Annotated in this window: 54 protein-coding genes and 1 pseudogene (2 of these 55 only partly in view); 20 read left to right on the top strand and 35 right to left on the bottom strand. The window is 63.7% G+C overall.

What is annotated here, in order from left to right:
• Positions 1-13 (top strand): annotated as a pseudogene (locus ACR9ZN_RS23715) (bifunctional folylpolyglutamate synthase/dihydrofolate synthase); it begins 1,318 nt to the left of the window's first position.
• Positions 14-28: 15 nt separating this feature from the next.
• On the opposite strand, the gene ACR9ZN_RS23710 reads toward ACR9ZN_RS23715, so the two are convergent.
• The 3 genes from ACR9ZN_RS23710 to ACR9ZN_RS23700 form a co-directional block, all read right to left on the bottom strand.
• On the bottom strand, positions 29-1,030 hold the full coding sequence (locus tag ACR9ZN_RS23710; protein ID WP_481274388.1) for a serine hydrolase domain-containing protein: 1,002 nt from the start codon (positions 1,028-1,030) through the stop codon (positions 29-31).
• 133 nt (positions 1,031-1,163) lie between these two features.
• Positions 1,164-2,015, bottom strand: a complete 852-nt coding sequence (locus ACR9ZN_RS23705; protein ID WP_481273319.1) for a C40 family peptidase — start codon at positions 2,013-2,015, stop codon at positions 1,164-1,166.
• Positions 2,016-2,167: 152 nt separating this feature from the next.
• A complete protein-coding gene (locus ACR9ZN_RS23700) occupies positions 2,168-2,518 on the bottom strand; it encodes a MarR family transcriptional regulator (protein WP_434958877.1) in 351 nt (116 codons plus the stop codon).
• Positions 2,519-3,059: 541 nt separating this feature from the next.
• Here ACR9ZN_RS23700 and ACR9ZN_RS23695 point away from each other — a divergent pair.
• Positions 3,060-3,866 carry an ABC transporter permease gene (locus ACR9ZN_RS23695; protein WP_434958876.1) on the top strand — a complete coding sequence of 269 codons (807 nt, stop codon included), beginning with the start codon at positions 3,060-3,062 and terminating at the stop codon, positions 3,864-3,866.
• Positions 3,867-3,954: 88 nt separating this feature from the next.
• Positions 3,955-5,004: a glycosyltransferase family 61 protein gene (locus ACR9ZN_RS23690; RefSeq protein ID WP_481273318.1), complete on the top strand. Its 1,050-nt coding sequence runs from the start codon at positions 3,955-3,957 to the stop codon at positions 5,002-5,004.
• Positions 5,005-5,198: 194 nt separating this feature from the next.
• Here the strand turns inward: ACR9ZN_RS23690 and ACR9ZN_RS23685 are convergent, their stop codons facing one another.
• The 10 genes from ACR9ZN_RS23685 to ACR9ZN_RS23640 form a co-directional block, all read right to left on the bottom strand.
• Positions 5,199-5,933: a class I SAM-dependent methyltransferase gene (locus ACR9ZN_RS23685; protein ID WP_454811534.1), complete on the bottom strand. Its 735-nt coding sequence runs from the start codon at positions 5,931-5,933 to the stop codon at positions 5,199-5,201.
• A 110-nt stretch (positions 5,934-6,043) separates the two neighbouring features.
• Positions 6,044-7,504, bottom strand: a complete 1,461-nt coding sequence (locus ACR9ZN_RS23680) for an amidase (RefSeq protein WP_481273317.1) — start codon at positions 7,502-7,504, stop codon at positions 6,044-6,046.
• A gap of 107 nt (positions 7,505-7,611) precedes the next feature.
• The gene (locus ACR9ZN_RS23675) at positions 7,612-8,991 is read right to left on the bottom strand and encodes a leucyl aminopeptidase family protein (protein WP_481273316.1); all 1,380 of its coding nucleotides are present in this window, start codon (positions 8,989-8,991) and stop codon (positions 7,612-7,614) included.
• Positions 8,992-9,001: 10 nt separating this feature from the next.
• On the bottom strand, positions 9,002-9,811 hold the full coding sequence (locus ACR9ZN_RS23670; RefSeq protein ID WP_481273315.1) for a YdcF family protein: 810 nt from the start codon (positions 9,809-9,811) through the stop codon (positions 9,002-9,004).
• Positions 9,812-9,924: 113 nt separating this feature from the next.
• A complete protein-coding gene (locus ACR9ZN_RS23665; RefSeq protein ID WP_481273314.1) occupies positions 9,925-11,250 on the bottom strand; it encodes an NAD(P)H-dependent oxidoreductase in 1,326 nt (441 codons plus the stop codon).
• A 123-nt stretch (positions 11,251-11,373) separates the two neighbouring features.
• Entirely contained in the window at positions 11,374-12,618 is a 1,245-nt protein-coding gene (locus ACR9ZN_RS23660; RefSeq protein WP_481273313.1) for an NAD(P)/FAD-dependent oxidoreductase, read from the bottom strand.
• A gap of 58 nt (positions 12,619-12,676) precedes the next feature.
• Positions 12,677-13,765 (bottom strand): ABC transporter ATP-binding protein, encoded by a 1,089-nt coding sequence (locus ACR9ZN_RS23655; RefSeq protein WP_454811527.1) that lies wholly within the window; start codon positions 13,763-13,765, stop codon positions 12,677-12,679.
• Between the two features lie 98 nt (positions 13,766-13,863).
• Complete coding sequence (locus tag ACR9ZN_RS23650) at positions 13,864-15,006, bottom strand: extracellular solute-binding protein (protein ID WP_434958867.1); 1,143 nt, start codon at positions 15,004-15,006, stop codon at positions 13,864-13,866.
• Between the two features lie 84 nt (positions 15,007-15,090).
• Entirely contained in the window at positions 15,091-15,903 is an 813-nt protein-coding gene (locus tag ACR9ZN_RS23645) for an ABC transporter permease (protein WP_481273312.1), read from the bottom strand.
• Positions 15,900-16,784 carry an ABC transporter permease gene (locus tag ACR9ZN_RS23640; RefSeq protein WP_481273311.1) on the bottom strand — a complete coding sequence of 295 codons (885 nt, stop codon included), beginning with the start codon at positions 16,782-16,784 and terminating at the stop codon, positions 15,900-15,902. Before ACR9ZN_RS23640 ends, ACR9ZN_RS23645 begins: the two co-directional genes overlap by 4 nt.
• Before the next feature lie 125 nt (positions 16,785-16,909).
• Between ACR9ZN_RS23640 and dapF the strand changes: the two genes are divergently transcribed.
• Complete coding sequence (gene dapF, locus ACR9ZN_RS23635) at positions 16,910-17,785, top strand: diaminopimelate epimerase (RefSeq protein WP_454811523.1); 876 nt, start codon at positions 16,910-16,912, stop codon at positions 17,783-17,785.
• A gap of 5 nt (positions 17,786-17,790) precedes the next feature.
• On the opposite strand, the gene ACR9ZN_RS23630 is transcribed toward dapF, so the two are convergent.
• Positions 17,791-19,047, bottom strand: coding sequence for an MFS transporter (locus ACR9ZN_RS23630; protein WP_481273310.1), 1,257 nt, complete (start codon positions 19,045-19,047; stop codon positions 17,791-17,793).
• Between the two features lie 147 nt (positions 19,048-19,194).
• A complete protein-coding gene (locus ACR9ZN_RS23625) occupies positions 19,195-20,679 on the bottom strand; it encodes a mechanosensitive ion channel family protein (RefSeq protein ID WP_434958863.1) in 1,485 nt (494 codons plus the stop codon).
• Positions 20,680-20,825: 146 nt separating this feature from the next.
• Between ACR9ZN_RS23625 and ACR9ZN_RS23620 the strand changes: the two genes are divergently transcribed.
• From ACR9ZN_RS23620 to ACR9ZN_RS23605, 4 genes are all read left to right on the top strand, one after another.
• Positions 20,826-21,713: a LysR substrate-binding domain-containing protein gene (locus ACR9ZN_RS23620; RefSeq protein WP_434959736.1), complete on the top strand. Its 888-nt coding sequence runs from the start codon at positions 20,826-20,828 to the stop codon at positions 21,711-21,713.
• 199 nt (positions 21,714-21,912) lie between these two features.
• Complete coding sequence (locus ACR9ZN_RS23615) at positions 21,913-22,062, top strand: hypothetical protein (RefSeq protein ID WP_434958862.1); 150 nt, start codon at positions 21,913-21,915, stop codon at positions 22,060-22,062.
• The gene (gene aspA, locus ACR9ZN_RS23610) at positions 22,055-23,473 is read left to right on the top strand and encodes an aspartate ammonia-lyase (RefSeq protein ID WP_481273309.1); all 1,419 of its coding nucleotides are present in this window, start codon (positions 22,055-22,057) and stop codon (positions 23,471-23,473) included. The genes ACR9ZN_RS23615 and aspA overlap by 8 nt, the downstream gene beginning before the upstream one ends.
• A 60-nt stretch (positions 23,474-23,533) precedes the next feature.
• Positions 23,534-24,769, top strand: coding sequence for a glycosyltransferase family 4 protein (locus ACR9ZN_RS23605; RefSeq protein WP_454811517.1), 1,236 nt, complete (start codon positions 23,534-23,536; stop codon positions 24,767-24,769).
• A gap of 3 nt (positions 24,770-24,772) precedes the next feature.
• Here ACR9ZN_RS23605 and ACR9ZN_RS23600 read toward each other — a convergent pair whose 3' ends face one another.
• Genes ACR9ZN_RS23600 through ACR9ZN_RS23590 form a run of 3 tightly spaced genes read right to left on the bottom strand, consistent with a single transcriptional unit; the run spans position 24,773 to position 26,369 of the window.
• On the bottom strand, positions 24,773-25,267 hold the full coding sequence (locus ACR9ZN_RS23600) for a GNAT family N-acetyltransferase (protein ID WP_434958859.1): 495 nt from the start codon (positions 25,265-25,267) through the stop codon (positions 24,773-24,775).
• The gene (locus ACR9ZN_RS23595) at positions 25,264-25,791 is read right to left on the bottom strand and encodes an N-acetyltransferase family protein (RefSeq protein WP_481273308.1); all 528 of its coding nucleotides are present in this window, start codon (positions 25,789-25,791) and stop codon (positions 25,264-25,266) included. Before ACR9ZN_RS23595 ends, ACR9ZN_RS23600 begins: the two co-directional genes overlap by 4 nt.
• Positions 25,788-26,369: a helix-turn-helix domain-containing protein gene (locus ACR9ZN_RS23590; protein WP_434958857.1), complete on the bottom strand. Its 582-nt coding sequence runs from the start codon at positions 26,367-26,369 to the stop codon at positions 25,788-25,790. Before ACR9ZN_RS23590 ends, ACR9ZN_RS23595 begins: the two co-directional genes overlap by 4 nt.
• A gap of 114 nt (positions 26,370-26,483) precedes the next feature.
• Between ACR9ZN_RS23590 and ACR9ZN_RS23585 the strand changes: the two genes are divergently transcribed.
• Positions 26,484-27,047 (top strand): SIS domain-containing protein, encoded by a 564-nt coding sequence (locus ACR9ZN_RS23585; RefSeq protein ID WP_454811512.1) that lies wholly within the window; start codon positions 26,484-26,486, stop codon positions 27,045-27,047.
• 6 nt (positions 27,048-27,053) lie between these two features.
• Here ACR9ZN_RS23585 and ACR9ZN_RS23580 read toward each other — a convergent pair whose 3' ends face one another.
• From ACR9ZN_RS23580 to ACR9ZN_RS23560, 5 genes are all read right to left on the bottom strand, one after another.
• Entirely contained in the window at positions 27,054-28,604 is a 1,551-nt protein-coding gene (locus tag ACR9ZN_RS23580) for an ankyrin repeat domain-containing protein (protein ID WP_481273307.1), read from the bottom strand.
• Positions 28,605-28,779: 175 nt separating this feature from the next.
• Positions 28,780-29,445, bottom strand: coding sequence for a GntR family transcriptional regulator (locus ACR9ZN_RS23575; protein WP_454811508.1), 666 nt, complete (start codon positions 29,443-29,445; stop codon positions 28,780-28,782).
• Positions 29,446-29,552: 107 nt separating this feature from the next.
• Entirely contained in the window at positions 29,553-31,154 is a 1,602-nt protein-coding gene (locus ACR9ZN_RS23570; protein WP_481273306.1) for an amidase, read from the bottom strand.
• 287 nt (positions 31,155-31,441) lie between these two features.
• Positions 31,442-31,918: an SRPBCC family protein gene (locus ACR9ZN_RS23565; RefSeq protein WP_434958852.1), complete on the bottom strand. Its 477-nt coding sequence runs from the start codon at positions 31,916-31,918 to the stop codon at positions 31,442-31,444.
• Positions 31,915-32,280, bottom strand: coding sequence for an ArsR/SmtB family transcription factor (locus ACR9ZN_RS23560; protein WP_441772237.1), 366 nt, complete (start codon positions 32,278-32,280; stop codon positions 31,915-31,917). Before ACR9ZN_RS23560 ends, ACR9ZN_RS23565 begins: the two co-directional genes overlap by 4 nt.
• A 529-nt stretch (positions 32,281-32,809) precedes the next feature.
• On the opposite strand from ACR9ZN_RS23560, the gene ACR9ZN_RS23555 reads away from it, so the two are divergent.
• Positions 32,810-33,451, top strand: a complete 642-nt coding sequence (locus ACR9ZN_RS23555) for an alpha/beta family hydrolase (protein ID WP_481273305.1) — start codon at positions 32,810-32,812, stop codon at positions 33,449-33,451.
• An 8-nt stretch (positions 33,452-33,459) separates the two neighbouring features.
• Here ACR9ZN_RS23555 and ACR9ZN_RS23550 read toward each other — a convergent pair whose 3' ends face one another.
• Positions 33,460-34,266, bottom strand: coding sequence for an alpha/beta fold hydrolase (locus tag ACR9ZN_RS23550; protein WP_481273304.1), 807 nt, complete (start codon positions 34,264-34,266; stop codon positions 33,460-33,462).
• Positions 34,267-34,388: 122 nt separating this feature from the next.
• Complete coding sequence (locus ACR9ZN_RS23545; protein WP_441772240.1) at positions 34,389-34,877, bottom strand: GFA family protein; 489 nt, start codon at positions 34,875-34,877, stop codon at positions 34,389-34,391.
• A 93-nt stretch (positions 34,878-34,970) separates the two neighbouring features.
• Here ACR9ZN_RS23545 and ACR9ZN_RS23540 point away from each other — a divergent pair, with 93 nt between their 5' ends.
• Entirely contained in the window at positions 34,971-35,324 is a 354-nt protein-coding gene (locus ACR9ZN_RS23540; RefSeq protein WP_434958847.1) for a lysozyme inhibitor LprI family protein, read from the top strand.
• Between the two features lie 94 nt (positions 35,325-35,418).
• A complete protein-coding gene (lepA, locus tag ACR9ZN_RS23535; protein WP_434958846.1) occupies positions 35,419-37,227 on the top strand; it encodes a translation elongation factor 4 in 1,809 nt (602 codons plus the stop codon).
• A 112-nt stretch (positions 37,228-37,339) separates the two neighbouring features.
• Here the strand turns inward: lepA and ACR9ZN_RS23530 are convergent, their stop codons facing one another.
• A complete protein-coding gene (locus ACR9ZN_RS23530; RefSeq protein ID WP_481273303.1) occupies positions 37,340-38,008 on the bottom strand; it encodes a sulfite oxidase-like oxidoreductase in 669 nt (222 codons plus the stop codon).
• Between the two features lie 204 nt (positions 38,009-38,212).
• On the opposite strand from ACR9ZN_RS23530, the gene ACR9ZN_RS23525 reads away from it, so the two are divergent.
• Entirely contained in the window at positions 38,213-40,258 is a 2,046-nt protein-coding gene (locus tag ACR9ZN_RS23525; RefSeq protein WP_481273302.1) for a M3 family metallopeptidase, read from the top strand.
• A gap of 99 nt (positions 40,259-40,357) precedes the next feature.
• On the opposite strand, the gene olsB is transcribed toward ACR9ZN_RS23525, so the two are convergent.
• The 5 genes from olsB to ACR9ZN_RS23500 form a co-directional block, all read right to left on the bottom strand.
• Positions 40,358-41,281 (bottom strand): l-ornithine N(alpha)-acyltransferase, encoded by a 924-nt coding sequence (olsB, locus tag ACR9ZN_RS23520; protein ID WP_454816616.1) that lies wholly within the window; start codon positions 41,279-41,281, stop codon positions 40,358-40,360.
• Between the two features lie 124 nt (positions 41,282-41,405).
• Positions 41,406-42,050 carry a Pr6Pr family membrane protein gene (locus ACR9ZN_RS23515; RefSeq protein ID WP_481273301.1) on the bottom strand — a complete coding sequence of 215 codons (645 nt, stop codon included), beginning with the start codon at positions 42,048-42,050 and terminating at the stop codon, positions 41,406-41,408.
• Between the two features lie 67 nt (positions 42,051-42,117).
• Complete coding sequence (locus ACR9ZN_RS23510; protein ID WP_454811497.1) at positions 42,118-42,771, bottom strand: Pr6Pr family membrane protein; 654 nt, start codon at positions 42,769-42,771, stop codon at positions 42,118-42,120.
• A 177-nt stretch (positions 42,772-42,948) separates the two neighbouring features.
• Positions 42,949-43,287, bottom strand: a complete 339-nt coding sequence (locus ACR9ZN_RS23505; protein WP_454811496.1) for a hypothetical protein — start codon at positions 43,285-43,287, stop codon at positions 42,949-42,951.
• A gap of 104 nt (positions 43,288-43,391) precedes the next feature.
• Positions 43,392-44,930, bottom strand: coding sequence for a YifB family Mg chelatase-like AAA ATPase (locus ACR9ZN_RS23500; protein ID WP_441772246.1), 1,539 nt, complete (start codon positions 44,928-44,930; stop codon positions 43,392-43,394).
• 212 nt (positions 44,931-45,142) lie between these two features.
• On the opposite strand from ACR9ZN_RS23500, the gene ACR9ZN_RS23495 reads away from it, so the two are divergent.
• The 3 genes from ACR9ZN_RS23495 to ACR9ZN_RS23485 all read left to right on the top strand — a co-directional run bounded on the left by ACR9ZN_RS23495 (position 45,143) and on the right by ACR9ZN_RS23485 (position 48,086).
• Positions 45,143-46,057, top strand: a complete 915-nt coding sequence (locus tag ACR9ZN_RS23495; RefSeq protein ID WP_481273300.1) for a LysR family transcriptional regulator — start codon at positions 45,143-45,145, stop codon at positions 46,055-46,057.
• Between the two features lie 200 nt (positions 46,058-46,257).
• Complete coding sequence (locus ACR9ZN_RS23490; RefSeq protein WP_454811492.1) at positions 46,258-47,013, top strand: SDR family NAD(P)-dependent oxidoreductase; 756 nt, start codon at positions 46,258-46,260, stop codon at positions 47,011-47,013.
• A 71-nt stretch (positions 47,014-47,084) separates the two neighbouring features.
• On the top strand, positions 47,085-48,086 hold the full coding sequence (locus ACR9ZN_RS23485) for an alcohol dehydrogenase catalytic domain-containing protein (RefSeq protein WP_481273299.1): 1,002 nt from the start codon (positions 47,085-47,087) through the stop codon (positions 48,084-48,086).
• A gap of 231 nt (positions 48,087-48,317) precedes the next feature.
• Here the strand turns inward: ACR9ZN_RS23485 and ACR9ZN_RS23480 are convergent, their stop codons facing one another.
• Complete coding sequence (locus tag ACR9ZN_RS23480) at positions 48,318-48,752, bottom strand: NUDIX hydrolase (RefSeq protein WP_441772249.1); 435 nt, start codon at positions 48,750-48,752, stop codon at positions 48,318-48,320.
• Positions 48,753-48,967: 215 nt separating this feature from the next.
• Between ACR9ZN_RS23480 and ACR9ZN_RS23475 the strand changes: the two genes are divergently transcribed.
• Together ACR9ZN_RS23475 and ACR9ZN_RS23470 are read left to right on the top strand one after the other, a co-directional pair.
• Positions 48,968-49,207, top strand: coding sequence for a hypothetical protein (locus ACR9ZN_RS23475; RefSeq protein ID WP_454811488.1), 240 nt, complete (start codon positions 48,968-48,970; stop codon positions 49,205-49,207).
• Positions 49,208-49,311: 104 nt separating this feature from the next.
• Entirely contained in the window at positions 49,312-49,746 is a 435-nt protein-coding gene (locus ACR9ZN_RS23470; protein WP_481273298.1) for an N-acetyltransferase family protein, read from the top strand.
• A gap of 36 nt (positions 49,747-49,782) precedes the next feature.
• Here the strand turns inward: ACR9ZN_RS23470 and ACR9ZN_RS23465 are convergent, their stop codons facing one another.
• Both ACR9ZN_RS23465 and ACR9ZN_RS23460 read right to left on the bottom strand, forming a co-directional pair.
• Complete coding sequence (locus tag ACR9ZN_RS23465; protein ID WP_441772252.1) at positions 49,783-50,652, bottom strand: hypothetical protein; 870 nt, start codon at positions 50,650-50,652, stop codon at positions 49,783-49,785.
• A 179-nt stretch (positions 50,653-50,831) separates the two neighbouring features.
• Complete coding sequence (locus ACR9ZN_RS23460; RefSeq protein WP_481273297.1) at positions 50,832-52,007, bottom strand: citrate synthase; 1,176 nt, start codon at positions 52,005-52,007, stop codon at positions 50,832-50,834.
• Positions 52,008-52,112: 105 nt separating this feature from the next.
• Between ACR9ZN_RS23460 and ACR9ZN_RS23455 the strand changes: the two genes are divergently transcribed.
• On the top strand, positions 52,113-53,204 hold the full coding sequence (locus tag ACR9ZN_RS23455; protein ID WP_481273296.1) for a citrate synthase/methylcitrate synthase: 1,092 nt from the start codon (positions 52,113-52,115) through the stop codon (positions 53,202-53,204).
• Positions 53,205-53,259: 55 nt separating this feature from the next.
• Here the strand turns inward: ACR9ZN_RS23455 and ACR9ZN_RS23450 are convergent, their stop codons facing one another.
• Positions 53,260-54,456 (bottom strand): MFS transporter, encoded by a 1,197-nt coding sequence (locus tag ACR9ZN_RS23450; RefSeq protein WP_481274387.1) that lies wholly within the window; start codon positions 54,454-54,456, stop codon positions 53,260-53,262.
• Between the two features lie 262 nt (positions 54,457-54,718).
• On the opposite strand from ACR9ZN_RS23450, the gene ACR9ZN_RS23445 reads away from it, so the two are divergent.
• Positions 54,719-55,552, top strand: partial view of an AraC family transcriptional regulator gene (locus tag ACR9ZN_RS23445; protein WP_434958828.1) — the 5' portion only. Its footprint extends 162 nt past the window's final position; the window shows 834 of its 996 coding nt (coding positions 1-834); its start codon is at positions 54,719-54,721; its stop codon lies beyond the right edge, outside the window.

The raw sequence follows: 55,552 nt of genomic DNA, 5'->3' as shown, positions 1-55,552 counted from the left end.
GGCGCCGAAATAGGCCGCGGAGACGGCTTCAGGCTTTTTCTGCATTGGCGAGAATGATCTCGCGCCAGAGGCGCGTCGGGGTCACCCAGGCGTCGGGTGCGTTGTACTTGCCCGAATAGATCACGGCAGCGATGCCGGCGTCCGGCATCAGCCATAGGCGCTGGCCGCCATTGCCGAAGCCGGCGAACCAGGGATGCTCGCCGCCGGGCAATGCCGTGGTCGCTGCCTCGCCGATGAACCACAGCCGGCCATAGGCCAGCCCGTCACCGGTCGGTATGGCGTGCTTCAACGAGGCCTCGATCCAGGCCTGCGATATGATTCGGTCGCCGTTCCAGAGGCCCTTGGCGAGCACCAGCTCGCCGATGCGCAGCAGGTCCGCGCCGCGCAGGCGCAGGCCCGAGGCCGCCGAGGCAACGCCGTCGTCTCCGGTGATCCATTCGAAGCTGTCAATGCCAAGCGGCTCGAACAGGGTTTCCTTGGCGAATTCAGGCAGGGTCTTGCCGGTTCCGCGCCGAATCAGCTCACCGACCAGGGCGACGCTCCCGCCCGAATAGATCCAGCGCGTGCCAGGCTCCGCGACGACGGGCCGGTCGAGAATGAAGCGGTAGCGATCCGGCGCCATTTCCATGGCGATCTCGCTGTTCAGCGGATCGGTATAGGGCCGCTCCTCGTCCCATTCGAGGCCGAGCGTCATGGTGAGGGCATGCTCGATCCGCAGTCCCTGCCGATCAGGTGCGGTAAGGAGGTCGGGGTAGTCCGGAAAATGCGGCAGCAGGGGCGCGTCGGGTGGCGGCACCAGTTTGCGATCGAGGGCGATGCCATAGAGTAGGCCGACGACGCTTTTGGTGACCGAGCGCAGGTCATGCAGCATCTGCGGCCCGAAACCGAGCTCGCCGAGCGGTCGCCCCCAGCTTTCGTCCGTCCCGGTCAGATAATGTTCGAGGATGACGCGTCCGCCATGACTGGCGAGGACCACATGCAGGTCGCGCAGCAGGCCGGAGGCGATGCCCGCGGCGAGCTTGTCCTGCATCGACAATCTGGACTCTTTCGTCTTTGCCGGGCCCGCGGAGGCTGGGGCCTTGGCTGATCCTCCTTCAGGCGAGGTCATGGAACGGTGTCTCCTGCGATCCGAAATGGATGATTTCCGACCCGTCCTTTCCGGGTCAGGCCGGCCTGATGATGCTGCGCAACGGGCTGCCCGCCGCAGCGATGCGCGCAATGCCTTCGGCTAGGTCCTCGACCATCACGGTCATGGTATGGCCGGTGGCGTGGATCATCGTCCTGTCGTCACGGACCATGGCGACATGACCTTTCCAGAACAGGAGGTCACCCCGCCGCAATTGCGAAAGAGGGCCGGCGGGATCGAGCCTTTCGCCCGGCACCGCGCCTTCCTGCATGTCGCTGTCGCGCGGGCAGGCAAGGCCGCAGGCATGGCGCGCCGTCTGCACCAGGGCCGAACAATCGAGGCCGAGGCTCGATTTGCCGCCCCACAGATAGGGCACGCCGAGGAAACGCTCGGCGACCGCGACCGTATCATCCTCCTTGAATTCGACGGGCCTGGCATGGGCGGCGAAAACGAAGCCCCAATCCTCGAGGCGAAGGAACTGCCCCTCGCTGGCAACCACGGCAAGCGCGGAGCCATGGCTAAGGGCCTGCATCACCGGCGCCTTGATGGACGGCACGGGATAGATGAAGCTGCGCAGCACGCTGATACGGTGGGTGGCCGGGCGCGGGGCCGCCAGCGCATTGGCGGACAGCCAGCCGACATAGCCGTCCCGGCCGGCCTGGCCCCAGGCCCAGCCTTCCATCTCGTCATAGACGGTGAAGGTTTCGCCGAAGAGCAGTTCGGTATCGATGGAGGCCGAGAAATCCGGGTCGGGCCGCAGCGGCACCGCCGTCTCGATCACACGGCGCTCGCTGCCCACGACATAGCGCGGCGCCGCGACGATGCCGCGCAACGAAGCGGCGGCAAGGTCCGGCCGGGCCGGCGTGATACGACGATCATAGGCAGTCAAAGGGTTTCGTCCTTGAAATTGGCGGTGTCATCAATGAAGCAGGCAACTGGGGGCTGCAAGCACTTCGCCGCGGCTCGCGCTTCCGTTTACCGGTATCGTATCGCCCCTGCTGAAAATGGCTATCTGCTTGACGGAGCGGTGCTCCAGGCTGCTCACCGCGGCAGATCCCGGCCGAGAGCAACCAGGATATCGCCGAGCTTCTCGACATAGAGCGCACCGTCCACCGTGCGCTGGATGATGACATTGCGCCGATCGAATTCATCGCGCCGGCGCGCCGTGAGCTTGAGCTTGGCCAGGCTGTCGAGCGCGCGAGTGATCACCGGCTTGGTGACATCGAGTTTGGCGGCAAGGCCGCGCACGGTATGCGGCGGGGCCTCGAGATAGACGGTGAGCAGGATGGCAAGCTGCCGGCTCGACAAATCCGGCTGGGCGTCGCGCACGAGGTTCAGCATCACATCATGCCAGAGCCGCAACGCCTGCGCCGGCCGCATCTCCACCGCCATGGCTATCCCTGCCTCCGAGCTGTCAGCATTCGAAAGGTTAGGATAGAGGTGTAATCACGCAGATTGGGTTAATTCGAGAATTGTCAGGCGTCCCCCTTGCCGTGTTTGTGGAGGGGCCACAGGGCAATCATTCTACTGGAAGGCAGTAATTTATTTTTGATTCTAAAATAATAATTCTCCCATCTGGACACAATAAATTAGCCTGATTTACGTGATTTTTTGAGTATTAGCTATTAATTTAATGGTTCTTCCCATCCTTTATAATGATATTTCAGAGAATTACCGAAAATTGCATGAAATATATAAATTTATATCGATAATTTTGTCTTTTATTGTTTCGCGATGATCTGGTAGTGGTGCTAAAATTAAAACTTGCCCTATTTGGAATATATTCATGGTTTGGTTGCTGGGGGCGTGCGTGATATACGCATTCTGGCAAAGACACCTGGCTTCGGGGTGTGGTTGCAGGGAGGCGGAATGAATTTCTCCGCTGCCTTAGCCTCATAGGCCGATCACTTGGCGGACTCGGGATGTATTTCGCGTGAGTACCATTCAGTACCAAGTACCGAGCTTCTGGGTTGCAATGAGAAGGCAACGTCAGGTGCTCGCTGCCCTGATCCTGCGCACCATGAGAACCCGTTTTTTTGGTCATGGACTAGGCTATATATTCGCGGTTGGGTGGCCAGTTTCACATATCTTGATATTGATCGCCATTATGTCAATCAGCCATCGAGCTGCGCCTTTTGGAGATAGTGTCGTCTTATTTATTGCGACAGGGTCAATACCATTTATGGTGTTTTCTTACCTGGCTCGCTTTATGATGGTAGATCTTATTGCAAACAAACCCTTGTTGGCTCTTCCGGAAGTTAAATTAGTAGATGTTTTAATAGCGGTAGCTATATTGGAAATGTTATCAGCTTTTACGGTTACCATCATAATGATCATTCTCGGCTGGTCCTTCGATATTCCCATTGTCCCCTATGATATGGCGGAAGCATTTTTTGCTCTCTGCGCAGCGGTCATACTGGGATTGGGAATGGGCGTTCTCAACAGTGTGATCATGATGATGAACCAGATGTGGATGACAGGTTATACGTTGTTTAATATTGCGATGTGGGCGGCATCCGGTGTCGCTTTTGTGCCGAGTTCTGTACCTGACCCGTTTCGTACCTGGCTTTCCTACAATCCTGCGCTTCAGGTAGTTGAGTGGATGCGATCGGCCTATTACCGAGGCTATGGCGAGGATTTGCTTGATCGCAGCTATGCCATTGAATTTGGTGTCGTAACCCTTGGGTTGGGACTTATCTTGGAGCGTCTCAGTCGGAGCTACATTCTTTCGACGCGCTGATTCATTCTCCGGGCGTAAATAGATCGCCACAATTTGAAATTAGTCCTGGAAACGAAGCTTCTCCCAGGCGATTCCAGGTACGAAAGACATGGATAACTTGTTGTCAAATTCTGTATTGCGGCCCTGTGCAGGGTTCTGGAACGACCCCCGCTGGAACACAACCGAAGCAAGGGCGGGAGATCCGGTGATTGGCCATGTCGCCAAAGCTATATTCACGCCAATGGTGGCCTTCGGCAAATGGGGTGTGTTCGATCTTCAAGGGACCATCATTCGCGACGCCACCGACTACAAAGGTCCACAGAACGAGGATCTCGTCCAAGTTCCGGAAATGCCTTGTTCTCTGGATAATGTTGTCGATGGAGGCGTGTCCAATGTGATTTTCGGCGGTCGGATCAACCTCTATTATGGACACTTCCTGTTCGAGACGTTGCCGCGTTTATGGTCGGTAGCACAACATGGGCTTGGCGGCAGGAAAGTGCTGGTTCAGGCGCAATGGCCTATGGATCAATGGATCAATCATCATTTCGTACAGGTTTTCTTGTCCGCCTTGGGGATTCAGCGATCGGACATCATTCAATGTACCCGGCCTGAAATATATCATGATGTTGAAATTGCTCTGCCCTGTCTCCGACAGAATGCATGGGTTCATCCGCAAGCAACACAAGAATTGTTTACGAGAATAGGTTCTAATATCTTAGGCGATGCGCCTCGGAATGCGAACAGCACACCGGTATATATTTCAAAAACAAAACTAACTCATAAGATAAGTGGAATTGTAAATGAAATAGAAATAGAAAATATATTGAAAGAAAAGGGTGTGGATATTGTATATCCTGAAACTATGTCAATTAAAGATCAGTTATTGCTGTTTAGAGACAGGGAAGTAATTTTAGGAACGGTAGGATCGGCTTTTCATTCCGCGGGCTTTGCTCAAAGCAAGGCTCGGCAGATAATGATAGCGCATGGAGAGCGAGTTAATCCGAACTATGGTCTGCTGGATATAGCATTCAACAGCAAGACGGAATATTATTATACGGACCTTATAGCCGAGGTCGGCAAGACCTCAGATACCGGGTACGCATTGCATTGTAAAGATACAAGAGCGGTCGCTGAATCTCTTTTGAAACTCATTTCATAAAATCATTGTTTTGAGGGTTTCTGGATCTTTTTAATGTGTCATGAACGGCAAGCAGGGAGCCAGAGGTAATTGCCTTGCCTCTGGTTTGGCCGCCCTAATCTCCGCCTGCAGGCGTGGCCTGTGAGGAGGGGCGATCAGAATTCGAGGTGACCGCTGACCTCGCTCCGATCGTCATTGATATTGGAACTCACAAATCATAGCCAGAAGAAGCGCCTCATTTCCTCGGCTGTCCTTAATTTTGAGGTCGATATTATTTCACATTGCTCAATAAATCTATCATATCCATATGATTCCAGATCTATTCTTGACCACTTTCGCCAGATATCCCAATAATTCTCTTCAAGGAGTTTTGACTGAGGGTCGAGATTTGTACAAACAACTAAGCCTGTAGGTGGAGCGTCAAAAACGTAAATGTTAAGATCCGATCTATATTCCTTAAGTATAGATAATACCTTCCATACATCTCCAGTCCAAAAGGAGCCATTATGAGCTCGTGTAAGCATCGATGTATTCGTAGGAACGCAATCATGAATGCAAATGATGGAGTTCTTCTTGCAGTACATCTCCGTATTATAGAAGTCCCTCAGGAGCGTCTCAGCCTCATGTAAGCCATCCAGAAATGCCAAATCAACCTCGGCGTTAAGAAGCGCCTTGGGATTATATTCCTTAAAGAAATCATCGCTTTTCATCTGGAAATACATCGTAACAGGACGTTTTCCCGCAGGTTCTGTCGGTCCACCAAAGGACGGATCAACGGCAATCGACCTGCATTTCGCGAGATTGAGTGAGTGACCTTTATTTGTTCCGATTTCGAAATATGTTTTTGGATCTAAATAATTATGCAGCCAGCTCATGACATCAAAATATATATTTCCATTTAGTGAAGTAATACCCTTATTTTCTTCAGGAGTATTTGCAGAATCGGCCATCAATTTTACCTCTAACATGTGCTTTTAACCTGCATGCTAGGCCGCTTTCAGGTTTGGTGCAATGATCTGAACCTGAGACAAGTCACACAGACGAGTCAGGGGCGATGCGATCAAGGAGCGAATATTTCTAGGCCGGTGAGCGAACAATGGGGCATTCTCGGCTCGATCGGCACCAGCCTGCTCAGCCCCAACAGTTCCTCCAGCACGGCGCCCGCGCTCAGCAGCGCCGCCTCGCCCCGCGGTCGGCCGATGAGTTGCACGCCGACGGGGCGGCCGTCGGTCGTGAAACCGGCGGGCAAGGCGAGGGAGGGGCAGGAGGTCATGGTGACGACACTGGCGATCTTGAGCCAGTCGACATAGTTCTCGAACTTTGTGCCCTCCACCTCGCGCACCCAGCGCTGCTCGATTCCGAGCGGCGGCGTGCAGGCGGCCGGGGCGATCAGCACGTCATAGCGCGAGAAGAAGGCGGCGATGTCGTCATAGAGCTTGCTGCGGCGGAGCATGGCGCTGCCGATGCTATCGGCATCCAGTGCGCGGCCCTTCTCGATATTCCAGATCACGTCAGGCTTGAGCTCGCTGCGGCGCGTCTCGAGCAGTTCGCGCATGCCGGCGGCGTAGGAAAGCGCGCGCAGCGTCTGGAAGGCTTCGGGCACGCCGGCAAAATCGGGACAGGCTTCCTCGACGATACAGCCGGCTTCCTCCAGCTTCATTGCCGCGGCCTCGGCGATCGCCCGGGTCTCGCGGTTGACCGGGGTGATGCCGAGGTCGGGCGAGAAAGCCGCCCGTTTGGGCGGCTGGCGACGCCGGGCGCTCTCGCGAAAACCGATGGTCGGCGCCTCCAGCGATAGGGGATCCTCGATATGCCAGCCGGCCATGGCGTCGAGCATCAGCGCCGCATCCTCGACAGTGCGCGCCATCGGGCCGTTGACCGGCAGGGTTTCGAATTTGATGCCGTCGGGGCCACTGGCGACCCGGCCGGGCGAAGGGCGCAGGCCCACGACCGAGCAGAAGCTGGCGGGCGTGCGCAGCGAGCCGCCGAGATCCGAGCCGGTGGCCAGCCAGACCTGCCCGGTGGCGAGCGCCACGGCCGCCCCGCCCGAGGAGCCGCCGGCATTGAGGCTGGTGTTCCAGGGGTTGAGCGTGTCGCCGAATACGGCATTGAAGGTATTGGCGCCGGCGCCGAATTCGGGCGTGTTGCTCTTGCCGATGGTGATGCCGCCGCGGGTTTCCAGGCGCTCGACCATGATGTCCGAGCGCTCGGGCACATGATCCCTATAGATCTGCGAGCCATAGGTCGTGCGCACGCCGGCAACGTCGTTGAGGTCCTTCACCGCAAGCGGCAGGCCGCCGAGCCAGCTGGGATCTTCGCTTGGCGCAGTCGCCATCAGGCGACGAGCCTGGTCGCGCGCGCTCTCGGGGCATAGGGTGACCATGGCATTGACCTTGCCATCCACCGCCTCGATGCGGGCGAGCGAGGCCTCGACCAGATCGAGCGGGCTGACCTCGCGCCGCCTGAGGCGCTCGACGACCTCGCAGGCGGTGAGGCGGATCAGTTCGTCATGGCTACTCATGGCGCAAATTCCCGGAAGGCTGGACTGGCTTTGGTTATGAGTGGGACCAGCTTCGCGGCCGGCTCCCGATATTCTGTCGATAGGCAGGCTTTGACCGGCCTGTCGTGTCAGCCGAAACGCGCCTTGAGATAGGCGTAGAGGGCGCGGGCGCCCATCACCTCGGCTCCCTCTGGCCGGCCTGGCTTGGCGGAAGGCGTCCAGGCGAAGATGTCGAGATGCACATAGGCGCCGGCCTTCTCGACGAAACGATTGAGGAAGAGGGCCGCGGTGATCGAGCCGGCAAAGCCGCCGCCGGGGGCGTTGTTGAGATCGGCGACCTTGGACTCCAGCATCGCGTCATAAGGCGGCCAGAGCGGCAGGCGCCAGAGCGGGTCGTTCTCACTGGCGGCGTGGGCGAGAAGATCGGCCGCTACCTTTTCGTCGCGGCAGAACAGGGGCGGCAGATCGGGGCCGAGCGCGACGCGGGCGGCGCCCGTCAGAGTCGCCATGTCGACGATCAGCTCGGGCGCTTCCTCGTCGGCGAGCGCGAGGGCGTCGGCCAGCACCAAGCGGCCCTCGGCGTCGGTATTGCCGATCTCGACGCTCAGCCCCTTGCGCGAGGCGAGGATGTCGCTGGGCCGGAAGGCATCGCCGGAAATCGCGTTCTCGACCGCCGGGATCAGCACGCGCAGGCGCAGCTTGAGGCCGGCGGCCATGATCATGCTGGCGCAGGCGAGCACCGAGGCGGCCCCGCCCATGTCCTTCTTCATCAGGAGCATGCCGGCAGACGGCTTGATATCGAGGCCACCGGTATCGAAGATCACGCCTTTGCCGACCAACGTCACCTTGGGATGGGAGGGATCGCCCCAGGTGAGGTCAACAAGCCGCGGCGCTCGCGCGGAGGCACGACCGACGGCATGGATCATCGGGAAATTCTCGGCGAGCAACTCCTCGCCGACAACGACCCGGAACGCCGCAACGTGCCGTTCGGCCAGGGCGCGTGCCGCCTCGGCCAGTTCCGCCGGACCGAGATCATTGGCCGGCGTGTTGACGAGGTCGCGCCCGAGCGCGACCGCCCGGGCCATCGACAGGATTTCATCGCGATCGATACCATCGGGTGCGACCAGGTGTACGGCCTTGATATCGTTGCGCTTGTAACGGCCGAAACGATAGAGACTCAGAACCCAGCCGAGCGCAGCGAGCCGATCGTCATGGCTGGCATTGGCGAAGCGATAGGTGCCCACGGGCAGCAAAGTGGCGAGTTTGCCGGGCAGGAAGCCATCGCGATGACGGGCCGTTTCGCCTTCGAGGCCGAAGATCACCCCGGCGAGGCTGCCCTCAGGTCCCGGCAGAATCAGGTGGCGGCCGGCGCTCGCCTCAAAGTCATTGGCGGCGATCCAGTCCCGCTGCGCTTGCGGCAGGCGCTCCAGCACCGCGCCGGCGGTCTCCTTGGTGGCAAACCAGATGGGAACGGCCTGTTCGGCAGCGGCAAGCAGGGGCTCGGACATGGTGCAACTTTCAAGGTTCGGGGAAGATCTCGTCGATGCGCCCGCTCAAGCGGTAGGACAGCAGGCCGATCCATTCGCGCACGGCGAGATTGCATTGGCGCAGCCCGTCGCTCATCGCATAGAAGGGCCGCACGCCATCCTGCGGGCCCGCTGTGCGATAATTGACGGGATAGGCCATTACATCGAAGCCGGCCTTGCGAAACAAGGCCATCGAGCGCGGCATGTGGTAGCCGGAAGTGACCAGCAGATAGGTCTCACCGGGCTTGGGCTTGAGGAGGTCGTAGGTGAAGACGGCATTTTCATAGGTGTCGCGCGAACGGTTCTCGAACAACATACGCTCATCGGGAATGCCAAAACTGCGGAAGAGCTGCCTGGAGGCATCCGCCTCGGTGATGTCACCCCAGATCTGGCCGGCAAGCGAGCCGACGCCGCCGGTGAAGATGATTCGGGCCTCGGGAAACTGACGCGAAAGGCCGGCGACCGCCGTCATGCGCTCGGCCGAATCGGTGAGGGCCGTCTCGTTCCTTGTGGTGGAGATATGCGTGTCCACCGCCCCGCCCAGCACGATGATGCCGGCGATCCTGGTCTGCGGCATGATCGAAGCTTGGGCAAAGCGCTCCTCCAGCGGCTGGATCAGCCAATTGCCGAGCGGCGACCAGCCCATCACGGCAAAGGCCAGCAGCGCAAAGCCCATCAGGAAGCGGCCGAAGCGCCGGGCACGGCGAATGAAACTCAGGCCGAGGCCGAGGAGGCCGAGCACAAGGGCCGCGTTGGAGGGCAGGATCAGGAAGCCCAGGGTCTTAGCGAGATAATAGAACATGGGATGCGTTGTCAGGGTGGCGGCATTTGGGGGCGGGTCTTCAGACCCGCCTTTCTCGATCCAGCGAGCGTGGCGTTTCCTGGCCGGCCTGAAGACCAGCCCCCCAATCGGGCTTAGGCCGCATCGGCCTTGAGGAACCGCTGATCGGCGAGGTCGAGCTGCCGGCGCAGGCGCACGATGGTGAGGCTGTCGTCGACCGCGCAATTGTCGTGGCTGAGCAGCTCGCCCTTGCGGATCGGCTTGGTGACGCAGGCGCGTTCAGCCAGGCCCAGCGGCAGCAGATTGTCCCGCCTGGCATCGGCCCAACGCATCGACCAGCCGCGATAATCATATTCGCCGATGCGGCCGAGCACGGTACCGGGTGCGAGGTCGCGCTTGGCCACTGCCGCCGTCTCCGCCACGGGATGGTCGAGCGGCTGCAGGTCGGCGGTACCGTAAAGCACGGCACGCGCAGCAGTGAGCGGCGTCTCCAGGCTGGTGAGGTGATAGGGCCGGTGCAGGGTGAAGAAGGGGCCCTTGCCGACATGCAGGTCCGTCATGCGTTCCAGCACGCGCGGATGGTTGGGCTCGACCACGCAGAACACGCCCGGCGCCACGCCCTTGCCGATGGTGTAGTCGACGCAGCCGCGCTTGGAGAGCACGCCGCCATGGCTGACCGGGATCAGCACTTCGGCAAGTTCCTCTTTGCTGGCGCGCGGCCCATGCAGGCCAGGCTTGTCCGGCTCGAGGCCGGTGGCATTGGCGAGCGCCACCATTTCCACCATGGTCTTGGAACCGTCGACGAACTCGACCAGCACGCGCGGGTTCATGTCGCGCGCCGCCGCCTCGGCGACATAGTCGTCGGGCACGGCATCGAAATTCAGGGCGTTGTTCTTGCCCTTGCCGGCGGCGACGACCGTCATGCCGAGAGTGCGGGCGAAACAGACCAGTTCGAGCGCGGCGGCCGGTTCGTCGCCGGCCGCGCCGGTATAGATCACGCCGGCCTTCTCCGCCTCGGCCTTGAAATGGCGGCCGATGGTGATGTCGGCCTCGACATTGAGCATGACGATATGCTTGCCGTGCCGGATGGCGGCCTCAGCCACGATCGCCCCGGATTCGGGATGACCGGTGGCATCGATGATCACTTCGATACGGCCGGCGGCGGCCAGTGCCTCCAGGTCGGTGGTGATGGCGATGCGCCCGGTCTCGATGGCACGGTCGATCGCCGAGGCATTGGCGACCTCGACGAGCTCGTCCAGCCGGTGCCCGGCGCTCAGGGCGGCGGCGATGGCGTTCTGCGGGCGCGAGCGCACGGCGACCGCACCGATACGGATGCCCTGCATCAGCGCGACCTGAACGATGAGGTCGGTACCCATCTGGCCGGCGCCGACCAGACCGATGGTGATCGGGCCCTTGTCACGGGCGCGTTCCACCAGATCAGCGGCAAAGGAGGGGTTCATCAGCGGCTCCGCAATCTCGTTACGCCCCGTCTAAGCACCAAATCGCGGCGCTGCAAAGGAAAATGCCTGTGTCCTTTCGGTGCAGGGGGGCGTCTTTTCGGGTAAAAGGACGGCCCGTTTCGTTCAGGTGCCGAAGCGTTCCGCCCCATAGGCGGACGGATCGATGAAGGGCTTTTGGCCTGTCATCATCTCGGCCAGCAACCGGCCCGTGGCGGGCCCCAGGGTGAAGCCGAGATGCTGGTGGCCGAAGGCCAGCCAGAGGCTATCATGGCGTGGCGCTTTCCCGATGATCGGGCGCGAATCGGGGAAGATCGGCCTCGATCCCATCCAAGGTTCGGCCTCGGCGCGCTCGCCGAGCGGGAAGAGCTTGCGGGCGAGCTTTTCCGTGCGCTCGACCTGCACGGGTGTCCTCGGAGCGTCGCGCCGGGCGAATTCGGCGCCGGTTGTCAGGCGGATGCCGCCGACCATCGGCGTGATGACGAAGCCGCCCTGCTCGTCCAGCACCGGGCGGCTGAGGCCGGCATTGCCCTCGGCGCGGTAATGCATGTGATAGCCGCGCTTCACCGCGAGCGGAAAGCGGTAGCCGAGCGGGGAAAGCAGGTCCATCGACCATGGCCCGAGCGCGACGACGGCCTGGGCCGCCTCGATCGGACCCTCCTGCGTAGCGACGCTCCAGCCGGAAGCACCCGGACGCAGGCTGCGGGCGTCCCCGGTCAGGACCTGCCCGCCGATTGTTTCGAAATAGCGGGCATACGCCTTGGTGACGCCGCCGGGATCGGAGACGCTCTGCGGATCCTGCCAGTGCACGGCGGCGGTGAAATCCGGCCGAAGATTGGGTTCGAGCGCCAGGGCTTCATCGCGCGTCAGCGCCTTCACCCGGTAGCCGAACTCCGCGGCGAGCGGAAATTCCCGTTTCTCGGCCTCCAACGCGGCCTCGCTGCGATAGACCTTGAGCCAGCCCGTGTCGCGGAACAGGGCGTCGGCGCCGGCCTTGCTCGCCAGGGCGCGGTGCTCGGCCACGGTAGCGCTGAGCAAGGGTTGCATGAGACGGGCGGTGGCCAAGAGGCGGTCGGGCGCGGAGTTGCGCCAATAGGCGAATAGCCAGGGTGCCAGGGCCGGCAGGGCCGACCAATGATAGTTGGCCCCGGGATAGCGCTTGAGCGCGACGTCTGCGAGGGCGGACAGGCTGCGCGGGAAGGCGACGGGCAGCAAGGCGGAGCGCTCGACCACGCCGCTATTGCCGTAGGAGGTTTCCTCGCCCGGGCCGCGCCGGTCGACCAGGGCGACGGACCGGCCGCGCTCCTGCAGATGCGCGGCGACCGAGGTGCCGACGATGCCGGCGCCGAGAACCACGACGTCGTAGCGCATGGAGACCCTCGTTGGTGCTGAAATAGCCTTGGTATCGAATGAAGTGTTGGTCGGCGCGTCAGGCGAGCCTGCGCCCGTTCTCGTCCAGCAGCAGCACGTCCTGAGGGGCGATGGTCACCGCGACGGCCTCGCCGTCATGCCAGACCCTGTCCTCGATGGTGGCATTGGCCTGCAACCGGAGGCCGGCAAGATCGAGGATATAGGCCGCCGTGCCGCCGAGATAGGAAGCGGAGGTGATGGTGGCACGCAGCTCGCCCGGATCGCCGCTCGGCGAGCCGAGCTGGATGCGCTGGGCGCGCACCACGCCCGTCGCCCTGGTGCCGGCGCGGGCGGTGGCCGGCGCGATGGCGACGAGTTGCACGCCATTGTCGAGATGCAGGGCAAGGCGGCCTTCGGACACGCCCAGGATCTTGCCCTCGATCAGGTTCGACTGGCCGAGGAAGCTGGCGACGAAGCGGGTATCCGGACGCTTGTAGACCTCCTCGGGCGTGCCCTGCTGCTCGACCACGCCCTTGTTCATCACCACGATATGGTCGGACATGGCCAGGGCTTCCTCCTGGTCGTGGGTGACGAAGATCGAAGTGATGCCGATCTCGCGCTGGATGCTCTTGAGCTCGATGCGCATTTCCTCGCGCAGATGGGCGTCGAGCGCCGAGAGCGGCTCGTCGAGCAGGAGCACGTCCGGTTCGATCACGATGGCGCGCGCCAGCGCGATACGCTGCTGCTGGCCGCCGGAGAGCTCGGACGGCAGCTTGTGCTCGACGCCAGGCAGGCGGACCATGTCGAGGGCGCGCTTGACCTTGGTGGTGATGGTGGCCCTGTCTGCGCCGCGATATTTCAAGCCGAATGCGATATTGTCGTGCACGTTCTTGTGCGGGAACAAGGCGTAGTTCTGGAAGACCAGGCCGATATTGCGTTTGTGTATCGGCACATTGTCGATGCGCCGGCCCGCCACGACGATCTGGCCCGCTGTCGGCTGCACCAGGCCCGCGATCGAACGCAGGATCGTGGTCTTGCCGCAGCCGGAAGGGCCGAGCAGGGTGACGAAGTCGCCCTTGCGAATGGTGAGGTTGACGTCCTTGACGGCAACGAAATCGCCATAGGCCAGATTGACATTGGTGAGTTCCACGGCCGTCGGCTTGGTCATCAGTCACGCTCTCGTTCGAAACACCGGCTGCGAACGCAGCCGGCTTGGACGCAGCCGGGCCGGCGAAGCTCGCCAGCCCGGATTTCTCGGGTGGGAGATCACCCGCCCTTGGCGATGCGGTCCCAGGCTTTGGTCCACTCGTCCGTGTGCTTGTCCCAATAGGCGGCATCGGCGAAGGTCAGCGAAGCCATCTTGCCGGTAGGGTCGAAGGCGGGCAGCGCCTTGACCTTGTCGGTCAGCTTCACCTTGGTGGGATCGAGCGCGGGCGGATAGCTCTGTCCTTCCGCCACTGCAATCATCACCTCGGGCTGCAGCATGAAATTGAGCAGTTCCTCGCACTCGGCCATCGGGGCGCCCTTGAGCACCAGGAGGTCCTCCATCCAGGCATAGGAACCGGGCGGATCGAGATAGCCGATCGGCGCGCCCTGGGCCTGCAGGGCGGCGACGCGTCCCGACCAGGCATCGGTGACCACCACCTCGCCCTTGGAGAGCAGATCCATCAGCTCGGCGCCCGACGACCAGTATTTCTTGGCGAGGTCGCGCTGCTCGCGAACCTTGTCCCAGACAGCATCGATGTCCTTGATGGCGTTGGGGTCCTGGCCCAGGGCCAATGCCGCATACCAGACGCGGGTGATCATGTTGCCGTAGCCGCCGATCTTGTCCTTGTATTTGGGGTCGAACAGCAGATTGACGCCCTTCTCCTTGGCTTCGGCTTCGGAGATCACCTTGGTGTTGTAGGCAATGCCGGTGGTGCCGTAGTCGTAGGGCACGCAGGACAGGTCCGGCGAAATCTTGCGGAATGGCTCGAACATCACCTGCATGATGTTGGCCATGTTTGGAATGTTGGCTTCGTTGAGCTTGGTGGTCAGCCCGGCATCGACATAGCGCTTGTAATATTCGACGCCTGAGGAATGGATCACCTGGAACTCGCCGGGCGAAGCGGTCTTGACCTTGGTGATGATCTCGTTCTCATCGCCGAAGGTGCCCTGCACCACGTTGTTGCCTGTTTTGGCCGAATAGGGCTTGAAGGCATATTTATCCATGGCCTCCTGCACGCTGCCGCCCCAGCCGTCGAAGCGCACGTCCTTGGCGGCGGCAAGGGCCGGGCCGCCCCACTTCAGATTGATGCCGGCCCCGGCCGCCGCTGCCGCGGTGAGGCCGAGGAAGGTGCGGCGGCTCATGCCGCCATTGAGATAACGTTCCTTGAGGCGCTCCAGGCGCCTGGTCTGCGACATTGTCATTGGTTGGGTTCCCCTCCTGGTGGTTCTCGGTGTCTTGACGCATTTTCTTAGTCAAAAAGTCCATCAACCTTTCTGGAAAATGCCTTATCGGATCCCGCGGGCGAGATAGCGGGCAAGGCCGCCGCCGATGAGCGGCACTCCCACGGTCAGCAGGATCATCAACGCGCCGAGGGCGTTGATCTCCGGGCTGATGGAAACTTTCAGCATCGACAGGATCTGCGTCGGCATGGTCTCGACGCCCGAAGGGCGCCAGAACAGGCTGGCGGTGACGTTGTCGAAGGAAATGGTGAAGACGAGCAGCAGGCTGGCGATGACGGCCGGCATCAGCAGCGGCAAAGTGATCTCGCGGAAGGTCTGGAAGCGGTTGGCGCCCAGCGACAGGGCTGCTTCCTCATAGACCCGGCGGATGCCGATGAGCCGCGACTGCACCACCAGAATGACATAGGGCAGGGCCAGCATGATATGCCCGAGCACCAGCAGCACCAGCGTGCGTGGCTGCTGGGCCCAGCGCATCAAAAGCAGCAGACCAACGCCGAGCACCGTCTCCGGCACCAGGGCCGGGGCGATCAGCAGCGTGTTGATGAACTGCTTGCCGGGGAAGTCGTAGCGCACCAGCGCCATCGCCCCCATGATGCCCAGCACCGTGCAGATCACCGCGGTGATCAGGGCAACCCAAAGGGAGGTCTTGAAGGCGCGGATCACCGCCTCGTTCTCCATCAGCTTGCTGTACCAGCGCAGGCTGAAGCCGGTCATCGGGAAGCCGCCGAACTGCGAATCGTTGAAGGAGAGGATCACCACCACCAGGATCGGTGCGAACATGAAGATGTAGACCAGGATGGTGAACAGCTTCACCACCTGCCAGGACCAATCCTTCTCCACGCCGGGCAGGTCACTCATTGGCTCAGCCCCTTGAAGATGCGCGACAGGCCCATATAGCGGCTGTAGATCATAGCCACGATGCCGAGCAGCACCAGCAGCACGATGGAGAGGGTCGAGCCCAGCGGCCAGTTCAGCTGCGTCATGATGGTATCGTAGATCAAATTGCCGAACAGCGCGTCACGGGTCGAGCCCAGCACCTGCGGGGTGACGTAGCTGCCCGCCGCCAGCACGAAGCAGAGCAGCAGGCCGGCCATCAGGCCCGGCAGGGACAGCGGCAGCACCACCTCGCGGAAGGCCTGGCCCTGGGTGCAGCCCAGCGTGCGCGCCGCCGAGATCAAATTGCGGTCGATGCCCTCGAGGCTGACATAGATGTTGAGGATCATATAGGGCAGCAAGAAATGGATCATGCCCATGATCACCGAGCCCTGGGTGTAGAGCATGCGCAGCGGCTCGGAGATCAGGCCGAGCTTCATCAGCACCACGTTGATGATGCCCTGTTCGCCCAGGATGTGGATCCAGGAAAAGGTGCGGATGGTGAAGCTGATCCAGAAGGGCACGATCAAGAGGAGGAGCAGCAGCCATTTGTGCCGCGTGCGCGTCATCGCGATGAAATAGGCCGGCGGATAGCCGAGCAATGCGCAGAGAATGGCGGTGATCGCCGCCACCTTCACCGTCTTCCACAGGAAGAGGTGGTAGAAGCTGTCGGTGAAGAATTCGTGCCAGTTCGCGGTGGTGAAGACCTGTTTCTCCACCCCGGCCGTGACGAACTGATAGAAACTGAACACCGTCATGATGACGATGGGCACCACCATCAGCACGGTGAGCACGATCAGGGTCGGAGAGAGCAGATACCAGGGGCGCAGCCGGTCGCGCGCAGAAAGCTGCTGGCCTGCCATCATGTCCCCACGCTGTTCCCTGGAAGTAATATTTGTTTCGTTCAGGGTGGATCTTCTCTAGGCATGTGTCAATTGCCGGACAATACAAATCCGGTCGTGGTTACCCTGCGCCATGAGGCCCTGCCCCGATGCTGCTGCCTGATTACCTCGCCCAAGCGCTGCCGCCCGGCCTCGAGGGGCTGAAGCCCTTCGTCAAGATGCACGGCCTGAGGAACCACTTCGTGATCTTCGACCAGCGCGTGCATCCGCGTGCTTTGCCGGTGGCCGACATCGTACGCCTTTGCGACGTCGAGGCGGGCGTGGGGGCCGAGCAGGTCCTCACCATTGAGACGCCGACACCCGTCGGGGCAGCCGGCGGCAGCTATGCCCGCATGCGTATTTTCAACATCGATGGGCGTGAGGCCGGGGCTTGCGGCAATGCTACGCGCTGCGTCGCCCATATCCTGCTGGAAGAGAGCGGGCGGGATGAACTGGTGCTGGAGACGGGCGGAGGCCTGCTGGCCTGCCGTCGGGCGGGGCCGATGGCGGTGGCCGTGACGCTCGGGCCGATCGTGATGGGCTGGGACCAGATTCCGCTTGCTCATGAGGTCGATACCGCCCATCTGGCGCTTATCAGCGGCCCGCTTCGCGATGGCCTCGCCCTGAATATCGGCAATCCGCACGCGGTGTTCTTCGTCGAAGATCTCGACGCCGTCGATGTCAGGGCCGTGGCGCCGACCATCCAGAACGATCCGTTGTTCCCGGAGGGCGTCAATGTCGGCGTGGCCGAAGTCGTCGATCGCACCACGCTGCGCCTCAAGGTCTGGGAGCGGCCGGGCATCCTGACGCAGGCTTGTGGTACCGGCGCCTGCGTCGCCGCCTATGCCGGGCGCCTTCGCGGGCTCGTAGACGGCAACAGCGTCACCGTGCATCTGCCGGGCGGAGCCCTCTCCATCGAACTGCTGCCGGACGGCCGCGCGATCATGACCGGGCCGGTGGCTCTGTGCTGCCTCGGCTATGCCTGAGAGGTTCAGGCATAACGCAAGCGTGAGCTGAGGCCTGAAACCTCGATGGCGGCTGCTGCCGGGGCACCTTGGGTGCGCGGACGCGGCGGCGGCATGCGCGTGCCGATGGTGAACATCACGGCGCTGGCCGCGGCGAAGGCAGCGAAGGTGAGGAACATGCCGGCGCCACCGAAGGTGCCGGCCATCAGGCCGCCGAGCGCCGGGCCGAAGAAATTGCCGATGGTCGAGAAGGAGTGGGCGCCGAAATAACTGCCCCGGTTTCGGGCGTTGCAGATGCCGTCCACCAGGAGATATTCGGACGGCACCACCAGGATCTCGCCGATGGTGAACAGCACCATGAAGAGGGCGAAGCCGGTGAAACCGCTGGAAGCCAGGAAACCGAGCTCGCTGGCGAGGATGAGGATGCACCCCAACACCATCGCGTGGAGGGCGCCGACCTTTTCGATCAGCCGGCGTGCGAACAGATTGCCGACAAGCACGACCAGTCCGTTGATCGAGAGGAGATAGGCGAAGAGGTCCACGCCGCCTTCCAGAGTCGTGCTCAGATAGGGCGCCAGGGTGGCGGACCATTGGCCGTAGACGGCGATCAGCAGTGTGCCGCCGCCGACGAAGAAAGTCAGGCGCGGATCACGCGCCGCAGCGCGAATGCTGGCCAGGGCGGAGACGCGTTCCTCGGCCGCGTCGCTCCCGGAGACTTTCGGATCCGCAGGCACGCCAACCAGATGGAGCGCGAGAGCGAAAGCGGCGTAGATGCAGCCGGCAAGGGTAAACAGCAGGCCGAAGGCAGCACCGGCAGCGATCCCGATCAGCGGACCGACGGCCCAGCCGGCATTCACCGCCATATAGCGCCAGGAGAAATATTTGAGCCGCAGTTCCGGCGGGCAGATGTCGCTCATCAGGGCACGCGAGATCGGCTCGTAGACCGCGATGGAGACGGCCGCGACGATCTGGGCGGCACAGAAGGCGGTGACCGATTGGGCAAAGCCCATGCCGACGAGGGAGAGGGCTGTCAGCACCAGCATCAGCACCAGCATGAATTGCCGGCCGACGCGATCCGATAGCGACCCGGCGACGGGAGCGGCGATGGCGCCGAGAAGAGGGCCGGTGCCGAGCAACACGCCGATGGCGGCGGGACCCAGTCCGAAGGACTGCTGCAGCTTCACCGCCAGGAAGGACAGGCTCATCGCCCGCGCGACATTGACGAGGCCGGATCCGGCAACCAGGAAATAGACGAAGCGAAGGCGGCGCGAATCGGGAGGCATCTGACGAGTCCGAGGGGATTGGGAAGGCATACTATGCCGCGCGCGGCTTCACCACTTCCATCCTGGGACCGCCAGCATCCTGCTGGCTCTTCCATTCTGCAAACGCAACATTTCCAAGAGCCAGCAGGATGCTGGCGGTCCCGGGAATCACGTCTTGAAGAAGGCGCGGATCTGCGCCAGGAACTGCGCGGGCGGCCCCGGCTGGGCATAGGTAGCGGCCGCCTCGTCACGGGCAAGGAACGCCTGGCCCCGGCGGACCGAGGCTTCGAACGCTTCCGACAGCCCAGGTTCGGCGGCAAGGATAGGATCTAGATCCTCCTTGCGCAGTTCGAAGATGATGCAGCGGGTCAGTGCCAGGATCGTGCCTGCATTGGGCGCGCCGGTGATGAGGCCGAGTTCGCCGAAATGGTCGCCCGGCCCCAGGCGTCCCACCACATGGGAATGGTCGCGGATGGTCCGGCTCGCCTCCAGCACGCCGGAGGCCACCACGATCAGGGATGAGAGGGTGCCCCCTTGCGACGCCAGCGTCGCCATTGCTTCGAGATGGCGCTTGATCATTTTGGTGGAGAGATCGGCTCGCTGTTGGGGCGAGAGCTCGCGAAAGAGCGGAATGTCGCCAAGGAGTTGCTCGGGAGGCAGGGTCTCCAGCGGGCCGAGACTGACCTGGACCGGCCCGATCGGCGTCGAGATGGCGCCCGGATTGACCAGGCGGATGCCGTGATAGTGGAACTGCCGTAGCACCTGGCCGAGCAGCGCGCTCTTGGCCGCGCCGAGATGGTCCGTATGCGCGACCGAAAAGCTGATGTCATAGCTGTTGGTGCGGGCACCGATGCGCGCCAGCGAGGTTCCGGGGGCGGGGCTGGAGAGAAGCTTGGGTGTCAGCAGCGCCGCATGGCGCAGATATTCCAGGACAAGGTCCGGCCGGGCCGTGGAATCGCAGGCGACCTGGACCGAATCATCGCGCCTGGTGCTCGGCCGGCTGCGATTGATCACACGTGACTTGGAGATCAGGCTGTTGGGGATGGTGACGATGTCGTTGCCATCGGTGCGCACATGGATGGAGCGCCAGTTGATCTGGACGATCACGCCCTCGAAGGAGCCATCTATCCCGATGCGGTCGCCGACCACATAGGGATGCTCGATACCGACGGCGATGCCCGCGAAGACGTCGGCCAGCGTGTTCTGCAGGGCCAAGGCGAGCACGACGGCAATGATGCCGGAGGTGGCCAGGAGGGCGCGGACGGGCAGGTCGAAGACGAAATTGACGATGGCCAGCACGGCGGTGAGATAGGTCAGGCCGGCCAGGAGGTCCGAAGCGATCTTGGGCTGGCTCGATTCGCGCTTCTGCCAGAGGACCAGCGGCAGGATACCGACCGTCAACCGCGCGCCAAGCAACCACCACAGGGCGATCAGGCCGCGCTGCCAGGTGGCGATGCGGGTGTCGGCGTCGAGCACCGGCGCGGCCGGCATGCCGGCGACCCGCAGGATCAGCAGGGTGAACAGGCAGAAAAGGCCCGCAGCGACGCCGATGCGCAGCCAGGCTGGCTGCCAGGCGATCCGCCAGTTGAAGATGAGCACGGCCGCGAGGGCCGTGGCGAGGATCAGTTCGGAGAGCAGCGACACCGGGGCCACGCAACTGGTCGAGAGGACGGTATGATTGCATCACTCCGCGCTGCATGCCAGAGCGGGAATGCGGCATGGCGGCGGCGAAGCCAATCATGGCAAACAATCCGGCCTCTCACGCGCTTGCCCGTCTCGTCACACCGGAAGGAATGGCCTTGGAACTGAAATGGCTTGAGGATTTCCTGAGCTTGGCCGAGACGCGCAGCTTCTCGCGCTCGGCGGAGGACCGCAACATCACTCAGTCCGCTTTCAGCCGCCGCATTCGTGCGCTCGAGGTCTGGCTTGGTACCGAATTGCTGGACCGCAGTACTTTTCCGATCACCCTGACCGCTGATGGCCGGCAATTCCGCGAGACGGCCGAGGAAACGGTGCACCTGCTCACCCTCAGCCGTTCGCAGTTCCGCAGCCGCCAGGAGGGCAGCAAGCTGCCAGTGCTCGCCGTCACGGCGCTGCATGCCCTCTGCCTGACCTTCCTGCCGGGTTGGCTCACGGAAATCCGGCGCAAAGTCGGCCCGGTGACGAGCCGCGTGCTGCCGGAGAATTTCCACACCTGCATCCAGGCGCTGGTGGAAGGCGGCTATGATTTCCTGCTCACCTTCCATCATCCCAATATCTCGGTGCCGCTCGATCCCGAACGCTTTGCCTTTCTCACCGTCGGGCGAGACAGCCTGGTCGCGGTGGCGGCGCGGCCCGAACGCCGCAGCTGGCAGGCCGGCGACGAGCGCGTGCCGCTGCTGCATTATTCGCGCGGCTCTTTCCTGGGATTGCTCGCCGCCATCGCCCAGGCTCGCGAGGGAGCGCCGGTAACCTATCTCGCCCACACCAATGAGGGCTCCATGGCCGAGGCCTTGAAGTTCATGGCGCTGGACGGCCATGGCGTTGCCTGGCTGCCGCGCAGCCTTGTCGCCGATGAGATCGCCGAGGGGTCCTTGACGGTGATCGCCCCGGAAATGCCGATGGATATCCGGCTCTACCGCAGCGCCGACCGTTCCCGGCCCTTCGTCGACAGGGTGTGGAAAGCGGCGCAGGTGGCCGTCGCCTGAAGGTTATGCAGATTTGGAATAGGCTTTGCCGCGATAGCATTGGCGGGGAGTCCCGGCCAGGCGTATGAGCCTTCCCGGCCCGGCGGAACGGAGCCGGCAAAGCAAGAACCGCTTCGTTCCGCCCGGTTGTCCATCATTGCCCAATGCACGCTTCGGTGCGCGCGAAGCCGCAACTCGCCATTGCCCCGGGGAGAACCCCATGCAGCTTCCTCTTGATCGTGCCATGGGCGCGATCAAGAGGAAGCTGCAAGAGATCAAGCATTTGCAGAATTTCCCCGCGCGGCACGTCCGTGGGCCGCGCCCGGAAATTCTGCTTGATGCTTGGCCGGAGGAAACCTGCCTTGTCTGAGATCGCATTCCGCCTCGAGCACGACCTCTTGGGAGACCGCGAGGTGCCCGCGCACGCCTATTATGGCGTCCACACCCTGCGGGCCGTCGAGAACTTCCCGATCAGCGGCCAGACCGTGGCGACCTGTCCTGACCTGATCCGGGCCCTGGCCTCGATCAAGCAGGCGGCCGCGCTTGCCAACCGCGAACTCGGCCTGCTTGACGACAAGCGCACCGCCGCCATCGTGGCGGCCTGCGAGGAGATCAAGGCCGGGGCGCTGCACGACCAGTTCGTGGTCGACCTCATCCAGGGCGGCGCCGGCACCTCCACCAACATGAACGCCAATGAGGTGATCGCCAACCGGGCGCTCGAGCTCATGGGCCATCGGCGCGGCGAGTACAGCCATCTGCATCCCAACGAGCACGTCAATAAGAGCCAGAGCACCAACGACGTCTATCCGACCTCCCTGAAGATCGCGGCCTGGTTTGGCATCGGCCGGCTGATCGACGCGATGGCTATCCTGCGCCGGGCCTTCGAGGCGAAGGCGGAAGAGTTCGCCGACATCCTCAAGATGGGGCGCACACAGCTCCAGGACGCCGTGCCGATGACGCTGGGACAGGAATTCGGCACCTATGGGCTGATGCTGGCCGAGGACGAGGCCCGGCTTGCCGAAGCCGCCGGGCTGATCCGCGAGATCAATATGGGCGCCACCGCAATCGGCACCGGCATCACCGCCCATCCGCTCTATGCCGATATCGTCTGCAAACGCCTGGCCGAGATCACCGGCATCGACCTGATCACCGCGCCCAATCTGGTCGAAGCCACCCAGGATTGCGGCGCCTTCGTGCAGCTCTCGGGCGTGCTGAAGCGCGTGGCCGTGAAGCTCTCCAAGACCTGCAACGATTTGCGCCTGCTCTCCAGCGGGCCGCGGGCCGGGCTCAACGAGATCAATCTGCCGGCGCGCCAGGCCGGTTCCTCGATCATGCCGGGCAAGGTCAATCCGGTGATCCCGGAAGTGGTCAACCAGGTCGCCTTCGAGGTGATCGGCAATGACGTCACCATCACCTTCGCGGCCGAGGCCGGACAGCTCCAGCTCAATGCGTTCGAGCCGATCATCGCCTACAGCCTGTTCCGCAGCATCGATCATCTGCGCGCCGCCTGCCTGTCGCTGGAAAAGAACTGCATCACCGGCATCACGGCCAATCGCGAGCGATTGCGCGCCAGCGTCGAACAATCGATCGGTATCGTCACCGCCCTCAATCCCTATATCGGTTACCGCCATGCCACCGAAGTGGCGATGGAGGCCCATGCCACCGGGCGCGGTGTCTATGAACTCGTGTTGGAGAAAGGGCTGATGCCGCGCGAGCAACTCGATGCCGTGCTGCGGCCGGAAAACCTTACACGGCCGCAGCCTTTCGAAATGAAGCTGTAGGCGGTTCCTGCAAAACGCTCTAGGAACACCACGATTGCACTTGTTTCGGCGGAAAGGATCATGATGCGCCGCAGGGCCGTTTTTGTGAGCCCGATCATGCCGGACAGGACCGGAAACGGGCTGGCCATGCGGATGGGCCTGTTTCTGGAGGCGCTGGCCCGCATGGCCTCGGTCGAGCTGATCGTGGTGCCGGCTGCCGGTGGAACCAGCGTCGCGCCGGGCTTCTATGCCGAACTCGACGTCCGGCTCCATGTCGTCGCCTGCGCCGGGCGCCGCGATACCGCCTTCCAAATGCTCGCCAGGGTCACCGATCCTGGCCGGCGCCTGCAGCTCTTCCAGGCCTATGGCAAGCCGAGCATCGCGAGCCATCTTTCCGCGCCGGTTATGGCTGAGATTGCAGGCCTGATCGCGGCCTGCGATCCGGATATCGTGCATGTCGGGCGCTCTTATCTGGCGCCCTGCATCGATATTCTCGGCAGGGGCGCGACGGCGACGATCGATCTCGACGAGGACGATGCGGTCGCTTTCGGCCTGCGGGCCGTATCGGCGCGAGCCCGGCATGACGAGGCCCGTGCCGCCTGGCTCGAGCAGGAGGCCTGCGCCTTTGATGGCCTGATCGAGCGCTATGCCGGCCGCTTCGGCCGCGTCTTCGTCTCCAGCGAGCAGGAGGCCCGGCTCTTGGCATCGCGTCATGCCGGCCTTGCCTGTGACGTTATCGAGAATGCGGTCGCCTTGCCGGCTGAGCCACGCCGAAGTGACGATGGCGCCACGCTGGTCTTCGTCGGTTCGCTGTCGCATGAGCCCAATGTCGAGGGCGTGCTCTGGTTCGCGCGGGAGGTGATGCCGCATCTGCGCCATCAGGCCGGCGGGGCCTGCCGCCTCGTGGTCGCCGGTGCCGAGCCGCCGCCGCCCATCCTCGCGCTTGCCGCACAGGATGATGTCGAGGTGGCGGGCTTCGTGCCGGATATTGCCGGGCTCTATCGGGATGCCGCCCTTGCTCTGGCGCCGCTGCTCAGCGGTGGCGGCACCCGCATCAAGCTGCTCGAAGCCTCGGCCCATGGCGTTGCCTTCGTATCGACCCCGGCCGGCGCGGCGGGACTCGATTGGCCACAAGAAGCCGGCGGCTGGATCGCCGAGAGCCCGCAGGCTTTTGCTGATTGCTGCGCCCAGGCGTTGGCTGATTCCGGCGAGCGGTCAAGGCGAGCAGAACTCGGCCGGGACTGGGTGCGCCGTCATCATGACAGGCAGTCGCTGATCGAGAGGCTCGGGAGCCTGCTCGTTCCCGGGATACCGTAGATCTCAGCCGTTGAGCGTCTTCTGCATGAAGACGAGATCGAGCCAGCGGCCGAATTTCTGGCCGACTTCGGGCATACGCGCCGTCTCGGTGAAGCCGAAGCGCCGGTGCAGGGCGAGCGAGGGTTCGTTTCCGGCCTCGATGCCGCCCAACATGACATGCTTGCCGGCATCGCGTGCTGCGCCGATCAGGGCATCCAGCAAGGCAGCCCCGGCACCCTGGCGCCGCACCGTTCCGGCGACATAGATCGAGTGCTCTACTGTGTGGCAATAGCCGTCGAAGGGACGCCAGTCGCCATAGCTGGCATAGCCGATCGCCGTGCTCTCGACGTCGGCGACGAGGATGGGATAGCCTTGGCTCTTGCGCAGGTCGAACCAGGCCTGGCGGTTGGCGAGATCGACGGTGTTCCAGTTCCAGATCGCCGTCGAGTTCAGCACGGCATCGTTGTAGATGGCGAGGATATCTGGCAGGTCGTCCGGGGTGGCGGGACGGATGATCATCGATCTAAATCTTTCCAGAACAAGGTGGTGTCGCAATAGCCGCCCTGCGGCCAGAGTGCATAGCGCGGAATGACGCCGGCCTTCTGCCAGCCGAGCCTGTCATAGAGCCGCTCGGCCGAGGAGCCGGTGGCGGTGTCGAGGCAGAGTACGATGCGGCCGCTGGCCCGGGCGCTCTCCTCGAGGGCAGCCATCAGCGCGGCGGCGATACCGAGATTGCGGCCGCGCCTGTGCACCATCAGTTTCTGCACGTCGGCGCGATGGGGCTGGTTCGGGCGGCTTTCAGGGCTGAGCAGCACGGTGCCGACCGGCCTGCCGTCGAGATAGGCGACATGCAGCAGGGTGGTGCCCTCTGCCACCCGTGCGGCGACGCCGCGCCAGAAGGCCTCCGCCTCCTCGCGGGCGAGCGGCAGCATGAAGCCGATGGAGGCTTCACCCTCGACGCAGTCGATCAGGATATCAGCCAAAGCGGGAATGAGGGCTTCCGCCTCTTGCGGCGTTGCGATGGCAATGGTGGGGCCGGTCATCGGGAAACCTGTCGTGAGGGGCAGAGCACGACGAAATAGTGCGCCGGCCCGTCGCCCGGATTGTGGAACATGACGAGCTTGTCGAGCCGCATATGCAGGCAGTCGCCCGGCTGGAGCGGAAAGGCCTCGCCATCGACCGTCATGGTAAGGCTGCCCGATTGCAGCCAGACCAGCTGGTCGAAGGCGGTTGCCTGGGGTTCGAAGGGAATGAGGGCACCCGCGGGCAGCTCAACCTCGACAAGGTCGAGGATGCCATTGGCCGCTGCGGGCGAAACCGAGCGGCGCAGATAGCCGGTGGCGGGGTCGCGCCAGAGCGGCTGCTCGGCGCGCCGGGCCAGGGGCGAAGCCGCCGGCTCCACGGCGGCGAACAGGGTGGACAGGCTGACGCCGAGGCCGCCGGCAAGCCGGGCAAGCAATTGGGCGGTGGCACTCGACTCGCCGCGCTCGATACGCGAGATCATGGCGCGGCTGACACCGCTGGCGGCGGCGAGTTGATCGATGGTCAGATGGATCTGGCCGCGCAACGCCTTGATGCGCCCGCCCAGCTCAGTATCGATAGTGGTATCGGCTGATTCCATAATGTGAGATTATTTATCCATTATAGTGGAGTCAAGCATGAAGTCCCCGTTGCGGATTGCTTGGCATACGTCTAGAACTTAGTTCGTTTTCTTAAGCAACAAACTGGATCTGTCATGACGGAGACCATCCCCGCCCTCAGCCTCAGCGCTCTCGACGACCTTGCCACAGTGGTAAAGGCCCTTCCCGCCGACGCCGCCGATGGCCTGATCGAAGCGCTCGCCACGGCGGGCCGTATCGCCATTTATGGCGCCGGGCGCGAGGGGCTGCAGATGCGCGGCTTGGCCATGCGCCTGTTCCATCTCGGGCTCGACGTCCACGTCGTCGCCGACATGACGGTACCGCCGATCGGCCCCGGCGACCTCCTCTTCGTCTCCTCCGGGCCAGGCGCTTCCAATATTGGCGATGCCTTGATCAGCGTCGCCCGCAAGGCCGGCGCCCAGGTTGCCGTGGTCACGGCCCAGCCCGAAGCGCGTACACCCAAGCTCGCCGATATCGTCTTCACCATTCCGGCCCAGACCATGGCGGATGACCGGGGCGGGCGGGTTTCCGTATTGCCGATGGGATCGCTGTTCGAGACGGCGCAGATGCTGGTGTTCGAGATCATCGTGTTGAAGCTGCGCGATCGTCTCGGCGAGACCGCCGAGACGATGCGGGCGCGTCATACCAATCTGGAGTGAGGGCCGTCAGGTCGACGCCGGTGCCTGGTCCCTGAGAAAGGCCGCGACATCGTCTGAAAAATCATAGCCTTCGAACGCCGAAAGCGGCACGCCGTGCTCGACCAAGGCCCGTGCACAGCCGACATAGTCCTGCGGCATGACGCTGGCGATATCCTCCGCCTGGCTGGCATAGGAGAGCGTGCCGAGGACGTTGTTGCCGAAGCCGTGCTCGGTGCGCCAATCGGCTCCCTCTTCCAGCAGCAGGCGCAGCATGGCGGCGTCGCCCTGGAACATCGCCTTGTTGAGCGCCGTCGCCGACCATTCATGCTCCTTCACCTCGCGGGGCCAGCCCAGGCCGAGCATGACGCGGACGGCCTCGATCGCGCCGTTGCTGGCAAGCAGAGGCAGGGTCCTGAGCTGTCTTTCCGAAAGGCGGGCGAGAATATCCGGCTCCCTTGCGAGAATATCGGCGGCCGCGGCTCGGTCAGCCCGCGTGCAGGCCGCCACGAAAGCCTCTTCCTGGGTGAGTTCCTCCTCGATTCCCATCGCTTGCAGCATGGCTGCTACATCGGTGCGGCCATATTGCTGGGCATAGCGATAGAGGCTCACGCCGCCATGGCCGGTGGCACGCGGATCGGCGCCGGCGTCCAGCAAGGCCCGGACATGGGCGCTGGAGCGTCCCCGCAGGATGGCATGATGGATCCAGGCCTGTTCCCTGGCATCGCCGCCATGCGCCAGCAGCAGCCTGAGCGTGTCGAGCTTGTCGAAATCGAGCACCCGGCCCAGGGCATTGGTGCCAGTGACGCGCGCGCCGGCGGCGAGCAGCAGGCGGGTGCCGACATCGTCGGAGCCCTCGACCGAATGATAAAGCGATTCATTGTCATTCGGATCGGCGCCCGCTTCGAGCAGCAGCCGGGTCATGGCTTCGTCATGCGTGCGTCCAGCCGCGCCATAGAGCCCGGAAAGCGGCGAATCCGGCCAGCGCGGGTCCGTCCAGCTGGCGTTGACGTCGGCGCCATGGGCGAGCAGCAGACGGGCGCAGGCGAGCAGCGGTTCTTTGAAGCCCGGTACGCGGATCAGGCCGGAATGGCTGGTGCCGATCAATGGCGGCATGGCGAGCGGGCCGCCGCTGCGGTTCACGAAGGCCGGATCTTCGGCGATGAGCGCCCTGAGCTGAACCTCTTCGCCGGTGACGCAGGCGAGCCACGGGTCCTGCGCGAACAGCGCCGGCTGTTCGGCAAGGGTGCGTTGCGCCAGATGGCGCTGGGTGGCATTGCCCTCCAATACCCAAGTGAGCCAGGTCCGCAATCTCTCGGCTGTGGCGCTGCGCGTCCACTCGACATAGTGCTTGAGCTCGCTCCAGGAGCGGAAGCCGTAGTCGCGCGCGATGACGGACTGAGCGTCGTGCAACGCGAGTTGGCGGCCGGCAAGCCCGGCCGGCTCGAGGCCGCGTGCCGAGGGCAGGCATTCGGCGAAATGGCGAAGAGCCTCGCTCTCGCCGTTGCGGGCGAACCGTAATAGCTGCTTGGCCTGGTTCTTGAGGTGCGAAAGGTCGGGCGAAACCGGAAGGGTTTTCATGGTGCCTCCATGTGCGCAGAGCCGAAGACCCGCAATCGGCTGCACAGGGGCAGGTCGTCCTGATGTCGATGATTGTGAGGGGGCTGAGCCCTTCCCGCGGGTCCGGAGGCGTCTCGCAGCGCCGTGACGGATCTTAGGGGGTTTCTCGCCTGGATGGAAGTCCCATCCGCCGGGGTTACGCTCCGGTGCTGCGGGATTTGCCGAGCGATGACATCAAGTCGCCGAAACGCTCGCCCTGCACGGCGACATGGGCTCGCAGTTGCTCGGCGGCATGCTGGGCCTCGCCGGCGCGGATGGCGGCGACTACGGCCTCATGCTCGTTCTGCGAGGTCTTCATGCGGTTGCGCACGCGTAGCTGCAGGCGGCGGAAGGGAGCCAGGCGCTTGTTGAGGGCCACTGCCTGGCTCGCCAGGAACTTGTTGCCGCTGGCGCGATAGATGACGCGGTGAAACGTCTCGTTCTCATAGTAATAGCTGTCGGGATCGCCATTGGCGGCAGCCTCCTGGCAGGCCGCCAGGGCCGCGACGAGAGCCTGTTCGTCCTCGGGCAGGAGACGGCGGGCGGCGAGGCGCCCGCACATGGCCTCCAGTTCCGCCATGACCTCGAACATTTCCATGAGCTGGCTGGGATCAGGCGCGCTGACGATGGCACCCCGGCGGGTTCGCAGCTCCACCAGCCCGGCGGCGGCAAGCTGCTGCAGCGCCTCGCGGATCGGCGTTCGCGAGACGCCGAAACGTTCGGCGAGAGACACTTCGTCGAGGCGCTCACCCGGCTTCAACTGCCCGGTGGCGATCTCGTCCTCGATCGAATCCCGCAATTGGGTGGCTCGGCGCTCGGTCATAGGCCCATATCGCGCCTTCTACCGATGCCGGCAAGCTGCCATTCCTTTCACGGCCCGAGAAAGCCGAGGCACGCGCTTCGGGGACTGGCGTGCCTCGGCCGGTCGCCTCACGCCGGCTTGAGCGCCGGTGGCAGCCTGTTCTGAGGCCAGCCGGTGGCCTGCTCATAGGCGTAGGCGAGCTGCAGCACGGACATCTCGGCATGATTGCGCCCAACGAGCTGCATGCCCATGGGCAGGCCACGATCGTTGAAGCCGACCGGCACGCTCATGGCGGGGCAGCCGGACATCGTGACCGGGATCACCACCTCCATCCAGCGATGATAGGTGTCCATCGCTTGGCCGTTGATGTCCTTGGGCCAATGGGTGGTGGCGTCGAAGGGGAAAACCTGCGCCGACGGCAGGATGAAGTAGTCGTAGCGCTCCATGAAAGTGCGGACCGCCTGGTACCATTGGGTGCGCGCGGCAGCGGCATCGGAGAGTCGGACGGCGCTGAGCTTCAGATAGTTCTCGATCTCCCATTGCGCCTCCGGTTTGAGCAAGGCGCGCTTGGCCGGATCGTCATAGAGCACCTTCAGGCCGGAGCCGGTCTGCCAGGCGCGCAGCGGCAGCCAATTGCGCCAGACATTCTCGATGGGATAATCGGGCCTGGCTTCCTCGACGGTGCAGCCGAGCGCTTCGAAGGTCTTGAGAGCTGCCCTGCACAGGTCGAGCACGCCCGGTTCGAAGGGCAGATAGCCGCCGCAATCGCCAAGCCAGGCTATGCGCACGCCCTTCAGGTCGCGCTTCAAAGGCTCGGTGAAGCGCGTGGGATCCTCGTGGAGGGAGAGGGGCGCGGCAGCGTGGTAGCCCGACTGCACCGCGAGCAGCAGAGCAAGGTCCGAGACGTTGCGCGCCATCGGTCCGTTCACGCCGAGCGCGGCGTCGAACACGTCGGCACCCGGTGAGGGGACCCGTCCGAAGGAGGTGCGGAAACCCAGCACATTGTTGAAGGCCGACGGGTTGCGCAGCGAGCCGGCATGGTCGCTACCATCGGCGACCGGCAGCATGCGCATGGCCAGCGACACCGCGGCGCCGCCGCTGCTGCCGCCTGCGGTCTTGCTGTGATCATAGGCATTCAGCGTGGTGCCGAAGACCTGGTTGTAGGTCTGCGACCCCAGGCCGAACTCCGGCGTGTTGGTCTTGCCGATGATGATGCTGCCCGCGTGTTTCATGCGGTCGACGAAAAGCGCATCGGTCTTGGGAATGCGGTCCTTGAACAAGGGCGAGCCCTGCGTGGTGCGGATGCCCTTGGTGTCGGCGAGGTCCTTGATCGCCTGCGGGAAACCATGCATCCAGCCGGCATAGTCGCCGCGGCCGAGCTGCGCGTCGCGCTCCCCGGCCTGCTTGAGGAGATCACCGCGCTCCTGCCGGGAGACGATGGCATTGACAGTGGGGTTGAGGCGATCGATGTGGTCGAGATAGGCCGTCATCACCTCCACACAGGAAATTGATTTCGACTTGATCGCCTGCGAGAGCGGGATGGCGTCCATCATCACGATGTCGGAGGGCGCCGTTTTCGCCAGGGACGAGCCTGGCCACGCCGCCTGGCCGACAAGGGCTGCCGAGGCCGCACCCGCCAGTCCCTTCGCGCTTAGATTCAGGAAACCGCGTCTGCTGAGACCACGCTCCTGCGCGGGTTGCGACGTGCCGCCGCGTTGCTTGCCAGCCATGGAACACCTCCTCGGTCAACCTTCTGAATGAGGTTGTGTCCACACATTGTCAGGTTCTGTGTCATCCATCAATTAAATTGTATACAAAAATATCATTCAATAATACATAAGTGGCATTTAGTTATGCAATAGGCAAAGCGAGGCTTTTGCGAGCCGCCCGCATGGCGAGGACATGCATTGCTGCGCGGTACGCGCCGCGGGCTGAACAGTCGAACTGCGACCGCAATACAGGCCCGGGAGGAGAGATTTTCGTGTCGGGGAAGATAGATTCCAGGAATCCGGTCCGATCACGCCCGCTTTTCGACCAGCGCCGCCAGTTGCCCCGTCACGGTGCCCCAGCCGTCATGGAACCCCATCTTTTCATGCAGGGCGCGATCGGCGTCGCTCTTGTGCATGACATGGGCAGTGTAGTCGGTTCCGTCTGGGTGGTCGGCGAAATCGACGACTGCCGTGATGAACGGCTGTTCGGCGGGGCGCCAGCCGCGGGTGAGCGCATTGGTGAACACGATGCGCCGCCGGTCGTCGACGGTCAGGAAACAGGCGTCGAGATGGGGCTGAAAGGTGCCGCCATCCTCGCTGATCCGGGTCACGAAGGCGCCACCCGGGGACAGATCCATGTCGACGACCTGGCATCGCGCAGGGGCGGGCACCCACCATTGTTCGAAGAGGGCGCGCTCGGTCCAGGCCTGCCACACGATGGCCCGCGGCGCTTTGATAACGCGAGCGATACGCAGGTCGAGTTCGGGGTCGAAGTGGCGGGTCACGTCGGCGGCTCCTTGTCGAGCATGGTGGCGACGATGCGTTCCAACCTGTCGGTCCGGCCCTCCCATATCGCGTGCTGGGCAGCCAGCCAGCCCTCGACGGCGGCGAAAGTCTGCTTTTCGATGGTGCAGGTCCGCACGCGCCCCTGTTTGCGGGTGCTGATCAGGCCCGTACCCTCAAGCATGCGGATATGTTTCATGAAGGAGGGCAGGGCCATGTCGAAGGGTTCGGCCAGGTCGCTGATGCTGGCCGGCCCCCGCCCCAGACGTCCGAGCACGGCCCGTCGGGTCGGGTCGGCCAGGGCCAGGAAGATCTCGTCGAGCTGCTCGATACGATAAGCCATAAGGCTAAGTATCAGATCCATGCTACACCCGCAAGAGTCGACCATCTCGCCACGATTCGGGTCGGAACCTGAGCGGCCTCTCCCGGCGGCAAATATGCAATTCAAACAATTTGAATAATAATTATGGCCCTAAATCGAAGATACGAGCGTATTGTTGATTGCCATTACCTCCAGTCTCGATAATATGAAGGCACGAATGACGGAAGGTAGTTGCGTGCCGGCAACCCGGGCAGATCGATCAAAGTGTCAACTGTCTCAACGGAAGCACACGACGTGTTGGTAACTGGGCTGGCTAACACCAGACTGGATTGGGGGAAATAATGTCCTGGTTGGTTTGCATCCTCCTATACTGTCTGTCTTCCTCGATCATGGCTTCTTTGCTCGGACAAGCACTACGCGAGGAACGTGTGTCCTGAACGAGAGAACATCGCAGGAGTTTTCTCCTTCCCGAAGCAGAGTCACGCAGTTCCGGCAATTGCATGAATCGCGGCGCTAGCCTTTGATGACGACTGGGCGTGCCGTCATCCGCGGTTAGGGCCAAGGTATTCATATGGCATTGCACTTCCTCATGGACGGACCCGAGGATGCAAGGATCACCGTCCTGCTCGCGCATGGTGCCGGAGCGCCAATGGATTCGGCCGCAATGTCCGCCAGTGCCGGGGCGCTGGCTGCAGCCGGATTGCGCATGGCCCGGTTCGAATTCGGTTATATGGCGGCGCGGCGCCAATCGGGCGCCCGCAAGCCGCCACCGCGCGCCGAAACGCTGGAAGGCGAATATCGCGCCGCCATCGAAGCATTGGGCGCGGCTGGACCTCTCGTCATCGGCGGCAAATCGATGGGGGGCCGGGTCGCCAGCATGATCGCCGACGATCTCCAGGCCGAAGGCCGCATCGCCGGTCTGTTGTGCCTCGGCTACCCCTTCCATCCCATCGGCAAGCCCGAGCAGTTGCGCACCGCCCATCTCGCCGACATGCGCACCCCGGCGCTCATCGCCCAGGGCACGCGCGATCTGTTCGGCACGCGCGAGGAGGTCGCGACCTATACGCTGTCGCCCCGCATCGAAATCCTGTGGCTGGAGGATGGCGACCACGACCTGAAGCCGCGCAAGTCCGTTTCCGGTTTTTCGGCTGCCGACCACCTCAAGACCCTGGCGGTGGCCGTCTCGGGCTGGGCCGCGCGCCTCGCCACCTGACCGGGCCGCTATGACGCGAGCTTGCCAAGAAAGTCGAGCACCGCCCGGTTGAAAAGTGCCGGCCGCTGCAACGGCGCGAAATGGCTCACACCTGGCAGAACGGTCAGCGTCGCGCCGGGAATGGTGCGGGCAAGATAGGCTGCATGGTCGGGGCGAATGAACTCGTCATGCTCACCCAATACGATCTCCACGGGCACATCGATCGCGCTTAGATCGCTCGCGCTATAATTGGGCTGCGTCCGCATCATCTCGCTGACGGCGGCGACGAAGGGCTCGAAGCTATCCGGTGTGGCGGACAGTGCGGCATAGTCCTGGCGGTGCCGGGCGAAACAACGGTCGAGCGCGGGGCTCGGCTCCATCTCCTTGGTGCCGCTGGGGTCCATGTTGCAAGCGAAGAAAAACACGCCCGACGAGCGGGCGGGGTTCTCGGCCGCCAGCACCAGGGCGATGCAGGCGCCGTCGCTCCAGCCGACGAAGCGGGCCTTGTCCAGGCCGAGCCGATCCATCACCGCCAGCACGTCGGAGGCCATCAGCTCATAGGAATAAGGCCTGTCGTTACGCGTGCTGCGGCCGTGGCCACGGCTGTCGACCAGGACAACGCGATAGCCGGCGACCCGCAGATCGTGCAATTGGTAGCCCCAATTGCCGGCATGGCCGAGACCGCCATGCAGCAGGATCACCGGCGGCCCGTCGCCATACGAAGCATGCCAGATGCGGGCGTCGTCGTGATCAAGCCAGCCCTCGATATCGGCCTGCGGCAGGGGCGGCGCGCCATAGGCGTGAAATTGGCTGAGATCGTCGTCCTGCGTGCTCATGGCCGTCCCTTCCTATCCCGGTGCAATCGAGGGCTCCTTGGTGTCGATTTACCACATCCAGACCAATTGCAAACAGCAAGTGCTCTTGCGCGGGCGGGCGGCTTTGGCCGATCCCGCCCGCTTCATTCGCTCAACAGGCCATGACGCCGGTGCCAGTCCTCCAGCGATTCCTCGGGATAGGTGTCGAAATGCAGATAGCCGGGACCGGATGGTACATCGACCCATCGGGGAGCATCGGCCAGCATCATCTCCACGATCTCCGGCGGCTTGGGCAGCGGCGTATCGATCGCCGAGGCGTGCGGGTGGATCAGTTCCGGCCAGCGCGGATCCCACAGCCAGAGCGCACTGCCGCATTCCCCGCAGAAATGGCGCCCGGCCGGCGAGCGTTGGTCGGCCTGCCCTTCCTCGCGCAGGACGGCGTGATAGATGCGCAGATGCTCGCGTCCCTCCACCTTCAGGCTTTCGGCATGGGCACCGAGATTGATGGCATAGCCGCCCGATCCCGCCGTCTTGCGGCAGATCGAGCAATGACAATGCATGAACGGGGCAGGGCTCATTGCCTCGACGCTGAACGTCACGGCGCGGCAATGGCAGGATCCTTTCAGCAGCATGTGCGTTTCCTTAGTCTCTTTGTCTCACAACGGATGGAATGATGTGGGGTTCCAGGAGAACTTCGCTTCCATACAAACCGGAAAGGGTGACCCTTGAAAGGCAGATTCGTCATCATCGCCATGGCTGCATTGCTGTTCTCCTCCACGGCGCAAGCGGGCGACTATGCGCCCCTCGATTGTGCCAAGGCAGCTTCCCCCGCCGAAAAAGCCGTCTGCGGCAGTTACGCCCTCGGCCAGGCCGAGGCGCGCATGGCGACGCTCTACGGCGTCTCGATGTCCCTGGTGGCCATGGGCCAGCGCGGCAATATCGGCGAGGCTCAGCAGGCCTGGATCAAGACGCGCGAGGCCTGCGGCGCCGATACCGCCTGCCTCGACAAGGTCTATGGCGAGAGGATCGGCGTGCTGGACGAGGTGATCCGCAACATCGCTTCGCACGGCCCGTTCTAGAACTAGGGCCGGTGGGGCCCGCAAACAGGCCTCGGCCGGCCTGGAATCCCCATTTGTCCTTGGCGCAATCATCCCTTCCTGCTATTGCGCGCGGATGAGCGAAGAATTGATCGAAAATATCCGGAATTTCTCCATCGTGGCCCATATCGACCACGGCAAGTCCACCCTTGCCGATCGTCTGATCCAGGCCACGGGCACGCTGACCGACCGTGAAATGGTCGAGCAGGTGCTCGATTCCATGGATATCGAGCGCGAGCGCGGCATCACCATCAAGGCGCAGACCGTGCGCCTGAACTACCGCGCCCAGGACGGCAAGGACTATATCCTCAACCTGATGGATACGCCCGGCCATGTCGACTTCGCCTATGAGGTGTCGCGCTCGCTCGCGGCCTGCGAAGGCTCGCTCCTGGTGGTCGACGCCTCCCAGGGCGTCGAGGCGCAGACGCTCGCCAATGTCTATCATGCCATCGACGCCAATCACGAGCTGGTGCCGGTGCTCAACAAGATCGACCTGCCCGCGGCCGAACCGGACCGCATCAAGCAGCAGATCGAGGACGTGATCGGCATCGATGCCTCCGAGGCCGTGCCGATTTCGGCCAAGACCGGCCTCAACATCGACCAGGTGCTGGAAGCCATCGTCACCCGCCTGCCGGCGCCCAAGGGCGACCGCAACGCCCCGCTCAAGGCGCTGCTGGTGGATTCTTGGTACGATGCCTATCTCGGCGTGGTCGTGCTGGTGCGCATCTTCGACGGCACGCTCAAGAAGGGCCAGCGCGTCAAGATGATCGGCACCGATGCGCATTACGAGGTCGATCGCCTCGGCGTCTTCAGGCCGAAGATGCAGGCCATCGCCGAGCTCGGGCCGGGCGAGATCGGCTTCATCACGGCGGCGATCAAGGAAGTGGCCGATACCCGTGTCGGCGACACCATCACCGATGATCGCAAGAACACCAACATCGTGCCGCTGCCGGGCTTCAAGCCGGCCCAGCCCGTGGTGTTCTGCGGCTTGTTCCCGATGGATGCGGCGCAGTTCGAGGATCTGCGCGCCGCCATGGGGCGGCTTCGCCTCAACGATGCCTCGTTCTCCTTCGAGATGGAATCCTCGGCGGCGCTCGGCTTCGGCTTCCGCTGCGGCTTCCTTGGGCTGCTGCACCTGGAAATCATCCAGGAGCGCCTGGAGCGCGAGTTCAATCTCGACCTGATCGCGACGGCGCCGTCCGTCATCTACAAGATCAACATGACCGACGGCAGCCATATCGAGCTGCATAATCCGGTCGACATGCCGGATGTGGTGAAGATCACCTCGATCGAGGAGCCGTGGATCCGCGCCACCATCTTGACGCCGGACGACTATCTCGGCTCGATCCTCAAGCTCTGCCAGGACCGGCGCGGTGTGCAGGTCGATCTCAATTATGTCGGCAAGCGCGCCATGGTGCAGTACGACCTGCCACTCAATGAGGTGGTGTTCGACTTCTATGACCGCCTGAAGTCGGTATCGAAGGGCTACGCCTCCTTCGATTATCATTTGACCGACTACAAGGAAGGCGATCTGGTCAAGATGCAGATCCTGGTCAATGCCGAGCCGGTGGACGCGCTTTCGATGCTGGTGCATCGCGACCGCGCCGAGAGCCGCGGCCGCGCCATGTGCGAGAAGCTGAAGGACCTCATCCCACAGCACATGTTCGTGATCCCGATCCAGGCGGCGATCGGCGCCAAGATCATTGCGCGCGAGACTATCCGGGCTCTGCGCAAGGACGTCACCGCCAAATGCTATGGCGGCGACATCTCCCGCAAGCGCAAGCTTCTGGAGAAGCAGAAGGAAGGCAAGAAGAAGATGCGCCAGTTCGGCAGCGTCGACATTCCGCAGGAAGCCTTCATCGCCGCGCTCAAGGTGGATGGGTAGGGACGAACTAGCTTTATCCTAGGATCGCCGGCTTTCCAGCCGGCTCTTTCAATCAATCATGAAACGCCGGGTTTCCAGGAGTCGGCTGGAAAGCCGGCGGTCCCAGACGCCCTCACTCGCTGTAACGCTCCTCCCGCCAGGGATCACCGCGGTTGTGATAGCCGCGCACTTCCCAGAATCCCGGCTTGTCGCGGGTGGCGAATTCGATGCGGCTGAGCCATTTGGCGCTCTTCCAGAAATAGAGCCGGGGCACGACGAGGCGTACCGGGCCACCATGGTCTGATGTCAGCGGCCTGCCCTCCCAGGCGTGGGCGAGCAGCACGTCCTCCCCCAGGAAATCCTGCAGGGACAGGTTCGTGGTGTAGCCGTCAGCCGAATGCAGCACGACATGACCAGCCTCGGGCCTGGGTCGTACGATCTCGGCGAGGGCCAGCGTGGTTAGGCCCTCGAAATGGTTGTCGTAGCGCGACCAGGTGGTGACGCAGTGGATGTCGCAGACCTGCGTCACCTGGGGCTGGGCCGAGAAGGCCGCAAAATCCCAGACGAGCGGATTCTCGACCGCACCGAACACATCGAGCTGCCAGCGCGCCTTGTCGATGCTGGGCTGCAGGCCGAGATCGAGCACCGGCCAATCCTTGACGAGATGCTGGCCCGGCGGCAGGCGGTCGCTCTCGGGCCGGGACGCCTGGCCGGTGAGGAACTTGCCGGCCTGGGCCCAGAGCTGCTTGGTGCGGGTGAGCTTGGAATCGGCCGGCGTCGCCGGGTCGTCATCATCGGCCATGGTGCCCTCCAAAATCAAAAGATAATGCATATTTCGAACCAAGCAGAGTTTCCCGGTGAGGCCTGTCCGTGAGGCCCGCCGGGAAACTCTGAAGATGTTTGATATCTTGCCGATTCCTCCTGATCGTGCCCGTCGCACGGATCAGGAGGAATCGGCTTGTGGTAGGTCGGCTGCTATAAGGGCCGTACCCGAATCGAGGTCCTCATGTCCGCTGACGTCAATCCCCTCCTGGCCCGTTGGTCCACCCCCTTCGAAGCGCCGCCCTTCGCCGATATCCGCACCGAGCATTATCGTCAGGCCTTCGAAGCGGCGCTGGCCGAAAACAAGGCGGAGATCGCCACGATTGCCGACAATGCCTCGGTGCCGAGCTTCGACAACACCCTGGCGGCGCTGGAGCGTTCGGGCCGGGCGCTCGACCAGGTCGCCTCGGTGTTCTTCAACCTGGCGGGCTCCGACACCAATGACGAATTGCAGGCGATCGAGCGCGAGATGGCGCCGATCCTGTCGCGCCATCACACCGCGATCTATCTGAACGACGCTCTGTTCCGGCGTATCGATGCCGTCTTCGCCCGGCGGGCGGAGCTCGGCCTGTCGCCCGAGCAGGCCCGGGTGCTCGATCGCTATCACACCGCGTTCCGTCGGGCCGGCGCCGGCAGGCCCGAAGAGGTGAAGCAGCGCCTGGCGGCGATTTCCGAACGCCTTGCCAGTCTCGGCACCCAATTCGGACAGAACGTGCTGAAGGACGAGAAGGCCTGGTCGATGAAGCTCGACGGCGAGGCCGATCTCGCCGGCCTGCCCGATTTCCTGCGCGCCGCCAGCGCCAGCGCCGCGGCGGATCGCGGTGAGAGCGGCCATGTCGTCACGCTGTCGCGCTCACTGATCGAACCTTTCCTGCAGTTTTCCGCCCGCCGGGACCTGCGCGAAACGGCCTTCAAGGCCTGGCTCGCCCGCGGCGAGGGCGGCGGCGAAACGGACAACCGCGCTTTGATCGCCGAAATGGTGGCGCTCCGGGCCGAGCGCGCCAGGCTCCTGGGCTATCAGACCTTCGCCCACTATCGCCTGGACGATTCGATGGCCCGCACGCCTGAGGCCGCGCTCGATCTCCTGCGCTCGGTCTGGCAGCCGGCCCGCAGCCAGGCCGAACGCGAGCGCGAAGGCCTCGAGGCCCTGGCGGCTGGGGAAGGCGACAACATCGCGCTGCAAGCCTGGGACTGGCGCTATTATGCCGAGAAGAAGCGACGTCAGGAATTCGACCTCGACGAGGCCGAGCTCAAGCCCTATCTGCAGCTCGACAAGATCATCGAGGCAGCCTTCGACACGGCCCACCGCCTGTTCGGCATCACCTTCACCGAACGCAAGGACGTGCCGGTCTATCATCCGGACGTGCGGGCCTTCGAGGCTACGGATGCGGCCGGGACGAGCATCGGCCTGTTCTATGGCGATTATTTCGCCCGGCCCTCCAAGCGCAGCGGTGCCTGGATGAGCGCCTTCCGCAGCCAGGAGCGGCTGAACGGCGCGATCAACCCGATCATCGTCAATGTGATGAATTTCGCCCGCGGCGCGGATGGGCAACCGACTCTGTTGTCCTTCGACGACGCCCGCACCTTGTTCCACGAGTTCGGCCATGGCCTGCACGGCCTGTTGTCGGACGTCACCTATCCCCTGCTCTCGGGCACCAACGTGGCGCGCGACTTCGTCGAATTCCCTTCTCAGCTTTACGAGCACTGGTTCGAACAGCCCGAAGTGCTGCAGCGCTTCGCCGTGCACTATCGCACGGGCGAGCCGATGCCGAAGGCCCTGCTCGATCGCCTGCTCGCCAGCCGCACCTTCAACCAGGGTTTTGCCACGGTGGAATATGTTTCCTCCGCCCTGGTCGATCTCGAAATGCATTTGTTGAAGGAAGCCGAGGGCTTCGATGTCGGCGCCTTCGAGGCCAAGGTGCTCGGCGAGATCGACATGCCCCGGGCGATGGTGATGCGCCACCGGCCCCCACATTTCCAGCATGTCTTCTCGGGCGACGGCTATTCCTCGGCCTATTATTCCTATCTGTGGTCGGAGGTGCTCGATGCCGACGGCTTCGACGCCTTCGTCGAGACCGGCGACATCTTCGATGGCAAGACGGCCCGCAAGCTCAAGCAGTTCGTCTATGCCGCCGGCAACCGGCAAGATGCGGCGCAGGCCTATCGCGACTTCCGCGGCCATGATCCCAAGCCCGAGGCCTTGCTGAAGAAGCGCGGCCTGGCGGCATGATTGGAGCGCGGACATCCTGCCCGCTCTTCTTTTCAGGCGCGCATGACGGTTGCGAAAGCGGACATTGCGACATGCAAGCATGTCGCAATGTCCGCGCTCCTAAGCCGCGTGCCGCTCTGCGCCCGCGCCGAAATGATCGACATAGCGCGGATTGATCTTCTCGACCGGCAGGACCACCAGCACGTCGGTGGTGCCGAACTGATGATCGATAACCGCGCCGTCGCCAAAGCTGGCGCCGAGGCGCAGATAGCCTTTGATCAACGGTGGTAGGGCATGCAGCGCCTGCTTGACGTCGATGCCTTCCTTGGCGATGCGGTTCATCGAGACATAGCGCTCCGGCACCGCCTTGACGCTCCACTCGCCCTCGGTAGCGGCATGGTGATGCAGGAAGGCGAGCGGCAGGGCAAGGCGGCTCGGGTCGGTGCCCTCCAGGCTGGCGCAGCCCAGCATCACGTCGATCTTGTGATGCAGCACATAGGTCCAGATGCCGTGCCAGAGCAGCTCCACCGTGCGCTTGTTGCGATAGGCCGGCAGTACGCAGGAGCGGCCGAGCTCGAGGAAGCGGCGGCCAGGATGGGCTGCGATCAGCGGCTCGATTGCGTATTCGGCCGTCGAATAGAAGCCGCCATGGCGCTCGGCCACGTCCTGGCGCAGCAGGCGGTAGGTGCCGACCACCCGCCCGCCCGGCTTGCCCAGCCTGGTGGGGGCGTCATGGTCGATCACCAGCAGGTGGTCGCAGAGCGTGTCGTAATCGTCGCGGTCACGCCTGGAGATCAGGGACAGCGCGTCCGGTATGGCGGCCATCTCCTCGTAGAACACCTGATAGCGCAGCTTCTGCGCTTTCTTCACGTCCCTGGCGGTCTCAGCCAACCGTACTTCCAGGGAGCCGATGCGTCCGAGAGTCATCGGCAAACCGATATTCTCGATGCGACGCTGGCGCAAGGCCGGCTTGAGCCGGCGGCGCGGCGCCAAGGGCACGATGCCGGCCGGCAGCTTGCTGCTCCAGCCGCGCGGATCGATCATTGCAAACAAGCCTTTCGGCGGCGTCGTCGGCATCTTCAGCCCCTGCCCGAATCCCCATCCCACAAGCATCATCACAGTTTTCGCACGGATTTGTGACAACAAGCCGCAGCGCCGAGCCGCCCGCTCAGGCGGGCTTCGCCGGGGCCAGGGCGCGATCGATCGCCACCACGATCAATCCCAGCCCGAGGAAGCCTGCCAGGATGACGAGGCCGTTGGCGAGGGCGCCGCCATAGCCGAGAACCGTGACGTCGGCAAAGGGGTAGAGATAGCGCCCGGCCAGTGCGCCGTAGAGCAGCGAATAGGCGACATAAAGCAGGGGGTAGAGCATCCATGCGATGGGATCGCGCCAGCGCAATTGTCCCTTCGGCACGAAGACGAGCCAATAGAGCACGAACAGCACCGGCACGATTCGATGCAGCACGTTGTCGACCGCGAGTGTCAGGCCGCTCATCGGGCGCAGCCCGGTGAGCAGGGCAGCAAAGATCACGCCGACCACGAAGATGTAGATGGCTACGGCCGCCCGGGTTCCAGGCCGGCTCAGGAAGCCGCCCCGTTCCCCGAGGAGGGCACTGGCCCCGGCCACGATCGTCACCAGCGTGTTGGTGAGCACGGTGAAGTAGCTGAAGACGAGGATGATGCCGTCAAGAGCGCTGCGTCCCTGCGCCTGCACGGTCTCGACACCCAGCAGCACCTGCAGCAGCACGGCGCTGCCCGCGATGAGGGCGATCACGCCGGCGACGACGCATCCGAGCCTTTGGTTGCCTGTCACGCCATACCTCGTCCTGGCTGTGATCGGCAGCGTAGCATAAGCGCCATCATCATGATGCCGTCGACGGTCACTGCCGCGCCCGGACCACGGAGCCGGCAAGGGCGCGATCAAGCGCCACCAGCGCAAGGCCGAGGCCGTAGAAGGCGGCGAGGATCAGCGCAGCATAGCCGAGCGCGCGGGGATAGCCGAGCACCGGCACGTTGGAAAAGGGGTAGAGATAGCGCCCCGTCAGCGCGCCATAAATCAGCGAGTAGACGACGTAGAGCGCCGGAAAGGTCAGCCAGGCCAGCGGATTGCGCCAGGTCAGCTGGCCCTTCGGCACGAAGATGAGCCAATAGAGCGTGAAGAGCACCGGCACCACCCGATGCAGGGCGATGTCGACGGGCACGGCGAGGCCGGTCAGCTGCCGCAAGCCGGCGAGGAACACGGCATAGATCAGGCCGACGATGATGATGTAGACGGTGACGGCGGCCCGGGTCGACGGCCGGGTCAGGAAGCCTCGGGCTTCCCCGCGCAGGGCACAGGCGGTGGCCACCACGGCCAGGATCACATTGGCCTGCAGGGTGAAATAGCTGAACACGGTGACGAGGCCATCGATCGCCGTCCGGCCTTGCGCCATCACCGCCCCGACCACGATCCAGGCACGCAGGGCAACGGCGAGCCAGGCCGTGATGGCGATCAGCGCCGCAAAAAGGCGTCCGGCTGCCTGGCTGCCCGTCATGAATCACCCCGATTGCTGCTGCGGCTGGCGATACAGTCTAGAGCGTTTTCCAGAAAAGTTGATAGACTTTTCGATTAAGAAAACGCGTCAGAACAAAGAGTTAGAGAAAAAGTGCGACTCGCGGAAATCACACTTTTCTCTAAGCCGCATCGGCCGCGGCTGGCCAGCGTGGAGCGATCAATAGGGGTCACTGCGCTCCAGGATCTCCTGGCCCATCAGCACGCAGTCGCCCGGCAACTGGGCATAGATCAGGTGCATGCGGTAATTGCCTTTGTAGATCGAGCCCTCGACCTCGATCACGTCGAAGCGGCCCTTGCCGACCAGGGCCCCGACGGTGCCGATTGCCCTCACGCTGTCGGGATCGACCTGGGCGCGGTCGTCATTGTCGGAATGGAAGGCCAGCAGCTTGGCGGCCTGCTTCACGGCGGCATCGGCGCAATGGGGGCGGGGAGCAGCGTGGGAAGCAGCGGTGCCGGCGAGCAAGGCGAGGCAGGCGAGAAGGATGGGTATGCGCATGACATGTCTCGGGTGAACATCGGCTGGGTGTGTCTGCAGATAGCGGCTTGGCGGCCGTGTCGCCAGCCTGTCCATGTCGCAGATAGCGCGTGATAAGGTCGAGCCTAGGCCAGAACCGTCGCCCTGTCCGTCCTCGCCCGGTAGCTCAACGCTTCGGCGATGTGGATGCGGCCGACATCGGTCTCGCCGTCGAGATCGGCCAAGGTGCGCGAGACGCGCAACACGCGGTGGAAGCCGCGGGCCGACAGGCGCATGGCCTCCGAGGCATCGCGCAGAAGCTTGGTGGCTCCCGCGTCGGGGCGGGTGACCTCCTCGACCACATTGACCGGCACGCTGGCATTGGTGGAGCCGTCGGGCAGGCCGAGTGTGCGGTAGCGTTGGGCGGCACGGTCCCGGGCTTCCGCCACCCGGGCCGCCACCTCGGCCGAGCCTTCGGCGGGCGGTGGCAGGATGAGGTCGGCGGCGGAGACGGCGGGCACCTCGACGACGATGTCGATGCGGTCGAGCAGCGGGCCGGAGATGCGGGCCTGATAGTCGGCGGCGCAGCGCTCAACCGGCCCGCGCCGGCAGGCGAAGCCCGGATCGTTGGCCTTGCCGCAGCGGCACGGATTCATGGCCGCGACGAGCTGGATCCGAGCGGGATAGGCGACGCGGGCATTGGCCCTGGCGATCACGGCCTCGCCCGACTCCAGCGGCTGGCGCAGGGCATCGAGGGTTTGTGGTGCGAATTCAGGCATCTCGTCGAGGAAGAGCACGCCGTGATGCGAGAGCGACACTTCGCCGGGCCTGGCATGGATGCCGCCGCCGATCAGGGCCGCCATCGAGGCCGAATGATGCGGGGCGCGGAAGGGGCGCCGGCTGGTGAGCTCGCCGCCGGCGAGTTGGCCCGCCACAGAATGGATCATCGAGATTTCCAGGAGCTCGGCTGGCACCAAAGGCGGCAGGATCGAGGGCAGCCTTGCCGCCAGCATGGACTTGCCGGAGCCGGCCGGGCCGATCATCAGGAGATTATGCGCACCGGCGGCTGCCACCTCCAAAGCGCGCTTGGCGGTCTCCTGGCCCTTGATGTCCTTGAGGTCGGGCAGGGCGGCCGCTGGCGCGGCGATGCGCGGCTGCGGGCGGGAGAGCAACTGTGTGCCCTTGAAATGATTGACGAGCTGGATCAGCGAACGGGGGGCGAGAATGTCCATCTCCGGGCTGGCCCAGGCCGCCTCCGGCCCGCAGGCGGCGGGGCAGATCAGGCCAAGCCCGCGGCCATTGGCGGCGACGGCGGAGGGCAGCACGCCGGCGACCTTGGTGATGGTGCCGTCGAGGCCAAGCTCGCCAAGCACGCAATAGCCCTCCAGCGCGTCATGGGGAATGGCGCCGATGGCGGCCATCACCCCGAGCGCGATGGGCAGGTCGAAATGCGAGCCCTCCTTGGGCAGGTCGGCCGGGGCGAGATTGACGGTGATGCGCTTGGCCGGCAGGGCGAGGCCGGCGGCGGTGAGGGCGGCGCGTACCCTCTCGCGCGCTTCCGACACCGCCTTGTCGGGCAGGCCGACGATGGTGAACACCACCGAACCGGTCATGATCTGGACTTGCACGTCGACCTGGCGCGCTTCCACGCCCTCGAATGCCACCGTCGCGACGCGCGATACCATCTCGTTTCCCCGTCAGCCTCCCCGACGATAGCGGGGAAGCACGGCATCGCCAAGCAAAATGAGAACAAAACGTGATTACAGACTGCAAAATCGATACCGCTTCGTGGTTTATGTGACCGTTGCGCATGGCAAGACACTTGTACCGATCTGCAATGGAAACGCCGAACGAGCTGGGTATAGTCATCCCAGCGCTCCGATCAGGCAGGCCTCATTTGGATCAGATACTCGCCATACGCACCTTCGTTCGCGTCGCCGAAGCCCGGTCCTTCGCCAAGGCCGCGGACGCAATGAGCCTGCCCCGTTCCTCCGTCAGCAAGCTGGTGCAAGATCTCGAGGCGCATCTTGGAACGAAGCTTGTCGAGCGAACGACGCGCTCGGTGACAATGACCACGGAGGGCGCCGCCTATCATGAGCGCGCACTGCGCCTTCTGGCCGATCTCGACGATATGGACGGCATCGTCGCCGGCTCTCGCAGCACCCCGAAGGGCAGGCTCCGCGTGGACATCGGATCGGTTCTGGCAAACAGGATACTGATCCCCTGCCTCTCGGACTTTCAACGCCAGTATCCGGACATCGACCTTCTTCTGGGCGTCAGCGACCGCTCCGCTGACCTCATAGGCGAAGGAATAGACTGCGTCATCCGTGGCGGTTCCCTCGTCGCTTCTGCGATGAAGGCAAGGAAGCTGTGCGAGCTTGATTATGTCCTCTGCGCAGCGCCCAGTTATCTCGAAGGTCGGGAGCCGCCCGCTCACCCTGACGATATCCACGGGCACCGGGTCGTCAGCTATTTTTCGGCATCGTCTGGAAAACGATTTCCATTGCGCTTCCAGAGGGTTGACGAACGGATAGAGTTCATCCCGTCGGCGAGCGGCCTCTCGGTCAACGAGAGCACCGCACATCTCAATTCGCTGCTTGCCGGCTTGGGGATCGGGCAGAGCTTCGGTTTCCTTGCAAGACCTCATATTGAGTGCGGCTCGCTGGTCGAATTTCTTCCCGCCTGGAAGCCGGAGAACCACGTCCTGCACCTCGTCTATCCCGCAGATAGATTTCCCAATCCTCGATTGCGGGCATTCGCGGACTGGGCCCAGCAAGTGTTCGAGCGCGTCGACGCCAGGCGTGGCGACTAGGTGCCCGAGATTGTCCATGTGAATGGATAATCTCTTCATACCGGGCCGCTTCTCGCCGTCGGACTGACGAATTAGCTTCTCCACATCGGACGGCAACGACAGGCCAAGGGCCAACGCCACCTCCCGAACAGTTTCAAAGCATCATTGGCCGCGTTCGCTCGGGATGATCCGCTACGCGTGCCCAGTAACAGGAGAGTAAGATGACCAATAGACTTGCGAACAAGATCGCCGTCGTTACTGGCGCAACCAGCGGCATCGGCCTTTCGACCGCCAAGCTCTTTGCGGCCGAAGGCGCCCGCGTCTATATCACCGGCCGCCGCAAGGACGCTCTGGACAAGGCAGTGGCCGAGATCGGCAAAGGGGCAGTCGGTGTTCAGGCAGATTCCAGCAACAATGACGATCTCGACAGGCTCTTCGCTCAGGTGAAATCGGAACAGGGGCGCCTGGACGTCCTCGTCGTTAACGCAGGCGGCGGCAGCATGCTTCCGCTTGGCCAGATCTCCGAAGAACAAATTGACGACACCTTCGGCCGCAACGTGAAAGCCGTCATATTCACAGTGCAGAAGGCGCTCTCGCTGCTGGGCAAGGGCTCGTCCGTCGTACTGACCGGTTCCACCGCCGGTACCGAAGGCACTGCTGCTTTTTCCGTTTACTCGGCGTCCAAGGCGGCCGTCCGCAACCTGGCCCGTTCCTGGGCTCTCGACCTCAAGGGCACCGGCATCCGCGTCAACGTCGTTTCGCCCGGTGCGACCCGCACGCCCGGCCTCGTCGAGCTTGCCGGTGACGACAGGGAGCAGCAGCAAGGCCTCCTGGACTACCTTGCTTCGCGCATTCCGCTCGGTCGCGTTGGAGAATCGGAGGAAATCGCCAAGGCGACGCTATTCCTGGCTTCCGACGATGCAAGCTTCGTCAATGGCGCCGAGCTCTTCGCCGATGGCGGCCAGGCCCAGGTCTAATCTTGAGTCGGGATCTAGTCTTGAGACGGGGGCGGCCGGTATCTGCTCCCCATTTTCCAGGAGGGTCAGCAATGCGCGCTACAGTCTATTTCAAGCACGGAAAGCCTGAAGAGGTCCTTCAGACTGTCGAAGTCGAGGAGCTCGAGCGCCCGGGACGCGACGAAGTTCTGATCCGCGTCCTCCTCCGTCCCGTTCACCACGGCGATCTGCTCGGCGTAACAGGACGCTACCAGCCGGGATCGATCGTCCCGGAGCGCGGCGTCCGTGTCGGCTTCGAAGGCTATGGCATCGTCGAACAGGCAGGGGACGGAACGGATCTGAAGCCAGGAAGGCGCGTTGCCTTCTTCCCCGGACGCGGAGCCTGGAGCGAGAAGGTCCTCGTTTCCGCCGCGTACGTCACCGAGATCCCCGACGATGTGTCGGACGAGGCTGCGGCACAGCTTCACGTCAACCCGCTGACGGCTGCGCTTCTCCTCAGAGCCGTCGAGACTTCGGGGGCGAAGCCAGGTCGCGATTCCGTGGTACTCACCGCTGCGGGGGCCGCCGTTGCCAGATTGACGATCGGGCTTCTTCTCGATCGCGGATTCGATGTCGTCGGCGTCGTCAGACGCGAGGCCGGCGTGAACGAGCTCAACGTCGTGTTTCCCGATCTGCCTGTTGTCTCCACCGACAAGCCCGGTTGGCAGGAGAAGGTCATCGCCGCGGCGGACGGGCATCCGATCTCCGTCGTCCTCGATCCGGTTGGCGGCGAAACGGCAAGTGCCGCTGTCGGGCTGCTGGCTCAGGGCGGCAGCCTTGTTTCCTACGGCGATCTTTCCGGCCAACCGATTTCCGTCCTGGCACTCTATTTTTCGACCCGCGATATCCGCATTTCGGGAGTGACGATCGGACGGTGGTCGAACCTGCCCGCCGAGATTCGCAAAGCTGATCTGGAGCTGGCGCTCGAACTTGCTTTTACCAAACCGGAACTGTTCACGGTCGAGAAGACATTCAACTTCGCGGATGCGGGGCAGGCTGCGGCACTTGTCCAAAAGCCAGGCAGGACTGGTACGGTCCTCCTGGCGTCGCGCTGAAACGTTTTGCGATTTGGTGGAATCACCGGGAAACCTTGCCGCCAATCGCGCGGGAATGGCGCCGTCGAGGCCGAGCTCGCCCAGGGCAGGTCGGCGATGGTGAACACCAGCGAACCGGTCACGATTCGGACCGACCCGGGCAGATCGCGGGTCTATCCATGCGGTCGTTCTTGAAATGGAGGCGCAGCTATTTCAATGCGCCTTTGCGAGATCGACAGATCGTAAGGCGTTTCAGGGTTTCACGCCCTGCAGCAACGACGATAATCCCGGCTCTTCGACGACGAGAGCCGCATCTGCCGGCAGGACCCACCGCACCTGGCGCTGACCGATTTCTTTCCAGGTCGGCAATGTCGCATTCACATGCAAAGGGTACACTGCGACCTCGACGAGATCGAAGTGCTCAGCTCGGCGCTTCCAATAGACGAAGCTGCCGCAGGGTTCCTCGGCGACCGTTCCGACCAGGCCGGCTTCCTGTTCGGCCTCGATTCTCGCGGCTTCCCAATCATCGCGCCCTTTCATCGGCCATCCCTTCGGGATCGACCAACGGCTGGTCTCGCGCGTGGTGATCAGGCACACTTCGAGCTGCCCATCCCGTTCGCGCACGGGAAGGGCAGCCACTTGATGCCGTATATCGGGCTGGCGCTTCTTTTTGTCCTTCTTGGGCATGGCTTAGTGAGTATAGCGCAAAAGAGCGGATATTATGTCAGATATTCGACCTTGATTGTTGTTTTGGCAACATATGACGATCGAAAGAAAGCCTGCTGTTTCCCGCTGGCGATGGTGGGGGTCAATTCCCTGTGCGAGATCCGAAATGCGCGCCAGTGACGCCATCGAATGCCGATCGCCTTTTATACCGACCTGCAGAAAGAGGATGATTGCCGATGGATCCCAAGGAAGAATGGCTCCGCTATAGCGGCTGGGACGCCAGCGAGCATGACCGCTGGCTGCGCGACAGGATCGCGTCGCTCTTCGACCTGCAGAACCCCACGTCGAGGCAGCAGCAGCTGCTGCATATGGCGAGCTTGCGGTTGACGCTTCAGGATCTGCCGGCCGCCGCCTATCCAGGCCAGGAGGCCGAGCTTCGCGCTTTGGCGGAAACCGAGTTCAAGGACCCGGCCTGAGCGGCGGAGGCCAAGAGCGAAGATTCGAGAACGAACACTCAATCGAAAGTGAGCTATCAATGCCCATGGATGTCCGGATCGCGTCTCCTCGGGACGCCGGCCCGATGGCCCAACTCATCAACGAGATCATTGCGATCGGAGGAACCACGGCGCATCGCCGGCCCTTTGACGAGCATCGCATCCTTGATGAGTTCATCGCCGCCAAGCGCGGAATCTGCTGTTTCGTGGCGGTGGACGATGCGCAGATCCTGGGGTTCCAGGCCCTCGAATGGTGCGATCCGGACTGGCCGGGCGAGGACCGTCTTCCGGCGGACTGGGCGGTCATCGCAACCTATGTAGCACCCGGGGCGCATGGCAGGGGCATTGGCCGCGCCTTGTTCCTGGAGACCGCGAAGGCCGCCAAGGCGGCGGGCGTACGTTTCATTGACGCCACTATCCGCAAGGAGAACGAGGGCGGCCGGGCCTTTTATGCCGGTATTGGCTTCGTCGATTACCGCACCGGAGACGAAAGCGTTTCAAAGCGTTTTGCACCCGGCTGACGCTTGGCGTCGCCGCTCGGCTGTACGGGACTTGGCTCAAGGAAGTGGCAGGAGCGCGAGGCTGTCTTTCAGAATGTCGGCCGGAATCAGGCCGTTGCCTTCGCCGGAGAATTGTATGTCGTGGAGCCACCAGCGTGCGTTGGCCTTGGCATAGGTCAGCCGGATGAACATCGTTTTTCTGTCGCTGATCGCGGCGTAGTAGAATTGCTGCCGGATGCCATCCATTTCCCTGTCGATGATCTTCCGGATGTGGCTGAAATCATATTGCTTCACATTGGCGAAGAGCCCGTCGACGGAGCGTTTCATGCCCTCATCGGAATTGGGGATGACCTGCCGGACGGCATTTGTGGCACCGTCGTAGTTCCGCCTAGCGATGCTGGTCATGATCTTCTCGCTCGTCTCGTCGACCGCCGTGGCCGGTCCGGTCCGGTTGGCGCCCGTCAGGCCGACCAGGCTGCCTTCGAGGAGGGAGGCCGGAAAGATCGCACTCGCGGAGCCGGTTGCAAAGCGAAAATCCCGATGGCGCCAACCGGCATCGCTCATCCGATAGGTAAAGCGCAGATAGACCGGTGTGTAATCGTCGACCCGCATTGAAAGATAGATCTCGCGGATGGCCTCCGGGAAAGAGAGGTCGAGCACCTTGCCGATTTCGGTGAGTTTGCGCCCCTTGAGCGGGGCCAGGGCATTGCGCAGGCTCTTCCCGAATTCGCAATCGGTGGGGTTGTCCGCACCGCAGCCAATCTTCGCTACGCTGTCGAAATCCTGCCGGGCCAGCGCATCGACATAGTGCCGGACCTGGGCTTCGGGATCGTCGATCAGTGGTATCTCCTCGGCGGTGGCCAAGCGGGCGAGGCCGAGGAACAAGGCGAACGACAGAAGGAGGCGACGCTTGAGATGGCGGGGCATCCGCTTTTCTCCAATGGAGTGAGGTCGGGCCTAGGCAGAGTTTCCCGGCCGGCCCCACGGGTGGCGCGCGATTTGACCCTGCTGTTCGCCGGAGGAAGGCAAGCATGGAGCGGGCCGCTATGCAGTGCCATGCGAAACAGAGGCCGCGCCCCGTTGCTGGCGTCGTCAGGGCCGACCGTTCAATCTGCTTCCGGCCCGGGCACGCCCGTCTTCAAGGCCGGACCGTCATAATGCGCACGCGGGCGGATCAGGCTGCCCCGGGCCGTCTGCTCGAGCATATGGGCGATCCAGCCGACGGATCGGGCGAGGGCGAAGAGCGTGAACGGGGCGCTCGCCGGCAGGCCGTAATGGTCGGCCAGGGCCGCGAGGGCGAAGTCGACATTCGGTGGTTCATCGCTGTGCTCCGCCACGGCCTCGCGGATGCCCTCATAGATCTCGCTGCAGGAGAAGCAGGCCAGCAGGGCGGCCGCCCGGGGATCCCCGTTGGGATAGAGCGGGTGGCTGAAAGCGGGCAGGCGATGGCCGCGGGAGAGCCAGTCATGCACGGCGCGCCGGGGGCCGACCCGGCGGGCGGTCTCGGCCAGGGCCTGTACGCTCACGGCGGCCGTGCCATGCAGCGGTCCGGCAAGGGTGCCCAGCCCTGCCAGCAGGCCGGCGGCCAGCGGAGCGCCCGTCGATGCGGCCGTGCGGGCGGCGAAGGTCGAGGCGTTCAGCTCGTGATCGGCCAATAGCACCAAAGCCCTCCGGATGAGGTCGGCGGCATTGGGAGCCTGCCAGGCCAATGCCGCCCGCTGGTGCAGCGGCAAGGCGCCATCGGCCCCGCCCCCGAGCATCGCCGCCGCCATGGTGCCGACCAGCCCCGCCGCTTCCCGGCAGAGCACGGCATGCGAACGCCCGCCGGTGGGAAAGTCGTGGCTGGCCCGCCTCGCCAGAGCGAGCAGCGCGGCTTCGAAAGGGTTGGCCGGGATCGGCATGCCCCTGACCGTGGCTGGGAAGGCGAGATCGACCCTTTCGACCTGCCAGAGTAGCTTGGCGGTCTCCTCGAGGCTGGCATGGTCGGAAAGGCCGATGGCATCCTCGCCGCGATACCACAAGCGGCCGTCCGATATCGTCGACAGGCCGGAGGCCAGCACGGGCTCGCCGAAGGAGATGGTCTGCGTGGCGACGTCGGCGACGCTGCGGCGCCCGGCATGGCGTCCTGCCAGCCGTTTGACGTCCTCGCCATGGTAGAGGCTGCGCCGCACATCCTGCGGATGCGGTTTGGTGCGGATCCTGCCGCGGCTGACATTGGCATAGAGCGTCTGCGGCTGGACCTTGAGGACGGCGAGAGCTTCTTGCGAGGTGATCCAGGGCATCGGCGCAAACCAGGCTGATATATTGACGATATCTATCAAGATTGACGTCAATGCTAAAGCGTCAGCATGCTTGTCGCAATACGAGGTTTCATTGAGGAGATTGCGATGAACAATGGATTGGACGATGTCATTGCCACCGAGACCGTGATGTCGGACGTGGACGGCCTTGCCGGCCGGCTCGTCATTCGCGGCCATTCGCTCGACGATCTGGCCGGCCATGTCGGCTATGAGGAACTGGTCGGCATCCTGCTGGACGGCTTCTTCCAGGATCTGCCCGGTCCGAAGGAACTGGCGTTCCGTCTCGGCGAGGCCCGCCGCGAGGTGTTCGAGGCGCTGATCCCGGATGGTCTCGCCGCCGAGAACCTGCCGGCCACCGATGCCCTGCGCGCGGCCCTGGCCCGCCTTGATGACGGTGAGGATCTTGCCCTGGCGCTCCGACTGATTGCTGCGCCCGCCGTGCTGACCCCGGCCATCATCCGCCACAAGCGGGGTGAGGCGGCCATCGCGCCGGATCCGGAGGCCGGCCATGCCGGCGACATGCTGCGCATGCTGCATGGCACCGTGCCTCGCCCGGAAGCGGCCGCTGCCCTCGACACCTATCTGGTCACGGTCAGCGACCACGGCCTCAATGCCTCGACCTTCACCGCCCGGGTCGTCGCCTCGACGCAGGCCGGCCTGACCTCGGCGGTACTGGCGGCACTCAGTGCCCTGAAGGGCCCTTTGCATGGTGGCGCGCCGGGCCCGGTACTCGACATGCTCGACGGCATCGCGGCTTCGCAGACGGCCGAGGCGTGGCTGGAGGCAGCTCTCGACAGGGGCGACAGGCTGATGGGCTTCGGCCATCGCATCTACCGCGTGCGCGACCCGAGGGCCGAGGCGGTCAAGCGGGCCGTTACGGCGCTGTTCGGGCCCGGCAAGAACGACACGGGTCGCCTCGCTTTGGCCGAGCATGTCGAAGCGGCCGCGACCAGCATTCTTGCCCGCCGCAAGCCGGACCGCTCCCTTCAGATCAATGTGGAGTTCTATACGGCGTTGCTGCTCGAAGCGCTCGGCTTCCCGCGCGAGAGTTTCACCAGCATCTTCGCCACCGGGCGGGTGGTAGGCTGGATCGGCCATGCCCGTGAGCAGGTGCTCTATGGCCGGCTGATCCGGCCGCAGTCCCGCTATGTCGGCCCACGGCCCGACCAGGCCGCCTGAAACGCACGAAAGCGGGCTCCGGTGCCGGAGCCCGCTTTCGAATCTTTGCTGGACCTCAGGCTGTCGCTGTCGCCAGACGCGAGCGTACGCCCGCCAGGATGAGCAGGACGGCCAGCAGGAGAACCAGGCCGGCTGCGACGAACACGCCGCTCGCGCCGCTGACGTCGAAGATCGTGCCGCCGCCGGCGGCGCCGAGGGCGATGGCAAGCTGGATCACCGCCACGATCAACGCCGTGCCGCTTTCGGTTTCATCCGGCACCGCGCGGGTGATCCAGGCCGTCCAGGCGACCGGCACTGCGCCGAAGGCGAGGCCCCACAGGGCAATCAGCACGGTATCCGCCAGGGGAGCGCTGCCGAGGCCGGCGAGCATCAGGCCGAGCACACCCATCGCCAGGGGCATCGCGGCCAGGGTCAACCTGAGGCTGCGCTCGAGGAGGAAGCCGCCGAGGAAGGTGCCGAGGAAGTTGGCGATGCCGAAACCGAGCAGGATCGCCGACATCGTGCTCACGCCGACCCCCGTCACCGTTTCCAGGAAGGGCCGGATATAGGTGAAGAAGGCGAAATGGCCGGTGAACACCAGGGTGACCGCGACCATGCCGAGGCCGATCTGCGGGCGCATCAGCACCTCCCACAGCGTGCGCAGGCGGGCATGCCCGCGCGGCTCCAGGCGCGGAAGGGTAGCGAACTGCACCACCAAAGCGAGGACGCCGAGGCCGGCCCCCATGATGAAGACGGCCTGCCAGCCGGCTATGTCTCCGACATAGCTGCCGACCGGAGCGGCGAAGACGGTTGCAGCCGAGACACCGCTGAACAGGATCGACAAGGCGCGCGGCACCATCGCCTCCGGCACCAGCCGCATCACGGTGGCGGCAGACATGGTCCAGAAGCCACCGAGCGCGATGCCGAGCAGCACCCGCCCGAGAATCAGGAAGGCCAGGCTCGAGGCGGAGGCGACCAGCAGGTTGGAAGCGATCAGCAGGATCGAGAAGGCCAGCAACACCACACGGCGGTCGAGACGCCGCGTCAGCGTCACCACGAGCAGACTGGTGATCAGGGCCACCGTGGCGGTTGCGGTGACGGCCTGCCCGGCCACGCCTTCGGTCACGCCGAGATCGCGGGCCATCGGCGTCAGCAGGCTGGCCGGCAGGAATTCCGCCGTGACCAGGCCGAACACGCCGAGCATCATGGAGATCACGGCGCCCCACAGGGCGTTCTGCGATCCTGGGGCAGCCGTCACGTCGGCTGCGGGCATATCGTCCTTGAAAGCCCGGTGCAGGCTGCGATCCGGCTCGATCGCATCAAGCGTCGAGGCGGTCTGCAACGCTTCGCTCATCTGTCTCGTCCTGTCGAAGTGACCTGGAGCCAAACGCGTTCAGGCGGAAACGCTCATTTGCTCCAAACTCTTTGGTTTGACGCGTTTTGCAATTCTTGGTGTCCCGCCAAATCGCAAAACGCTATCGCGTTGCAGCAACATAGGGTGGACATGTCGGACGATCCATGTCATCAAATCCGGAATGCTTTACCATTCGTCCGGACTTGAGCGCGTGCGCCGCGATAACCCGCCGGCAGACCTGATGAGCGAATTGCTCCTCGGGATGCGTCTCAACGGCGTCCAATATCGGCGCCTGCATGCCGCGCCGCCTTTCGGCGTTCATTTCGGTACTGTCGAGGGACGGGCCCAGTTCCATTTCGTCGCCTGCGGTACGGTCTATCTGCGCATGGCAAGCGGCGCGGTGCACAGCCTCGGGCCGGGCGATGCGGTGCTGCTGCCGCGTGGCGGAGAGCACGACCTCGTTTCCGCACCGGACCTGCCGAGCCAGGATGTCGGCACCTACGAGGCCATCCCGCTCTGCAAGAGCGTCAGCGCCGTCTCGGCCTGTGCCGAGGAGACCTGCCCGAGCCGGCACGCCCATGTCTTCAGCGGTTGCATGGAGTTCGATCTCGGCGGCATGCATCCGCTGGTCGCCCAGATGCCGGAAGTGATGCTGGTCGGCACGCTGCTGGAGCGTCAGCCGGAAATCGAGCCGATGCTGCGGGCGATGGAGCGCGAGGTGCTCACCGAGCGCGTCGGCTCGGCAGGGATCCTGGCGCGGCTGGCCGACGTGGTGTCCGCTTCCATCGTGCGCGGCTGGGTGGAATGCGGCTGCGGAGAAGTGGGCGGTTGGCTGGACGCGCTGCGCGATCCGCGCTTGAGCCGTGCCATCGGCGCCATGCATCGCGACCCCGGCCGGGACTGGACGGTGGCGGAACTGGCCCAGGAGATGGGCGCCTCGCGTTCGGTCTTCGCCGAGCGTTTCCTGGCGGTGACAGGCCAGACGCCTTTGCGTTACGTCACCGAGTTGCGCATG

This window comes from Labrys sp. HAY1-8F, assembly GCF_056754975.1.
The sequence above is the reverse complement of the archived record's forward strand: the minus strand, read 5'-3'. Positions and strand labels throughout refer to the sequence as shown.

Bases quoted from the DNA above. Each gene is read 5' to 3' on its own strand.
- ACR9ZN_RS23490 (WP_454811492.1), top strand. From the start codon at position 46,258: ATGACCAATAGACTTGCGAACAAGATCGCCGTCGTTACTGGCGCAACC.
- ACR9ZN_RS23665 (WP_481273314.1), bottom strand. From the start codon at position 11,250: ATGAACCCCTCCTTTGCCGCTGATCTGGTGGAACGCGCCCGTGACAAG.
- ACR9ZN_RS23640 (WP_481273311.1), bottom strand. From the start codon at position 16,784: ATGATGGCAGGCCAGCAGCTTTCTGCGCGCGACCGGCTGCGCCCCTGG.
- ACR9ZN_RS23605 (WP_454811517.1), top strand. From the start codon at position 23,534: ATGATGCGCCGCAGGGCCGTTTTTGTGAGCCCGATCATGCCGGACAGG.
- ACR9ZN_RS23690 (WP_481273318.1), top strand. From the start codon at position 3,955: ATGGATAACTTGTTGTCAAATTCTGTATTGCGGCCCTGTGCAGGGTTC.
- ACR9ZN_RS23615 (WP_434958862.1), top strand. From the start codon at position 21,913: ATGCAGCTTCCTCTTGATCGTGCCATGGGCGCGATCAAGAGGAAGCTG.
- ACR9ZN_RS23480 (WP_441772249.1), bottom strand. From the start codon at position 48,752: ATGCCCAAGAAGGACAAAAAGAAGCGCCAGCCCGATATACGGCATCAA.
- dapF (WP_454811523.1), top strand. From the start codon at position 16,910: ATGCTGCTGCCTGATTACCTCGCCCAAGCGCTGCCGCCCGGCCTCGAG.
- ACR9ZN_RS23450 (WP_481274387.1), bottom strand. From the start codon at position 54,456: ATGCCCGCAGCCGACGTGACGGCTGCCCCAGGATCGCAGAACGCCCTG.
- lepA (WP_434958846.1), top strand. From the start codon at position 35,419: ATGAGCGAAGAATTGATCGAAAATATCCGGAATTTCTCCATCGTGGCC.
- ACR9ZN_RS23570 (WP_481273306.1), bottom strand. From the start codon at position 31,154: ATGGCTGGCAAGCAACGCGGCGGCACGTCGCAACCCGCGCAGGAGCGT.
- ACR9ZN_RS23475 (WP_454811488.1), top strand. From the start codon at position 48,968: ATGGATCCCAAGGAAGAATGGCTCCGCTATAGCGGCTGGGACGCCAGC.
- ACR9ZN_RS23600 (WP_434958859.1), bottom strand. From the start codon at position 25,267: ATGATCATCCGTCCCGCCACCCCGGACGACCTGCCAGATATCCTCGCC.
- ACR9ZN_RS23530 (WP_481273303.1), bottom strand. From the start codon at position 38,008: ATGGCCGATGATGACGACCCGGCGACGCCGGCCGATTCCAAGCTCACC.
- ACR9ZN_RS23585 (WP_454811512.1), top strand. From the start codon at position 26,484: ATGACGGAGACCATCCCCGCCCTCAGCCTCAGCGCTCTCGACGACCTT.
- ACR9ZN_RS23550 (WP_481273304.1), bottom strand. From the start codon at position 34,266: ATGAGCACGCAGGACGACGATCTCAGCCAATTTCACGCCTATGGCGCG.
- ACR9ZN_RS23575 (WP_454811508.1), bottom strand. From the start codon at position 29,445: ATGACCGAGCGCCGAGCCACCCAATTGCGGGATTCGATCGAGGACGAG.
- ACR9ZN_RS23525 (WP_481273302.1), top strand. From the start codon at position 38,213: ATGTCCGCTGACGTCAATCCCCTCCTGGCCCGTTGGTCCACCCCCTTC.
- ACR9ZN_RS23505 (WP_454811496.1), bottom strand. From the start codon at position 43,287: ATGCGCATACCCATCCTTCTCGCCTGCCTCGCCTTGCTCGCCGGCACC.
- ACR9ZN_RS23500 (WP_441772246.1), bottom strand. From the start codon at position 44,930: ATGGTATCGCGCGTCGCGACGGTGGCATTCGAGGGCGTGGAAGCGCGC.
- ACR9ZN_RS23670 (WP_481273315.1), bottom strand. From the start codon at position 9,811: ATGTTCTATTATCTCGCTAAGACCCTGGGCTTCCTGATCCTGCCCTCC.
- ACR9ZN_RS23470 (WP_481273298.1), top strand. From the start codon at position 49,312: ATGGCCCAACTCATCAACGAGATCATTGCGATCGGAGGAACCACGGCG.
- ACR9ZN_RS23465 (WP_441772252.1), bottom strand. From the start codon at position 50,652: ATGCCCCGCCATCTCAAGCGTCGCCTCCTTCTGTCGTTCGCCTTGTTC.
- ACR9ZN_RS23710 (WP_481274388.1), bottom strand. From the start codon at position 1,030: ATGCAGGACAAGCTCGCCGCGGGCATCGCCTCCGGCCTGCTGCGCGAC.
- ACR9ZN_RS23645 (WP_481273312.1), bottom strand. From the start codon at position 15,903: ATGAGTGACCTGCCCGGCGTGGAGAAGGATTGGTCCTGGCAGGTGGTG.
- ACR9ZN_RS23675 (WP_481273316.1), bottom strand. From the start codon at position 8,991: ATGTCCGAGCCCCTGCTTGCCGCTGCCGAACAGGCCGTTCCCATCTGG.
- ACR9ZN_RS23590 (WP_434958857.1), bottom strand. From the start codon at position 26,369: ATGGAATCAGCCGATACCACTATCGATACTGAGCTGGGCGGGCGCATC.
- ACR9ZN_RS23485 (WP_481273299.1), top strand. From the start codon at position 47,085: ATGCGCGCTACAGTCTATTTCAAGCACGGAAAGCCTGAAGAGGTCCTT.
- ACR9ZN_RS23660 (WP_481273313.1), bottom strand. From the start codon at position 12,618: ATGCGCTACGACGTCGTGGTTCTCGGCGCCGGCATCGTCGGCACCTCG.
- ACR9ZN_RS23595 (WP_481273308.1), bottom strand. From the start codon at position 25,791: ATGACCGGCCCCACCATTGCCATCGCAACGCCGCAAGAGGCGGAAGCC.
- ACR9ZN_RS23680 (WP_481273317.1), bottom strand. From the start codon at position 7,504: ATGAGTAGCCATGACGAACTGATCCGCCTCACCGCCTGCGAGGTCGTC.
- ACR9ZN_RS23685 (WP_454811534.1), bottom strand. From the start codon at position 5,933: ATGGCCGATTCTGCAAATACTCCTGAAGAAAATAAGGGTATTACTTCA.
- ACR9ZN_RS23510 (WP_454811497.1), bottom strand. From the start codon at position 42,771: ATGACGGGCAGCCAGGCAGCCGGACGCCTTTTTGCGGCGCTGATCGCC.
- ACR9ZN_RS23545 (WP_441772240.1), bottom strand. From the start codon at position 34,877: ATGCTGCTGAAAGGATCCTGCCATTGCCGCGCCGTGACGTTCAGCGTC.
- ACR9ZN_RS23580 (WP_481273307.1), bottom strand. From the start codon at position 28,604: ATGAAAACCCTTCCGGTTTCGCCCGACCTTTCGCACCTCAAGAACCAG.
- ACR9ZN_RS23555 (WP_481273305.1), top strand. From the start codon at position 32,810: ATGGCATTGCACTTCCTCATGGACGGACCCGAGGATGCAAGGATCACC.
- ACR9ZN_RS23560 (WP_441772237.1), bottom strand. From the start codon at position 32,280: ATGGATCTGATACTTAGCCTTATGGCTTATCGTATCGAGCAGCTCGAC.
- ACR9ZN_RS23460 (WP_481273297.1), bottom strand. From the start codon at position 52,007: ATGCCCTGGATCACCTCGCAAGAAGCTCTCGCCGTCCTCAAGGTCCAG.
- ACR9ZN_RS23650 (WP_434958867.1), bottom strand. From the start codon at position 15,006: ATGACAATGTCGCAGACCAGGCGCCTGGAGCGCCTCAAGGAACGTTAT.
- ACR9ZN_RS23700 (WP_434958877.1), bottom strand. From the start codon at position 2,518: ATGGCGGTGGAGATGCGGCCGGCGCAGGCGTTGCGGCTCTGGCATGAT.
- olsB (WP_454816616.1), bottom strand. From the start codon at position 41,281: ATGATCGATCCGCGCGGCTGGAGCAGCAAGCTGCCGGCCGGCATCGTG.
- ACR9ZN_RS23655 (WP_454811527.1), bottom strand. From the start codon at position 13,765: ATGACCAAGCCGACGGCCGTGGAACTCACCAATGTCAATCTGGCCTAT.
- ACR9ZN_RS23455 (WP_481273296.1), top strand. From the start codon at position 52,113: ATGAACAATGGATTGGACGATGTCATTGCCACCGAGACCGTGATGTCG.
- ACR9ZN_RS23630 (WP_481273310.1), bottom strand. From the start codon at position 19,047: ATGCCTCCCGATTCGCGCCGCCTTCGCTTCGTCTATTTCCTGGTTGCC.